The sequence below is a fragment of the Rhodococcus marinonascens NBRC 14363 genome, from assembly GCF_001894885.1.
Lineage (GTDB): Bacteria > Actinomycetota > Actinomycetes > Mycobacteriales > Mycobacteriaceae > Rhodococcus_F > Rhodococcus_F marinonascens.
This window is the reverse complement of the sequence record NZ_BCXB01000011.1, coordinates 57,672-115,342: the sequence shown is the minus strand read 5'-3', so window position 1 is coordinate 115,342 and position 57,671 is coordinate 57,672. Positions and strand designations below refer to the sequence as shown.

The 57,671-nt window shown below is 65.8% G+C and carries 53 protein-coding genes (2 of these 53 cut by a window edge); 48 read left to right on the top strand and 5 right to left on the bottom strand.

Going from position 1 to position 57,671, the window contains the following annotated elements; genetic code table 11:
* From RM2_RS10355 to aroB, 11 genes are all read left to right on the top strand, one after another.
* Positions 1–1,061 carry the 3' portion of a phosphotransferase family protein gene (locus RM2_RS10355; protein ID WP_072688838.1) on the top strand. It extends 115 nt beyond the left edge of the window, so 1,061 of the gene's 1,176 nt are visible here — the last part of the coding sequence; its start codon lies beyond the left edge, outside the window; its stop codon occupies positions 1,059–1,061.
* Positions 1,062–1,118: 57 nt separating this feature from the next.
* Positions 1,119–2,585 (top strand): replication-associated recombination protein A, encoded by a 1,467-nt coding sequence (locus RM2_RS10350; RefSeq protein WP_072688836.1) that lies wholly within the window; start codon positions 1,119–1,121, stop codon positions 2,583–2,585.
* A 124-nt stretch (positions 2,586–2,709) separates the two neighbouring features.
* Positions 2,710–3,192 (top strand): zinc ribbon domain-containing protein, encoded by a 483-nt coding sequence (locus RM2_RS10345; protein WP_245813821.1) that lies wholly within the window; start codon positions 2,710–2,712, stop codon positions 3,190–3,192.
* A 220-nt stretch (positions 3,193–3,412) separates the two neighbouring features.
* Complete coding sequence (gene alaS, locus RM2_RS10340) at positions 3,413–6,085, top strand: alanine--tRNA ligase (RefSeq protein ID WP_072688834.1); 2,673 nt, start codon at positions 3,413–3,415, stop codon at positions 6,083–6,085.
* A 2-nt stretch (positions 6,086–6,087) separates the two neighbouring features.
* Positions 6,088–6,624 carry a Holliday junction resolvase RuvX gene (gene ruvX, locus RM2_RS10335; protein WP_174553847.1) on the top strand — a complete coding sequence of 179 codons (537 nt, stop codon included), beginning with the start codon at positions 6,088–6,090 and terminating at the stop codon, positions 6,622–6,624.
* A 554-nt stretch (positions 6,625–7,178) separates the two neighbouring features.
* A complete protein-coding gene (locus RM2_RS10330) occupies positions 7,179–8,276 on the top strand; it encodes an endolytic transglycosylase MltG (protein WP_373863321.1) in 1,098 nt (365 codons plus the stop codon).
* On the top strand, positions 8,266–9,093 hold the full coding sequence (locus RM2_RS10325) for a shikimate dehydrogenase (protein ID WP_072688831.1): 828 nt from the start codon (positions 8,266–8,268) through the stop codon (positions 9,091–9,093). Before RM2_RS10330 ends, RM2_RS10325 begins: the two co-directional genes overlap by 11 nt.
* A 91-nt stretch (positions 9,094–9,184) precedes the next feature.
* Positions 9,185–9,796, top strand: a complete 612-nt coding sequence (locus RM2_RS10320; RefSeq protein WP_072688907.1) for a prepilin peptidase — start codon at positions 9,185–9,187, stop codon at positions 9,794–9,796.
* 75 nt (positions 9,797–9,871) lie between these two features.
* Positions 9,872–11,059, top strand: a complete 1,188-nt coding sequence (gene aroC / locus RM2_RS10315) for a chorismate synthase (protein ID WP_072688829.1) — start codon at positions 9,872–9,874, stop codon at positions 11,057–11,059.
* Positions 11,060–11,099: 40 nt separating this feature from the next.
* Complete coding sequence (locus RM2_RS10310; RefSeq protein ID WP_072688827.1) at positions 11,100–11,627, top strand: shikimate kinase; 528 nt, start codon at positions 11,100–11,102, stop codon at positions 11,625–11,627.
* Between the two features lie 70 nt (positions 11,628–11,697).
* Positions 11,698–12,813 (top strand): 3-dehydroquinate synthase, encoded by a 1,116-nt coding sequence (gene aroB, locus RM2_RS10305; RefSeq protein WP_072688906.1) that lies wholly within the window; start codon positions 11,698–11,700, stop codon positions 12,811–12,813.
* Positions 12,814–12,869: 56 nt separating this feature from the next.
* Here aroB and RM2_RS10300 read toward each other — a convergent pair whose 3' ends face one another.
* Positions 12,870–13,601, bottom strand: a complete 732-nt coding sequence (locus tag RM2_RS10300; protein ID WP_072688825.1) for a B-4DMT family transporter — start codon at positions 13,599–13,601, stop codon at positions 12,870–12,872.
* A gap of 134 nt (positions 13,602–13,735) precedes the next feature.
* Here RM2_RS10300 and RM2_RS10295 point away from each other — a divergent pair, with 134 nt between their 5' ends.
* The 16 genes from RM2_RS10295 to RM2_RS10220 all read left to right on the top strand — a co-directional run bounded on the left by RM2_RS10295 (position 13,736) and on the right by RM2_RS10220 (position 31,410).
* Positions 13,736–14,833 carry a M24 family metallopeptidase gene (locus RM2_RS10295; protein ID WP_072688824.1) on the top strand — a complete coding sequence of 366 codons (1,098 nt, stop codon included), beginning with the start codon at positions 13,736–13,738 and terminating at the stop codon, positions 14,831–14,833.
* A gap of 33 nt (positions 14,834–14,866) precedes the next feature.
* Positions 14,867–15,430: an elongation factor P gene (gene efp / locus RM2_RS10290; protein WP_072688823.1), complete on the top strand. Its 564-nt coding sequence runs from the start codon at positions 14,867–14,869 to the stop codon at positions 15,428–15,430.
* Entirely contained in the window at positions 15,431–15,991 is a 561-nt protein-coding gene (nusB, locus tag RM2_RS10285) for a transcription antitermination factor NusB (RefSeq protein WP_072688822.1), read from the top strand.
* 163 nt (positions 15,992–16,154) lie between these two features.
* On the top strand, positions 16,155–16,787 hold the full coding sequence (pyrR, locus tag RM2_RS10280; protein WP_072688821.1) for a bifunctional pyr operon transcriptional regulator/uracil phosphoribosyltransferase PyrR: 633 nt from the start codon (positions 16,155–16,157) through the stop codon (positions 16,785–16,787).
* Positions 16,784–17,728 carry an aspartate carbamoyltransferase catalytic subunit gene (locus RM2_RS10275; RefSeq protein WP_072688820.1) on the top strand — a complete coding sequence of 315 codons (945 nt, stop codon included), beginning with the start codon at positions 16,784–16,786 and terminating at the stop codon, positions 17,726–17,728. Before pyrR ends, RM2_RS10275 begins: the two co-directional genes overlap by 4 nt.
* Before the next feature lie 46 nt (positions 17,729–17,774).
* On the top strand, positions 17,775–19,088 hold the full coding sequence (locus tag RM2_RS10270) for a dihydroorotase (protein WP_245813820.1): 1,314 nt from the start codon (positions 17,775–17,777) through the stop codon (positions 19,086–19,088).
* Positions 19,085–19,711, top strand: a complete 627-nt coding sequence (locus RM2_RS10265) for a PH-like domain-containing protein (protein WP_245813826.1) — start codon at positions 19,085–19,087, stop codon at positions 19,709–19,711. The genes RM2_RS10270 and RM2_RS10265 overlap by 4 nt, the downstream gene beginning before the upstream one ends.
* Positions 19,708–20,868: a glutamine-hydrolyzing carbamoyl-phosphate synthase small subunit gene (gene carA, locus RM2_RS10260; RefSeq protein ID WP_072688817.1), complete on the top strand. Its 1,161-nt coding sequence runs from the start codon at positions 19,708–19,710 to the stop codon at positions 20,866–20,868. The genes RM2_RS10265 and carA overlap by 4 nt, the downstream gene beginning before the upstream one ends.
* Entirely contained in the window at positions 20,868–24,236 is a 3,369-nt protein-coding gene (carB, locus tag RM2_RS10255; RefSeq protein ID WP_072688816.1) for a carbamoyl-phosphate synthase large subunit, read from the top strand. The genes carA and carB overlap by 1 nt, the downstream gene beginning before the upstream one ends.
* Positions 24,233–25,066 carry an orotidine-5'-phosphate decarboxylase gene (pyrF, locus tag RM2_RS10250; protein ID WP_084721717.1) on the top strand — a complete coding sequence of 278 codons (834 nt, stop codon included), beginning with the start codon at positions 24,233–24,235 and terminating at the stop codon, positions 25,064–25,066. The genes carB and pyrF overlap by 4 nt, the downstream gene beginning before the upstream one ends.
* Positions 25,067–25,191: 125 nt before the next feature.
* Positions 25,192–25,512, top strand: a complete 321-nt coding sequence (mihF, locus tag RM2_RS10245; RefSeq protein WP_072688814.1) for an integration host factor, actinobacterial type — start codon at positions 25,192–25,194, stop codon at positions 25,510–25,512.
* Between the two features lie 9 nt (positions 25,513–25,521).
* Positions 25,522–26,145 (top strand): guanylate kinase, encoded by a 624-nt coding sequence (gene gmk, locus RM2_RS10240; protein WP_072688812.1) that lies wholly within the window; start codon positions 25,522–25,524, stop codon positions 26,143–26,145.
* 41 nt (positions 26,146–26,186) lie between these two features.
* On the top strand, positions 26,187–26,492 hold the full coding sequence (rpoZ, locus tag RM2_RS10235; protein ID WP_072688811.1) for a DNA-directed RNA polymerase subunit omega: 306 nt from the start codon (positions 26,187–26,189) through the stop codon (positions 26,490–26,492).
* Positions 26,493–26,505: 13 nt separating this feature from the next.
* The gene (coaBC, locus tag RM2_RS10230) at positions 26,506–27,810 is read left to right on the top strand and encodes a bifunctional phosphopantothenoylcysteine decarboxylase/phosphopantothenate--cysteine ligase CoaBC (RefSeq protein ID WP_072688809.1); all 1,305 of its coding nucleotides are present in this window, start codon (positions 26,506–26,508) and stop codon (positions 27,808–27,810) included.
* Positions 27,811–28,040: 230 nt separating this feature from the next.
* A complete protein-coding gene (metK, locus tag RM2_RS10225; RefSeq protein WP_072688807.1) occupies positions 28,041–29,255 on the top strand; it encodes a methionine adenosyltransferase in 1,215 nt (404 codons plus the stop codon).
* Positions 29,256–29,301: 46 nt separating this feature from the next.
* On the top strand, positions 29,302–31,410 hold the full coding sequence (locus RM2_RS10220) for a primosomal protein N' (protein ID WP_084721716.1): 2,109 nt from the start codon (positions 29,302–29,304) through the stop codon (positions 31,408–31,410).
* A gap of 152 nt (positions 31,411–31,562) precedes the next feature.
* On the opposite strand, the gene RM2_RS24455 is transcribed toward RM2_RS10220, so the two are convergent.
* The gene (locus tag RM2_RS24455) at positions 31,563–31,721 is read right to left on the bottom strand and encodes a hypothetical protein (RefSeq protein WP_169846703.1); all 159 of its coding nucleotides are present in this window, start codon (positions 31,719–31,721) and stop codon (positions 31,563–31,565) included.
* 390 nt (positions 31,722–32,111) lie between these two features.
* Here RM2_RS24455 and RM2_RS25610 point away from each other — a divergent pair, with 390 nt between their 5' ends.
* The 4 genes from RM2_RS25610 (at position 32,112) to RM2_RS10195 (ending at position 36,751) form a co-directional block, all read left to right on the top strand.
* The gene (locus RM2_RS25610; protein ID WP_281250408.1) at positions 32,112–32,243 is read left to right on the top strand and encodes a hypothetical protein; all 132 of its coding nucleotides are present in this window, start codon (positions 32,112–32,114) and stop codon (positions 32,241–32,243) included.
* Between the two features lie 338 nt (positions 32,244–32,581).
* Positions 32,582–33,703, top strand: a complete 1,122-nt coding sequence (locus tag RM2_RS10205; protein ID WP_072688799.1) for an MFS transporter — start codon at positions 32,582–32,584, stop codon at positions 33,701–33,703.
* 668 nt (positions 33,704–34,371) lie between these two features.
* Complete coding sequence (gene fmt, locus RM2_RS10200; RefSeq protein ID WP_072688798.1) at positions 34,372–35,295, top strand: methionyl-tRNA formyltransferase; 924 nt, start codon at positions 34,372–34,374, stop codon at positions 35,293–35,295.
* 22 nt (positions 35,296–35,317) lie between these two features.
* Positions 35,318–36,751, top strand: a complete 1,434-nt coding sequence (locus tag RM2_RS10195; RefSeq protein ID WP_072688905.1) for an RsmB/NOP family class I SAM-dependent RNA methyltransferase — start codon at positions 35,318–35,320, stop codon at positions 36,749–36,751.
* An 18-nt stretch (positions 36,752–36,769) separates the two neighbouring features.
* On the opposite strand, the gene RM2_RS10190 is transcribed toward RM2_RS10195, so the two are convergent.
* Positions 36,770–37,108, bottom strand: a complete 339-nt coding sequence (locus tag RM2_RS10190) for an MmcQ/YjbR family DNA-binding protein (protein ID WP_072688796.1) — start codon at positions 37,106–37,108, stop codon at positions 36,770–36,772.
* 57 nt (positions 37,109–37,165) lie between these two features.
* On the opposite strand from RM2_RS10190, the gene rpe reads away from it, so the two are divergent.
* The 17 genes from rpe to RM2_RS10105 all read left to right on the top strand — a co-directional run bounded on the left by rpe (position 37,166) and on the right by RM2_RS10105 (position 55,849).
* On the top strand, positions 37,166–37,849 hold the full coding sequence (gene rpe, locus RM2_RS10185; RefSeq protein ID WP_072688794.1) for a ribulose-phosphate 3-epimerase: 684 nt from the start codon (positions 37,166–37,168) through the stop codon (positions 37,847–37,849).
* Between the two features lie 29 nt (positions 37,850–37,878).
* Positions 37,879–38,934: a bifunctional diaminohydroxyphosphoribosylaminopyrimidine deaminase/5-amino-6-(5-phosphoribosylamino)uracil reductase RibD gene (gene ribD / locus RM2_RS10180; RefSeq protein WP_084721715.1), complete on the top strand. Its 1,056-nt coding sequence runs from the start codon at positions 37,879–37,881 to the stop codon at positions 38,932–38,934.
* A gap of 27 nt (positions 38,935–38,961) precedes the next feature.
* On the top strand, positions 38,962–39,570 hold the full coding sequence (locus tag RM2_RS10175; protein WP_072688789.1) for a riboflavin synthase: 609 nt from the start codon (positions 38,962–38,964) through the stop codon (positions 39,568–39,570).
* 81 nt (positions 39,571–39,651) lie between these two features.
* A complete protein-coding gene (locus RM2_RS10170) occupies positions 39,652–40,905 on the top strand; it encodes a bifunctional 3,4-dihydroxy-2-butanone-4-phosphate synthase/GTP cyclohydrolase II (protein WP_072688904.1) in 1,254 nt (417 codons plus the stop codon).
* Positions 40,902–41,393 (top strand): 6,7-dimethyl-8-ribityllumazine synthase, encoded by a 492-nt coding sequence (gene ribH / locus RM2_RS10165; RefSeq protein ID WP_072688786.1) that lies wholly within the window; start codon positions 40,902–40,904, stop codon positions 41,391–41,393. The genes RM2_RS10170 and ribH overlap by 4 nt, the downstream gene beginning before the upstream one ends.
* A gap of 13 nt (positions 41,394–41,406) precedes the next feature.
* Positions 41,407–41,859: a PH domain-containing protein gene (locus tag RM2_RS10160; protein ID WP_072688784.1), complete on the top strand. Its 453-nt coding sequence runs from the start codon at positions 41,407–41,409 to the stop codon at positions 41,857–41,859.
* Between the two features lie 65 nt (positions 41,860–41,924).
* Entirely contained in the window at positions 41,925–44,066 is a 2,142-nt protein-coding gene (gene uvrC / locus RM2_RS10155; protein ID WP_072688782.1) for an excinuclease ABC subunit UvrC, read from the top strand.
* 82 nt (positions 44,067–44,148) lie between these two features.
* Entirely contained in the window at positions 44,149–45,015 is an 867-nt protein-coding gene (gene rapZ / locus RM2_RS10150) for an RNase adapter RapZ (RefSeq protein WP_174553845.1), read from the top strand.
* Entirely contained in the window at positions 45,012–46,076 is a 1,065-nt protein-coding gene (locus tag RM2_RS10145; RefSeq protein WP_072688778.1) for a gluconeogenesis factor YvcK family protein, read from the top strand. The genes rapZ and RM2_RS10145 overlap by 4 nt, the downstream gene beginning before the upstream one ends.
* The gene (whiA, locus tag RM2_RS10140; protein WP_072688776.1) at positions 46,067–47,050 is read left to right on the top strand and encodes a DNA-binding protein WhiA; all 984 of its coding nucleotides are present in this window, start codon (positions 46,067–46,069) and stop codon (positions 47,048–47,050) included. Before RM2_RS10145 ends, whiA begins: the two co-directional genes overlap by 10 nt.
* A 186-nt stretch (positions 47,051–47,236) precedes the next feature.
* Positions 47,237–48,256, top strand: a complete 1,020-nt coding sequence (gene gap / locus RM2_RS10135) for a type I glyceraldehyde-3-phosphate dehydrogenase (protein WP_072688774.1) — start codon at positions 47,237–47,239, stop codon at positions 48,254–48,256.
* Positions 48,257–48,273: 17 nt separating this feature from the next.
* Positions 48,274–49,497, top strand: coding sequence for a phosphoglycerate kinase (locus RM2_RS10130; protein WP_072688772.1), 1,224 nt, complete (start codon positions 48,274–48,276; stop codon positions 49,495–49,497).
* A gap of 3 nt (positions 49,498–49,500) precedes the next feature.
* Positions 49,501–50,316, top strand: a complete 816-nt coding sequence (tpiA, locus tag RM2_RS10125) for a triose-phosphate isomerase (RefSeq protein ID WP_281250407.1) — start codon at positions 49,501–49,503, stop codon at positions 50,314–50,316.
* 70 nt (positions 50,317–50,386) lie between these two features.
* Positions 50,387–50,620 carry a preprotein translocase subunit SecG gene (gene secG / locus RM2_RS10120; protein WP_072688770.1) on the top strand — a complete coding sequence of 78 codons (234 nt, stop codon included), beginning with the start codon at positions 50,387–50,389 and terminating at the stop codon, positions 50,618–50,620.
* Positions 50,621–50,666: 46 nt separating this feature from the next.
* Positions 50,667–53,423, top strand: coding sequence for a phosphoenolpyruvate carboxylase (gene ppc, locus RM2_RS10115; protein ID WP_072688768.1), 2,757 nt, complete (start codon positions 50,667–50,669; stop codon positions 53,421–53,423).
* 108 nt (positions 53,424–53,531) lie between these two features.
* A complete protein-coding gene (locus tag RM2_RS10110) occupies positions 53,532–54,539 on the top strand; it encodes a peptidylprolyl isomerase (protein ID WP_072688766.1) in 1,008 nt (335 codons plus the stop codon).
* A 215-nt stretch (positions 54,540–54,754) separates the two neighbouring features.
* Positions 54,755–55,849 carry a beta-propeller fold lactonase family protein gene (locus RM2_RS10105; RefSeq protein ID WP_245813817.1) on the top strand — a complete coding sequence of 365 codons (1,095 nt, stop codon included), beginning with the start codon at positions 54,755–54,757 and terminating at the stop codon, positions 55,847–55,849.
* 444 nt (positions 55,850–56,293) lie between these two features.
* Here RM2_RS10105 and pgl read toward each other — a convergent pair whose 3' ends face one another.
* Together pgl and opcA are read right to left on the bottom strand one after the other, a co-directional pair.
* Positions 56,294–57,034: a 6-phosphogluconolactonase gene (gene pgl, locus RM2_RS10100; RefSeq protein ID WP_072688763.1), complete on the bottom strand. Its 741-nt coding sequence runs from the start codon at positions 57,032–57,034 to the stop codon at positions 56,294–56,296.
* On the bottom strand, positions 57,027–57,671 hold the 3' portion of the coding sequence (opcA, locus tag RM2_RS10095) for a glucose-6-phosphate dehydrogenase assembly protein OpcA (protein ID WP_072688762.1). It continues 267 nt past the right edge of the window; 645 of the gene's 912 nt are visible here — the last part of the coding sequence; its start codon lies beyond the right edge, outside the window — the gene reads right to left on this strand; the stop codon is at positions 57,027–57,029. The genes pgl and opcA overlap by 8 nt, the downstream gene beginning before the upstream one ends.

The following is a 57,671-nucleotide window of genomic DNA, read 5'->3' as shown; positions in this document are numbered from 1 at the left end:
GCGGCCGCTCCATCGTGCTTCGTGTACGTGTGGCGGAGAACCCCTTTTCTCTCCCGCGGACTTTGGTGATCAAACAGGTCCGTGAAGAATCCGGGTTGTCTGGAACCCGGGCCGTCGATCCCGACGACCCGTCCGCCGACAGCGGCAGCGCGTTCCTTCGCGAGGCGGTGTCGTACCAGTTCGCCACGGCGCTCGCGACCGACAGCCGGCCCGGTGCGGAACTGCTCGCATCCGACCTCGAAGCCCGGCTGCTCATCCTCAGCGACCTCGGTGACGTAAGCCCGATCAGCGCACTGCTCGAGCATTCCGACTCCGATACGGTCGCCAACACGTTGATGGCGATGGCTCAAGCGCTCGGCCGGATGCACGCGGCCACAGTGGGCCGCGAAGAGGATTTCACCGCGTTGCTCCGTCGCGCCGGGGTGGCAGACTGCGACGACACCGTGGCGAAGCAGGTGGAGCGGGCGGTGCCTGCCGTGCCACGACTGCTCTCCGAGATCCTCGGTATCGATGTGTCACCGGACATGACCGATCAGGTGGCGCGCGCCGCGAAACTGTTCGAGAGCCGCCGGTTCCGCGCGTTCAGCCCCTCCGACCTGTGCCCGGACAACATCATCGTCAACGACGAGGGTGTGCGATTCCTCGACTATGAGTGGGGCGGTTTCCGCGACGCCATGCTCGACATCGCCTACGCGCTGGTCTCGTTCCCGGGCTGCCTGTGCAGCATCGAACTGTCCGAGGATCGGACGCTGGCGATGATCGAGGCCTGGCGTGCCGAGGTCGTGGGGATGTGGCCCGCCCTCGCCGACAACAACGTGCTCGCCACCCGCATGGTCGAGGCACAGCTGATCTGGGTGTGGCTCAGCACGTACCTGTTCCTGCCGGATAATCACGCGCGGATTGCCGCCGTGCGCGAGCATCAATTGTCGGTGCCGCGCTCGTTGGCGTTGATGCGGCGCTGGGACAGGCTGGCACGCTCGGCGAATCATGCCGGCAACACCGTGGTCGCCCATCAGGCCCGTGCCATCGCGGACAGGTTGCAGGGGCTGTCCGTTGGCTGACGTCCCGCGCACGGCCTCAATGAGTCAGCCGGTGGTGTCCCGAGTAGCGTCGAACTAGTGAGCGATCTCTTCGGTTCGGACGTGGGCGAGGACGAGTCGGCAGGACTGTTCGAGACGACGCGCCTAGGAGAGGCTCCGGCACTGAAGCCTGTCCCCGGTCCTACCTCGATGAACGCCCACGCGCCGCTGGCGGTGCGCATGCGCCCCCGCACTCTCGGCGAGGTCGTCGGGCAGAAACACCTACTGGGGCCCGGTGCGCCGCTGCGGCGCCTCGTCGAGGGGTCCGGAGCGGCCTCCGTGCTGCTGTACGGTCCGCCCGGCACAGGGAAGACCACGCTGGCATCCCTGATCTCCGGCGCGACGGGCCGTCGTTTCGAGGCATTGTCGGCGCTGTCCGCCGGAGTCAAGGAAGTGCGTGGGGTCATCGAACTGGCGCGACGGCGATTGCTGGCGGGGGAGCAGACGGTGCTGTTCATCGACGAGGTGCACCGGTTCTCCAAAACCCAGCAGGACGCACTGCTGGCCGCGGTGGAGAACCGAATCGTGCTGCTCGTCGGCGCGACCACCGAAAACCCCTCCTTCTCTGTCGTGTCGCCGCTGCTGTCGCGGTCACTGGTGCTGCAACTGCAGGCACTGACGGCAGACGACATCGAGGAATTACTCGAGCGTGCGCGCACCGACGATCGGGGACTGGGCGGCGAGATCGAGATCGCGGGCGATGCGATGGACCACCTGGTGCGTTTGGCGGCCGGTGATGCTCGCCGCGCACTCACTGCACTCGAGGCTGCAGCCGGTGCGGCACTCGACCAGGCAGACCTCGACCAGGCAGACCTCGACCAGGCAGACCTCGACGAAACGGGGCTCGACGAAACGGGGGAAGGGAAGCGTCCGGTCTTGCTCGAACTTGCGACGGTCGAAGCGAGCGTCGACAAGGCTGCCGTCCGTTACGACCGCGACGGTGACCAGCACTACGACGTGATCAGTGCCTTCATCAAATCCATCCGGGGATCGGACGTCGACGCAGCGCTGCACTATCTCGCGCGGATGCTGACCGCGGGTGAGGACCCTCGGTTCATCGCCCGAAGACTGGTCGTCCACGCCAGTGAGGACATCGGGATGGCAGACCCCACTGCGCTGCAGACCGCCACCGCGGCGGCCCAGGCCGTGCAGTTGATCGGCATGCCGGAGGCGCGGCTCGCGCTCGCTCAGGCCACCATCCACCTCGCGACCGCCCCCAAGTCGGGTGCTGTCATCGCGGCGCTGGGTGCGGCGATGTCGGATGTGGCTGCGGGGAAGGCGGGACTCGTCCCACCTCACCTGCGGGACGGCCACTACGCAGGCGCGGCGAAGCTGGGCAGCGCGGTGGGATACCACTATCCCCACGACAACCCGGACGGCGTATTGCCGCAGCAGTATCCGCCGGACGAATTGGTCGGGGTCGACTATTACCAGCCCACCACCCACGGCAGCGAGCGCGACATCGCCGGGCGCGTGGACAAGCTGCGGCGGATCGTGCGCGGCTGACGATGAGTCGGCGGGCCTGCATCTTTGCACCGAGACTTGTTTCAGCGGTAGGTGGCGAGGAACCCCGGCCGTTCAGGGTTCTGGTTCCCGGTGCGGTGTCGGAGGTCACTGTCATGATCCGGGCATGAAACGGGTGGTGCGGGTGAAGGTGCTGCCCGACGGGCGGCAACTCGACACCTTGATCGGAAAGAAGCCCGATTCGCCGCCGACGCCAACCATCAGATATCCAAGAGGATCGTGGCCGAGGCGCAGCGCACCGGACGCGGCATCGCCCTCGAAGAACTCACGGGCATCCGCGAAACGGGTACGGCTCCGCAAGCCCCAACGGGCCACACACTCGAGTTGGGCGTTCGCTCAGCTCGGGGCCTTCATCTCGTACAAGGCCGTGCGAGCAGGGGTGCCGGTGATGTCGGTCGATCCGGCGATCACCAGCCGTCGATGCACCCGTTGCGGTCACATCGACAAGAAGAACCGGCCCGGTCAAGACCGGTTTGCTTGCCTCGACTGCGGTTTCGTCGAACACGCAGACATTGTCGGCTCGAACAACATTGCACATCGAGCCGCCGAGAACTACCGGGCCCAGTCAACGTCCCCTGGTGCGGCGTAACGTCCAGCATCCAGCTAGGTGTTACAGCTGCAAGCTTGACCTTTAGGGCCGAGTAGTTGACTGTCACCATAGCGGGGCCCCTCTGACAGGCACCGACAAGCACCGGCGAGCGCCCTGCGGAAGCCGACCTCATGCGACCGTTAGGCTGGGCGGTGGTCGATCCGCCGTCTTCGCGGCGCGATCGGCCGTCAATCACTGTCACACGCGAAGGGCAACTTAGGTGCAGACCCACGAGATCCGCAGGCGCTTCCTCGACCATTTCGTCAAGGTGGGCCACGCAGAGGTGCCCAGCGCCTCGCTGATTCTCGACGATCCGAACCTGCTGTTCGTCAACGCGGGAATGGTGCAGTTCGTGCCGTTCTTCTTGGGTCAGCAGACCCCGCCGTACCCGACCGCGGCCAGTGTCCAGAAGTGTGTGCGCACTCTCGATATCGAGAATGTGGGTATCACTACACGCCACAACACGTTCTTCCAGATGGCCGGCAACTTCTCCTTCGGTGACTACTTCAAACGCGACGCGATCAAGCACGCGTGGGCGTTGCTGACGTCGAGCGTCGACAACGGCGGATACGGGTTCGACCCCGAGCGGATCTGGGTCACCGTCTACCTCGACGACGACGAGTCCCGCGACATCTGGCGCGACGAGGTCGGTGTTCCGGAAGCGCGGATCCAGCGCCGCGGGATGGCCGACAACTACTGGTCCATGGGTATTCCCGGCCCGTGTGGTCCGTGCTCGGAGATCTACTACGACCGCGGTCCCGACTACGGCGAGGAAGGCGGTCCCGAAGCCGACGAGGACCGCTACATCGAAATCTGGAATCTCGTGTTCATGCAGAACGAACGCGGGCTCGGCACGAGCAAAAACAACTTCGAAATCCTCGGCCCGCTGCCGAAGAAGAACATCGACACCGGCATGGGCGTCGAGCGCGTCGCGCTCCTGCTGCAGGGCGTCGACAACGTCTACGAGACCGACCTCGTCCGCCCCGTGATCGCGAAGGCCGAGGAGCTGTCGGGTCGCAAATACGGCATCGACCACCACGACGACGTGCGGTTCCGGGTGATCGCCGACCACGCCCGCACCGCCGCGATGCTGATCGCGGACGGTGTGAATCCCGGCAACGACGGGCGCGGCTACGTGCTCCGCCGACTGCTGCGGCGCATCGTGCGCTCCGCCAAACTACTCGGTGCCGACAAGCCCAGCATGCGTGAGTTCATCACCGTCGTCCGCGACACCATGGCACCGTCGTACCCCGTCCTCGATACCGACTTCGGGCGCATCGAGACGGTCGCTGTCGGTGAGGAGTTGGCCTTCCTCAACACGCTGGCATCGGGTTCCAAGCTGTTCGAGGGTGCCGCGGAATCGGTCAAGGCATCCGGCAGGTCGGTGATCGGGGGTGACCAGGCGTTCGCGCTACACGACACGTACGGCTTCCCGATCGACCTGACCCTGGAGATGGCGGCCGAGGCGGGCCTGTCCGTCGACGAGGAGGGCTTCCGGTCGCTGATGGCGGAGCAGCGCCAGCGCGCGAAGGACGACGCCCAGGCGCGCAAACACGCTCACGCCGATCTGACGGTGTACAAGGAACTCCTCGACCGCGGTCCGACCGAGTTCACCGGGTTCCATGAATTGGTCTCCGAGGCACACGTTCTCGCGCTGATCTCGAATGGCCGGCGGATTCCGGTGGCATCCGTGGGCCAGGACGTCGAAGTCATCCTCGACCGCAGCCCGCTGTACGCGGAGGCCGGTGGCCAGATCGCCGATCTCGGGACCCTCACCGGGCCGGGATTGCGGGTGAAAGTCAATGACGTCCAAAAGATCGCGAAGAAGCTGTGGGTCCACAAGGTGACCGTGCAGGAAGGCCAGATCGCCGAGAGGGACGTCGTTCTCGCCCAGGTCGACGCGGACTGGCGCAAGGGTGCCACGCAGGGCCACTCGGGTACACACATGGTGCACGCCGCATTGCGACAGGTGCTGGGCCCCAACGCCGTTCAAGCCGGATCGCTGAACAAGCCGGGCTACCTACGTTTCGACTTCTCCTGGCAGGGCGCTCTGACGGAAGCACAGAAACAAGACATCGAGGTCGTCACCAACGAAGCGGTGGCCGCGGACTACTCGGTGAACACGTTCGTTACCGACCTCGACAAGGCGAAGTCGATGGGCGCCATGGCGTTGTTCGGCGAGAACTACGGGGACGAGGTTCGTGTCGTCGAGATCGGCGGACCGTTCTCGATGGAGCTGTGCGGTGGAACTCACGTGGGAAGTTCCTCGCAGATCGGCAACGTCACACTGCTCGGTGAGCAGTCCGTCGGCTCGGGCGTGCGCCGCGTCGAGGCGTACGTCGGGCTCGATTCGTACCGCTACCTCGCCAAAGAGCGCGCACTCCTCGCGGGGTTGTCGGCATCGCTGAAAGTGCCCTCGGACGAAGTGCCCGCCCGTGTAGAGGCACTCGTCGAGCGACTTCGGGCGGCCGAGAAGGAACTCGAGCAGGGGCGCGCACAGGCCGTTCTGGCGGCGGCTGGGGCATACGTCGACAAGGCGCACCGTGTCGGACCGATAATGCTGGTCGCGGACTCCGCCCCAGCCGGTGTCGGAGGCAACGACCTGCGTGGTCTTGTCACCGATATCCGCGGCAGGCTCGGTTCGCAACCCGCTGCGGTGGTCTTGCTCGGGAATGCCGACGGCAAGGTTCCGTTCGCGGTGTCCGTAAGCGGTGCCGCACAGGAACTCGGACTCTCGGCCGGTGATCTCGTCAAGGACTTCGGACCGAAGATCGGTGGTCGCGGTGGGGGAATGGCTGACATGGCGCAGGGTTCCGGGTCCGACACCAGCGGAATCGCAGCCGCTCTCGACGCGGTCCGGAAACACGTCGCGAACAAGGTGGGGAACCAGTAGAGGTGGATCGCGCAGAAATGGGTCCGGATCGACCTGGAAACGACGACCCTGGGCGCGGTCGACGGATCGGCATCGATGTAGGCAGCGTCCGAATCGGGGTCGCCTCCAGCGACCCCGACGGGATCCTCGCCACGCCTGTCGAGACGGTGCCTCGGTCCACGGAGCGTGGGAGCGATCCGCCGGATATTCGGCGGATCGCCGACATTGTCGAAGAGTACGAGGCGGTGGAGGTTGTCGTCGGGCTGCCCCAGACCCTTCGGGGTGAGCGGGGGAAAGCGGCCTCGATCGCTACCGTGTTCGCGAAGCGGTTGCGCAGGACAGTGGATCCGATACCCGTGCGGATGGCCGACGAGCGTCTGACGACGGTCACTGCTGCGCGGGCGCTCAGAGAGAGCGGTGTCAGTGCGAGAGGTCAGCGGCCGGTGATCGACCAGGCGGCGGCGGTGGCGATCTTGCAGGGATGGTTGGACGAGCGGAGCACTTCAATGAATGCTGCGAAATCGAATAGAGACGCGCAGCTACCGGAGGCAGGTCAGTGAGCAATCATCGGCGACCTTCAGGTGAGCGACCCGACCACCGGTACGAGCCCCACGAGCCCCGCCGTCACCGTTACCTCGACGAGGGCGATGATCCGGTCGATTACCAACCACCCTCCGAGGAGGTCGCCACCACCGGCGGACATGCCTCGGTGTACGACGACTGGGGCCATCCGGATGCCGACGGCTACGGCGACGGGTACGAACCTCGAAACGCTCAGTTTGACAGCGGCTACGACGAGCCCGGCTACGAACAACCCGGCTACAACGAGCCCGGCTACGAACAACCCGGCTACAACGAACCCGGCTACAACGAACCCGGTTACAACGAACCCGGCTACGGCGGGCGCGGGTACAGCGAGCATCCGTACGAGAGCGGTGCCTATGGCGACGCGAGGTACGACACTCCCGGCGTCGCATTCGACGAGGCCGAGACCCAGATTCTCACGGCGATTCCGCCGACCCGCGCGCATGCCAAGCTTCAGGCCCGCCGGCGCAAACAGGCAAGCCGCCGTGCCCGCCGCGGCAAGCTGTTCGGAGTACTGGCGGTTGCTGTTGTGCTGATCGTGCTCGGCGGACTGGTGATCGTGGGCGGCCAGGTGATCTTCGGTGGTGGTGCTCCCGCGGACTACGCCGGTCCGGGTGGTCCCGAAGTGGTCGTGGAGGTGCATCCGGGAGACACTGCGGAGCAGATCGGATCCGCGCTCACCGCACAGGACGTCGTGGCGAGCGGATCGGCCTTTTTCAACGCCGCGGTTCAGAACGAAGCCATGAATACGGTGCAGCCCGGCTTCTACAGTCTCCCGACCCAAATTCCCGCTGCTGAGGCGGTGAGGGGTCTGGTCGATCCCATGTCCCGGGTCGGGAAGATGATCATCTCCGAGGGCAGGCAACTCCACGATGCCACCGATGTGCAGACCGGAGCCACGAAGAAGGGGATCTACACACTCATTTCCGAGGCCAGTTGCCTGGGCGTCGGCGGGCAACAGAATTGCATCAGCTACGACGATCTCAACGCGGCCGGTGCCGGAGACCTGACCGCACTTGGTGTACCGGAGTGGGCGAAGGGCTCGGTTGCAAGCGTCCCGGACCGGGATCGGCAGCTCGAAGGTTTGATCGCAGCGGGAAGTTGGGACTTCGACCCCACCTCGAGCCCCACCGCCATTCTCGAGCGGCTGGTCAGCGGGAGTTCCGCCAGCTACGCAGAGACCGGAATCCTCACCGCGGGGAATCAGGTCGGGATCACCCCCTACGAGATGCTGATCTCCGCTTCTCTGGTGGAGCGCGAGGCGCTGCCGGCCGACTTCTCGAAGGTGGCTCGCGTCATCCTGAACAGGCTCGCGGTGGACCAACCGCTGCAGTTCGACTCGACGGTCAACTACTCGCTCGACACCACCGAACTGGCCACCACGGACGCCGACCGTGCTCGGGTGACGCCTTGGAACACCTATGCAAGCCCGGGTCTGCCCGCGACTCCGATCTCGTCGCCGAGTCTCGACGCGCTGCAGGCCGTCGAATCACCGGAACCAGGCGACTGGATCTATTTCGTAACAATCGATGCGCAAGGCACCACGCTGTTCACGAAGAGCTATGAGGAGCACCTGACCAACATCGACCAGGCCATACGCAACGGGATTCTCAACAGTGGCCGGTGAGTTGGTGAACGCACGAAAGGCTGCGGTGCTGGGCCGACCGATCGGACATTCGCGCTCGCCGCAACTGCACCTCGCGGCGTATCGGGCGCTGGGTCTGACCGAGTGGACGTACGACCGCATCGAATGTGACGCAGACCAGCTCCCGGGCCTGGTGTCCGGGCTCGGGCCGGAATGGGTCGGTCTGTCCGTGACGATGCCGGGAAAGATCGCGGCGCTGCGATTCGCGACCGAGCGCACCGCCCGGGCCGTAGCGATCGGGTCGGCGAACACGCTCGTCCGCATCGAGGGTGGGTGGCGTGCCGATTGCACCGACGTGGACGGCGTCAGCGGTGCACTCACTGCCGGCGGCCTCGGGACCGTCTCGGGGGCCGAGGCCGTCGTCGTCGGCGCCGGCGGAACGGCCCGGCCTGCACTTGCAGCACTGGCCGACCTGGGTGTGAAGTCCGTGACCATCGTCGCGCGCGACGCGGGTCGGGCCGCAAGTGCGGTGAGCTGTGCGAAGTCGGTGGGGCTCGACGTCCGGTTGCTGGGATTCGACAGCCCGGAACTCGGCGCCCGCTGCGCCGGCGCCGCTGTGCTCGTGAGTACCGTGCCCTCTGCCGCGATCAGCGACCACACCGCGATGGTGGGGCGGGCACCGTTCGTGCTCGACGCGATCTACGACCCCTGGCCGACACCGCTGGCGAGAGCGGTCGAGGCCGCCGGCGGCAGGGTCGTCGGTGGACTGGAGATGCTCCTCCATCAGGCGTTCGGGCAGGTGGAACAGTTTACCGGCCTTCCGGCCCCGAGATCAGCGATGGCGGCCGCCCTGCGCTAGTTGTCCACAGTCCGCGCCTCCGTCCACAGACCGATCGTCCGCGCTGGTCACCGCCGCAGGCGGTGTGTGCGGTCCGGGCACGCTGTTCGTCATGTGGTGGCTGATTTCGGTGAGTGCGGTCCTCGGCGCTGGTACCGGTTGGTGCGCGCGTCGGACGGCAACCCTGTTCGTCGGCGAACGCGTCGTCGTCCGGCGTGGCTGGTGCGAGGCGATCTGTGTGGTCGGGGTTGCGGCCACGGCGTGGATCGAGATGGGCGAGCCCGAACCGTGGCGCCTACTGTGCGCGATCGTTTTCTGGTGGTGGTGCGTGAGTCTCGGCGTTATCGACCTGTACACGCGGAGGTTGCCGAACGCGCTGACGGTTCCAGGTTTCTTGGTGATCGTCGGAATCGGTGCGGCGACGGGTGGAGCAACGGCCGCGATTGTCGGAGGAATTCTGCTCGCGGCCGCGTACCTCGTGCTGTATCTCGGTGTACCCGGTTCTCTCGGAGCGGGCGACGTGAAACTCGCACTCGGGGTGGGTGCGGCGGCGGGCCTGGCGGGAGGCGGGGCCTGGCTGTGTGCGGCGGTTCTCGCGCCGGCGCTGACAGGGGCGGCGGGTTGCGTCGTCCTCGCCGCTCGGCGGTCCCCGCCGGCACTCCCGCACGGACCTGCAATGTGCGCCGCGACGCTGGTCGCGTTGCTCGCCGCACACATCACCTGAGGTCGTGCTCGGGTTGCGCCCGATTGGGAGGGCCACCGTCACTGCCGGGTACGGCGACGTGGAAGGATAGCGATTGTGCTGCGCTGGATAACTGCCGGAGAATCCCATGGTCCTGCCCTCGTCGCGATGCTGGAGGGGATGGTCGCCGGCGTCGAAGTGACGTCAGATGACCTCTCGACACAACTCGCGCGCCGGCGCCTCGGATACGGACGCGGAGCGCGGATGAAATTCGAGGCCGACAAGGTCACCATCATCGGCGGCGTACGACACGGGCGGACACTCGGTGGACCGATCGCCGTCGAGGTGGGCAACACCGAGTGGCCCAAGTGGGAAACCGTGATGTCCCCAGATCCGGTCGACGCCGATGTGCTCGCTGATCAGACCCGGAACGCGCCTCTCACCCGTCCCCGTCCCGGACATGCCGACTACTCCGGCATGCTCAAGTACGGCTTCGACGACGCCCGCCCGGTTCTCGAACGTGCGAGTGCCAGGGAGACCGCCGCTCGTGTTGCGGCCGCGACGTTCGCTCGCGCTTTCCTCCGCCAGGTATTCGGTGTCGAGGTCGTCTCCCACGTGATTTCCATCGGTGCCTCCGATCCGTACATTGGCCCCGCACCCGCTGCATCAGATCTATCGGCGATCGACGCCAGTCCAGTGCGCGCCTTCGACAAGGCCGCCGAGGAGTCGATGATTGCCGAGATCGAAGCGGCGAAGCGCGACGGTGACACGCTCGGCGGTGTCGTCGAGGTCGTCGTCCATGGACTTCCCGTGGGCCTGGGATCCTTCATCAGCGGCGCGGACCGACTCGATGCCCGCCTCGCTTCCGCCCTGATGGGCATCCAGGCCATGAAGGGTGTCGAAGTCGGGGACGGTTTCGAGACCGCGCGGCGCAGGGGCAGCCAGGCGCACGACGAGATGCTTCCGGGCCCGGACGGGATCGTGCGGTCGACCAACCGGGCAGGTGGCCTGGAAGGCGGCATGACCAACGGTGAAGCGCTGCGTGTGCGTGCCGCGATGAAGCCCATCTCGACAGTTCCGCGGGCACTGGCCACCGTTGACATGTCGACCGGTGAGGAAGCCGTCGCGATTCACCAGCGTTCCGATGTGTGTGCCGTGCCCGCCGCAGGAGTCGTCGCCGAATCCATGGTCGCGCTGGTCGTCGCCCAGGCGGCCCTCGAGAAGTTCGGGGGTGACTCGGTCGCCGAGACCGCCGCCAACTTCGGACACTACGCGTCCGGCGTTGCAGCCCGGTTTGCTCGATGACCGAGCCGTCCAGCGTCGAGCCGCGGGGGTGAAACACCCGATGGCCCCGAAAGCCGTTCTCGTCGGCCCCCCTGGATCCGGAAAATCAACAATCGGGAAGCGTCTCGCGCGTGCGCTCGATCTTCCGTTCCTCGACACCGACGTGGCGGTCGAAGTCGAGGCGGGGCGCACCATCCCGGAAATCTTCGTCCAGGACGGCGAACCCGTATTCCGGGCACTCGAGGAAAAGGTCGTCAGGAAAGCGGTCGAGAGCACCGAGGGAATCGTCTCTCTCGGCGGCGGGTCGATACTGTCCGAGGCCACTCGTGCGCTGCTGAAGGGCCATACGGTGGTCTATCTCGAGATCAGCGTCGGCGAGGGGCTCAAGCGCACACGCAGTAAAACTGTGCGTCCACTGCTCGCCGGTGATGCCCGGCAGAAGTACACCGAGTTGATGCGTGTGCGCGGCAAGCTGTACGAGGAGGCGGCATCCATACGGATACACACGGACGGGAAGAGCCCCTCCCGTGTGGTTCAACAGCTAGTGGCGAAACTCGCACGGTCATCGTCGACCTCGGCGGAACAGTGACCGTCCAAGAAAAGTGACCGTCCAAGAAACCTTGGACAAAGACAGGCAAGACGGAGCGGAGCAGCAGACAGTGACCGAACCGGTACGCGTACAGGTGCAGACGGCCAACCCCTACCCGGTCATCATCGGGCGCGGATTGCTCGGAGAGTTGGTGGCCGAACTCGCCGGGACGAGGACGGTGGCGATCTTCCATCAGCCGCCGCTTGCGGAGACAGCGGAGGCGGTGCGCGCGGCTCTAGCGGAAAAGGGGATCGATGCGCACCGTATCGAGATTCCTGACGCTGAGGACGGTAAGGATCTGGCAGTGGCGGGGTTCTGTTGGGAGGTGCTCGGCCGGATCGGGCTCACTCGCAGTGACGCCGTGGTGAGCCTGGGTGGCGGCGCGGCCACCGACCTGGCCGGTTTCGTCGCGGCTACCTGGATGCGCGGTGTCCGCGTGATCCACGTGCCCACCACCCTGCTCGCGATGGTGGATGCGGCGGTGGGCGGCAAGACGGGCATCAACACCGAGGCCGGCAAGAACCTGGTCGGTTCCTTCCACGAACCGTCGGCAGTGCTGATCGACTTGGCCACCCTGGAGACGGTTCCCCGCAACGAGATCATCGCGGGGATGGCGGAAGTCATCAAGACCGGCTTCATCGCCGACCCGGTGATCCTCGAGCTCATCGAGGACGACCCCGAATCGGCGCTCGACCCGACGGGAACCGTTCTGCCGGAATTGATTCGGCGTTCCGTGGAGGTCAAGGCCATGGTGGTGGCCGCGGATCTACGTGAATCCGATCTGCGGGAGATCCTGAACTACGGTCACACCCTCGGTCACGCCATCGAGCGCCGCGAACGCTACCGTTGGCGCCACGGCGCGGCCGTCTCCGTGGGGCTCGTATTCGCGGCGGAACTCGGTCGCCTGGCCGGACGACTCGACGACGAGACGGCGGATCGGCATCGCACGATCCTGGAACTGGTGGGTCTGCCCACCACATACGACGCGGACGCGTTCGGTCAACTGGTCGAAGGAATGCAGACCGACAAGAAGAACCGCGCGGGCGTTCTGCGGTTCGTGGTGCTCGACGGACTCGCAAAACCGGGACGACTAGAGGGCCCGGACCCCTCCCTCCTGGCGGCGGCATTCTCGGCTGTGGCCCGCGAGCAGGCGCCCGGCAACGGTGGCGGCGCCATCCTGTTGTGAGCCAGCCTGCAAGATCACACCGCCGCGCCGTCTGTCGGTGTAACCCCGCCGGGTGGCTACTCCTTTCGGGGCAGTCCGTCCGTGGGGCGCTCGCCCGGGTCGGCCGGATCCTGCCGGGCGGCGTCATCGCCCTCCGCGTAATCGTGGTCGGCGTAATCGTTGTTTGCGCCTTCTGGCGAATCGAGATCGGACGTGTCCTCGCGGTAGCTGTGCACCGCGTCGAACACTGTGGTTTCGTCGTCGGAGCCGGCGTATTCCGTGTTCGCGGACTGCGCGTAAACCTGATCAGCGGTTCCCCCTGCTGCGGCTTCCGCGGCACCGGCTGGCACCGGCTGTGTCGAATTGCGTTTGCCGAGGGGTTTCGGGGACTCCCGGCCGACGAAGAAACGGCCGAGAAAGACTGCGAGCATGGCCGGGACGAAGATCAGCAGCACCGTGAACGCGGCCCCGGACGTGAGCTCGAAGAAGAACGAGTTCTGGGTGACGTTGACGGGCGGCACCAGGTCGGCCAGCCAGCTCCCGAGACCGGCGACGATTCCCCCGAGCAGTGCGGCCTTCAGCCACAACATGGTGAGATCGGCGCCGTCGGCGGGGTCCGGGTTGGTCCGGCGGTCCCGGACGCCGTCCATCCAGGCCCAGACCAGCACCGCAACCACGACTGTCACCAATGCGAACCATCGCAGAGAGGAGCCCTGAAGGGGCCATTGCGCGATCGAAACGCCGAGGATCACACGAACGAAAACATGTATCAGGGCCATCCCGAGGCCGCGTACCACCCACGCATTCATGGGCACAGCGTAACCAGCCCCGTTTCGGCCGTGTGGTCTCACCCACACCGGTGTGGCTGAAACCTGTTCTCGCCGGCAATCGACGGCGCGGAGCGGACCGTCCTGGCGAGAACTTTGCCGGTAGGTTTGACTGCATGCCTGCTGATCATGGTTCTCGGCGCGCGGCCCTACGCGCGGCCCTGGCCTCCCGAGATCTCGACGCGCTTCTCGTGACGAATCTGACGAACATCCGGTATCTCACCGGCTTCACCGGCTCCAACGCCGCACTGCTGGTCGATGCGACCGACGACGAGGGCGGTGAGGAGCGCACCGTCATTTGTACCGACGGGCGCTATCTCACCCAGGTCGGTGAACAGGTTCCCGATCTGCGGGCCGAGATCGCCCGGGCCAGCGCCGCAACTCTGATCAAATCGTTGCCAACTGCGTCGGCGGTGGCGCTCGAGAGTCACGTCGTCACTGTGGACGAGTTCGCGGCCTGGTCGCTGCTCGCGCCGGACGCGCGCCTCGATCCGGTTCCCGGACTCGTCGAGGAGTTGCGCATGGTCAAGGACGAGCACGAGGTCGGGTTACTGCGTGCGGCTTGCGCGGCGGCCGATTCCGCGCTCGCCGAGCTGATCGCGAGGGGCGGTCTCCGCCCGGGGCGAACCGAGAGGGAGGTGGGCCGCGAACTCGAGGCGTTGATGCTCGATCATGGTGCGGACGGCATCTCGTTCGAAACTATCGTCGCTACCGGAGCCAACTCGGCGATCCCGCACCATCGCCCCACCGGGACGGTGCTACGCGGCGGCGACTTCGTCAAACTCGATTTCGGGGCGGAGGTCGGTGGCTACCACTCGGACATGACGCGGACATACGTCCTCGAGCGTGCCGCGGACTGGCAACGTGACGTCTACGCGCTGGTCGAGCGGTCGCAGAAGGCAGGACGAGACGCCCTGCGCCCAGGAGCGGAGGTGTCCGCGGTGGACGGGGCCGCCCGCCGCGTGATCGAGGATGCGGGCTACGGCGAACTGTTCCTGCACGGGCTCGGACACGGCGTCGGCCTGGAGATCCACGAAGCTCCGGGAATCGGCAAGCAGGGCACCGGTACACTTCTCGACGGTGCGGCGGTGACCGTCGAGCCGGGTGTGTACATCTCCGGGCGCGGAGGCGTGCGGATCGAGGACACGCTCGTGGTTCGTGAGCGGGGACCGGAACTGCTCACACTCACCACCAAAGACCTGACCGTCGTGTAGACGGTTCGACCTTATCGAGGAGACGCGAAGCAAGTGGCTTCAACTAGTGATTTCAAGAACGGCCTGGTCCTGAAGATCGATGCCCAGCTGTGGACAATTACCGAGTTCCAGCACGTGAAGCCCGGCAAGGGGCCTGCTTTCGTGCGCACCAAGTTGAAGAACGTGCTCTCAGGCAAGGTTGTCGACAAGACGTTCAACGCCGGCGTCAAGGTGGAGACCGCCACCGTCGACCGACGCGGCATGACTTACCTGTATCACGACGGTGCCGACTACATCTTCATGGACGGCGACACGTACGACCAGATCTCGATCAGTGAGGCCACCGTCGGCGGCGGCGCCCGTTTCATGCTCGAGAACATGGCCGTGCAGGTCGCGACCCACGAGGATGTTCCGCTGTTCGTGGAACTGCCCGTCACCGTCGAATTGGTGGTCAAGCACACCGACCCCGGTCTCCAGGGCGACCGCTCCACCGGTGGCACCAAGCCTGCCACCCTCGAGACCGGTGCCGAGATCAACGTTCCGTTGTTCATCAACACCGGTGACAAGCTCAAGGTCGACTCCCGAGACGGCAACTACCTCGGGCGTGTGAATTCCTGAGTGGCCGGTACGCATAAGAAGCTCGGCGCCCGCCACAAGGCCCGCAAGCGCGCCGTCGACTTTCTCTTCGAGGCAGAGGCGCGAGATCTCGATCCGGTCGATCTCGCGACCGACCGCGCAGAACTGTCCGGCAAGGACGATTCCGTGGCACCGGTTGCCTCGTACACGATCACACTGGTGACCGGGGTCGCCGAGAACCTGAATCGCCTCGACGAGGTGATCTCCTCCCACTTGCAGGACTGGACTCTCGGGCGGTTGCCTGCCGTCGACCGCGCCATCCTGCGCATCGCGGTGTGGGAACTGTTCCACGCCACCGACGTGCCTCCGGTCGTGGCCGTGGACGAGGCGGTGGAGTTGGCCAAACAACTCTCCACCGACGAGTCGCCCGGATTCGTCAACGGCATCCTCGGCCAGGTCGTGTTGGTCGCCCCGCAGGTTCGCTCGGCTGCAGCCGCGACCTCGCGGCGCGCCGATGCGGCCGCGACGTTGCGGCCGGCCGATGTCGACACGGCGCGGCACACCGACGCCGCCACTGGGGACTCGAACGACGTCCGCTCGTAAGTTCGTGTCCCGCTGCGTGCCCGTCTCGTTCGCCGAGAGGTGTATGAGACGGGTGGGTCCGCAGGTCAGGGCCCGGGCCTGGCGCAGTCAACGCGCTGATACGCTGTCCGCGTCAGGCATCCTTTAACGATCCGTCCAGTGAGGCGGAGAAGGAGGTCGTTGTATGCGTGTACCCGAAGGGTCTCGCTCCGCCGGGGAACCGGGGGAATCAACACCAGATTCGATCGCTTCCGACGAACCTGCACGTGAGTTGCTATCCGCAGCCGATGTGGGACGGACGATTGCGCGCATCGCGCACCAGATCATCGAAAAGACCGCGATCGATACCGACGGCGGCGAAGCGCCGCGCGTCGTTCTCATGGGAATTCCCACGCGTGGCACGACGCTCGCCGCACGCCTCGCCGGGAGGATCGAAGAATTCTCCGGCGTGCGCCCCTCGGTCGGTTCGCTCGACATCACCCTGTACCGCGACGACCTGCGCACCAAGCCGCATCGCCCCCTTGAGCGCACCTCAGTGCCTGAGGGTGGTGTCGACAACACCCTGGTGGTTCTGGTCGACGACGTCCTGTTCTCCGGGCGCACCGTCCGGTCCGCCCTCGACGCGCTGCGAGATCTGGGGCGGCCCCGCGCCGTCCAGTTGGCTGTGCTCGTCGACCGCGGCCACCGCGAACTGCCTTTGCGCGCCGATTACGTCGGCAAGAACGTGCCGACCGCCCGTGCAGAGGGCGTGAAGGTTCTCCTGGACGAACACGACGGCCGTGACGCGGTCATGATCTCCAGGGGAGGAGTCGCGTGAAGCATCTGTTGTCGATCGCGGACTTGACGCCGGAATCGGCTGTCGAACTCCTCGACGAGGCGGAACGGTTCGAGCAGGCCCTTCTCGGGCGTGAGGTGCGTAAGCTCCCGACCCTGCGCGGCCGGACGGTCATGACCGTGTTCTTCGAGAACTCGACGCGGACCCGGGTCTCGTTCGAGGTCGCCGGTAAGTGGATGAGCGCCGACGTGATCAACGTCAGCGCGTCCAGTTCGTCGGTGTCCAAGGGCGAATCCCTCCGCGACACCGCGATGACGTTGCGGGCCGCCGGCGCCGACGCGCTGATTGTGCGGCACCCCGCATCGGGTGCGGCACATCAGATCGCGCACTGGACGGGCCAGCACGATGATGGCGGCCCAGCCGTCATCAACGCCGGCGACGGCACGCACGAACACCCCACCCAGGCACTGCTCGACGCACTCACTCTGCGGCAGCGTCTCGGCGGCATCGAGGGCAAACGCATTGCGATCGTCGGTGACATCGCGCACAGTCGGGTAGCGCGCTCGAATGCCCTGCTCCTGTCGATGCTCGGCGCCGAGGTCGTCCTGGTCGCGCCGCCGACGTTGCTCCCTGTCGGTGCGTCGTCCTGGCCCGTTTCGGTGGCGCACTCGCTCGACGCGGAGTTACCCGGACTCGATGCCGTTCTCGTGTTGCGTGTGCAGGCGGAGCGGATGAACGGCGGATTCTTCCCGTCCCCGCGTGAGTACTCGATCAATTACGGACTGTCCGAGAAGCGACTCGCGCTGCTTCCCGAGCACGCGGTGGTGTTGCATCCCGGTCCGATGCTGCGCGGTATGGAGATCGCGTCGGCAGTCGCCGATTCAACGAGAACCGCTGTGTTGCAACAGGTAGCCAACGGTGTGCACATGCGGATGGCAGTGCTGTTCCGGTTGCTGATCGGAGCGGAGGACGTTTCCGGATGAGTGGCTGGGCAGTGAGACGGGTGACAGTGCAGTGAGAGGAGAGACAGTGCTCATCAAGAACGTGCTGCTGTACGGCGAGGGTGAACCCACCGACGTTCTCCTAGCGGACGGTGTCATTGTCGCGATCGGCGCGGATGTGGGCACGGGTCATGACTCGGACGTGGAGTTGATCGACGCGACCGGGCAGATCCTGCTCCCCGGTTTCGTCGATCTGCACACCCATCTGCGTGAACCGGGCCGCGAGGACACCGAGACCATCGATTCCGGGTCGGCGGCCGCCGCCCTCGGCGGATACACCGCGGTGTTCGCGATGGCCAACACCAGTCCCGTCGCGGACTCGGTGGTCGTCACCGATCACGTCTGGCGGCGCGGCCAGGAGGTCGGCCTCGTGGATGTCCACCCGGTCGGCGCCGTCACGGTGGGCCTCGAGGGTAGGCAACTCGCCGAGATGGCCACGATGGCGTCGGGCATCGGAGGGGTCCGGATGTTCTCGGACGACGGCCACTGCGTCGACGACCCCCTGATCATGCGCCGCGCTCTCGAGTACTCGAGTTCACTCGGCGTGCTCATCGCGCAGCATGCGGAGGAGCCGCGACTGACCGTCGGCGCCGTCGCGCACGAGGGTCCCACCGCGTCCAGACTCGGACTCGCGGGTTGGCCGCGTGCCGCCGAGGAGTCGATCGTCGCGCGCGACGCACTGCTCGCCCGCGATGCCGGCGCGCGGGTACACATCTGCCACGCATCCACCGCGGGCACTGTCGAACTGATGAAATGGGCGCGCGGGCAGGGTATTGCGATTACGGCAGAGGTTACCCCGCATCACCTGCTGCTCGATGACTCCCGGCTCGAGACGTACGACGCGGTCAACAAGGTGAACCCGCCGCTGCGGGAAGCGAGCGACGTCGCGGCGCTCCGGGCCGGACTCGCCGACGGCACCATCGACTGTGTCGCCACCGATCATGCGCCTCACGCCGAGCAGGACAAGTGCTGCGAATTCGCGGCGGCGCGCCCCGGAATGCTTGGGCTCGAGACCGCGCTGTCGATCGTCGCGACGACCATGGTCCGTACGGGCCTGCTCGACTGGCGCGGGGTGGCTCGGGTGATGAGCGAGCGCCCAGCCGAGATCGTCGGACTCGACGACCAGGGACGCTCACTCGAGGTCGGTGAGCCCGCGAATCTGGTACTCGTCGACCCGGACGCCGAATGGACCGTTCACGGGCCCGATCTCGCCAGTGTCTCGCACAACACGCCGTACGAGGCGATGAGGCTTCCGGCCCGCGTGACCACGACGATCCTCCGCGGACGGATCACCGCGCGCGACGGCGAAACCCGACTCCCGGCTCGGCTCGGTGGTCGATAACAGTGGACAGGATCCTGTGGGTTGTCGGCCTCGCCGCATTCTGGGTGTTGGCCATCCTTCTGATGTACATCGGTTGGCGCGGCCGTGCCCGCCGTCAGGCCGACCGGGTCGGTGAACTTCCCGCCGTGCCGGCCCACCTCGGTGAGCAGACACTCTCGCCGGCCACCGGACTGTATGTGGGCAGCACCCTCGCACCGAGTTGGCAGGACCGGATCGCGGTCGGTGACCTCGGATTCCGGGCGACGGGGGAGATCTCCCGCTTCGCCGCCGGCATCCTGCTCGAACGCGACGGAGCCTCTGCAATCTGGATTCCGCAGGCCGCGATCCGTGCGGTCCGCACCGAGCGCGGGCTCGCGGGCAAGGTCATGAGCAAGGACGGTGTGCTGGTGATCCGCTGGGAACTGCCGTCCGGCACCGAGATCGACACCGGATTCCGCAGCGACGACAAGTCGGTCTACCCCGACTGGGTGAGCGGCCCGGGTCCGAACGACAAGACAGCGCTCGACAAGACAGCGCTCGACAAGACAGCGCTCGACAAGACAGCGCCCGACAAGACAGACAGTGAAGATTCAGCGAATGCGGCGAACTCTGGTGAGGTCGAGCAGAACGGAGAGAACGCATGAGCGGCTATGACACCGACTCGGCAGTACTGGTCCTCGAGGACGGACGGACCTTTCGGGGCACCACGTTCGGTGCCTTGGGCCAGACCCTCGGTGAGGCCGTCTTCAGCACCGGGATGACCGGCTATCAGGAGACCCTCACCGACCCGAGCTACCACCGTCAGATCGTGGTGGCTACCGCGCCGCAGATCGGCAACACCGGATGGAACGACGAGGACGATGAGTCCGTCGGCCCTACCGGCAGCAGTGCCGAGTCGAAGATCTGGGTGGCAGGCTACGTCGTCCGCGACCCCGCGCGCCGCACCTCCAGTTGGCGCGCCACCGGGTCGCTGCAGGACGAACTCGTGAAGCAGGGCGTCGTCGGGATCGCAGGCGTCGACACCCGCGCCCTCGTTCGGCACCTGCGCACCCGGGGCTCCATGCGCGCCGGGGTGTTCTCCGGGGATGCGCTGGCCGACACCGACGCGCTGCTCGCACGCGTGACGAGTCAGCAATCGATGCTCGGTGCCGACCTCGCCGGCGAGGTCAGTACGACGAGCGGCTACGTCGTCGAACCGACCGGGGGTGAGACACGCTTCACGGTCGCCGCGATCGACCTGGGCATCAAGACCAACACCCCGCGCATGTTCGCCGAACGCGGCATCCGGGTGCACGTCCTGCCCTCCGACGCCACACTCGAGCAGATCCTCGGTCTGAAGGCCGACGGTGTGTTCCTCTCCAACGGTCCTGGCGACCCGGCGACCGCCGATGGCGCCGTGCATCTCACGAAAGAGGTCCTCGGGCAGGGTCTTCCCCTGTTCGGAATCTGCTTCGGCAACCAGATCCTCGGGCGCGCGCTGGGTCTCGGCACATACAAGATGAAGTTCGGGCACCGCGGGATCAACATCCCGGTCATCGAACATGAGACCGGACGCATCGCGATCACTGCACAGAACCACGGGTTCGCGCTCGAGGGCGAGGCCGGGCAGGAATTCGACACCTCGTTCGGCAGGGCCGTGATCAGTCACACTTGCGCCAACGACGGTGCCGTCGAGGGCGTCCGACTGCTCGACGACTCTGCCTTCTCGGTGCAATACCACCCGGAAGCCGCGGCGGGTCCACACGACGCCGCTTACCTGTTCGACCGATTCACCAGCCTGCTCGAGGGAGTCAAGAAGTAATGCCACGCCGTACAGATCTCTCCCACATCCTGGTGATCGGCTCAGGCCCGATCGTCATCGGCCAGGCCTGCGAGTTCGATTACTCCGGAACCCAGGCCTGCCGGGTGCTGCGCGAGGAAGGCCTGCGCGTCAGCCTCGTGAACTCGAACCCGGCCACGATCATGACCGACCCCGAGTTCGCTGATGCAACCTACGTCGAACCGATCACGGCGGAGTTCGTCGAGAAGGTCATCGCCCTCGAAGCTGAGAATGGGCACCCGATCGACGCCGTCCTCGCGACGCTCGGTGGCCAGACCGCCCTCAATACCGCAGTGGCCCTGCACGAACAGGGGATCCTCGAAAAGTACAACGTCGAGTTGATCGGCGCAGATTTCGACGCTATCCAGCGCGGCGAGGACCGGCAGAAGTTCAAGGACATCGTCGCCAAGGTCGGTGGTGAATCGGCGCGCTCGCGGGTTTGCTACACGATGGACGAGGCCCGCGACGCGGTTGCCGAACTGGGCTATCCCGTCGTGGTGCGTCCGTCGTTCACGATGGGCGGCCTCGGATCCGGCATGGCATACGACGCCGAGGGCCTCGCACGCATCGCCGGCGGTGGCCTGGCGGCGTCGCCCACGGCGAACGTGCTGATCGAGGAGTCGATTCTCGGGTGGAAGGAATACGAACTCGAGTTGATGCGCGACGGCCGCGACAACGTCGTGATCGTTTGTTCAATCGAGAATGTCGATCCGGTCGGTGTGCACACCGGCGACTCGGTGACCGTCGCCCCAGCCATGACGCTCACCGATCGTGAGTACCAGGCGATGCGCGACCTCTCGATCGACATCCTGCGTGAGGTCGGCGTCGATACCGGTGGCTGCAACATCCAGTTCGCCATGGATCCCGCGGACGGGCGCCTGGTCGTCATCGAGATGAATCCGCGTGTGTCCCGGTCCAGTGCGCTGGCGTCCAAGGCCACCGGTTTCCCAATCGCGAAGATCGCGGCGAAACTTGCCATCGGTTACACCCTGGACGAGATCGTCAACGACATCACCAAGGAAACTCCGGCTTGCTTCGAGCCGACCCTCGACTACGTGGTGGTCAAGGCTCCCCGGTTCGCGTTCGAGAAGTTCCCCGGTGCCGACGGCACCCTCACCACCACGATGAAATCGGTGGGCGAGGCCATGTCGATCGGCCGTAACTTCACCGAGGCCCTCGGCAAGGTGATGCGCTCGCTCGAAACCAAACAGGCCGGTTTCTGGACCGGGCCGCAGGTCGAGACCGAGGATCTGGACACCCTGCTCGCCGAACTCCGCGTCCCGCACGACGGGCGCCTGTACGGCATCGAGAAGGCTATGAGCCTCGGCGCAACTGTCGAGCAACTGTTCGACGCCACCGGTATCGACCCGTGGTTCCTCGACCAGATGCAGCAGATCCACGAACTGGGCACCGGATTGCGTCAGGCATCCGAGGTGACCGAGCAGGTGCTACGGCGCGCCAAGCATCACGGACTCTCGGATCGGCAGATCGCGGCGCTCCGCCCGGAAGTCGGCGGCGAGGACGAGGTCCGGGCACTGCGCCAGAAGTGGAACATCCACCCCGTTTACAAGACGGTGGACACGTGCGCGGCGGAGTTCGAGGCCAAGACGCCGTACCACTACTCCACTTACGAACTCGATCCCGAGGCCGAGACCGAGGTGGCGCCGCAGACCGAGCGGCCGAAGGTGCTGATCCTGGGTTCCGGCCCGAACCGGATCGGGCAGGGAATCGAGTTCGACTACTCCTGCGTGCACGCGGCGCTGACGCTGTCCGAGGCCGGCTACGAGACCGTGATGGTCAACTGCAACCCCGAGACCGTCTCCACCGACTATGACACGGCCGATCGCCTGTACTTCGAGCCGCTTACCTTCGAGGACGTGCTCGAGGTGTACCGGGCGGAGTCGGCGTCGGGCACAGTGGCCGGTGTGATCGTGCAACTCGGCGGCCAGACCCCGTTGGGTCTGGCGAAGCGGCTGAAGGCTGCGGGTGTGCCGATCGTGGGCACCAGTCCCGAGGCGATCGACCTCGCCGAGGACCGCGGCGAGTTCGGCAGGGTGCTCGTCGACGCCGGGCTGCCTGCTCCCAAGTTCGGTACCGCTACCACGTTCGTCGGCGCCCGCGACATCGCCGCGGGGATCGGCTATCCGGTGTTGGTGCGCCCGTCCTACGTCCTGGGTGGGCGAGGCATGGAGATCGTCTACGACGAGGCCTCCCTCGAGGGCTACATTTCCCGCGCCACAGAGATCTCCGACGATCGGCCCGTTCTGGTGGACCGCTTCCTCGAAGATGCCATCGAGATCGATGTGGACGCCCTCTGCGACGGCACCGAGGTGTACCTCGGCGGCGTGATGGAGCACATCGAGGAGGCCGGTATCCATTCGGGTGACTCCGCCTGTGCTCTGCCGCCGATCACCCTCGGCCGCGCCGATCTCGAGAACGTCCGCCGTTCCACGGAGGCGCTCGCCAAGGGCATCGGCGTCAAGGGCCTGCTCAACGTCCAGTACGCCCTGAAGGACGACATTCTGTACGTTCTCGAGGCCAACCCGCGCGCCAGCCGCACGGTGCCCTTCGTGTCGAAGGCCACGGCCGTGCAGCTCGCGAAGGCATGTGCCCGCGTCATGCTCGGCGAAACTATTGCCGAGCTGCGCGAGAGCGGCGTGCTCCCGGCGTCCGGTGACGGTGGGTCCGCACCCGCTGACGCCCCGGTTGCAGTCAAGGAGGCCGTGCTGCCGTTCAACCGGTTCCGTCGCGCCGACGGCACCGGTATCGACACCCTGCTGAGCCCCGAGATGAAGTCGACCGGCGAGGTCATGGGTATAGACGCGGACTTCGGCACCGCCTTCGCCAAGAGTCAGACCGCCGCGTACGGCTCGCTCCCCACGTCGGGATCGGTGTTCGTCTCGGTCGCCAACAAGGACAAGCGTTCGCTGATCTTCCCGGTCAAGCGTCTCGCAGACCTGGGCTTTCGCATCCTGGCCACCGAAGGGACTGCGGGGGTTCTGCGTCGCAACGGCATCACTTGTGAGGAGGTGCGCAAGCACTCCGGTGAGGAACTCGAGGAGGGTCAGCGCACCATCGTCGAGCAGATCCGCGACGGCGAGGTCGATATGGTGATCAACACGCCGTACGGCAACTCCGGACCGCGCGTGGACGGCTACGAGATCCGCAGTGCGGCGGTTGCCATGAACATCCCGTGCGTCACGACCGTGCAGGGTGCGTCCGCGGCGGTGCAGGGCATCGAGGCCGCGATCCGCGGCGACATCGGCGTCCAATCGCTTCAGGCGCTGCACGCAAGACTGCGGTCGCCCGCCGTCGTCGTGGCTCCCGTCACCGGATCCGTCTCGCCGTGAGCGGGCACCACCACCCCTGGGTGCATCGGCTGACGGCAGCGGTCGAGCACCGGGGGCGGCTGTGTGTCGGTATCGACCCTCATCCCGTTCTTCTCGAGTCGTGGGGGCTGCCGGCCACCGTTGAGGGGCTCGAGGCGTTCGCCGAGATCTGTGTGGAGGCCTTCGTCGGTGAGGTGGCCGTAGTGAAGCCTCAGGTCGCTTTCTTCGAGGCGTACGGGTCCGCGGGGTACGCTGTGCTCGAACGCACGATCTCGGTCCTCAGAGCGGCAGGGACGCTCGTTGTCGCCGATGCCAAGCGTGGAGACATAGGTTCGACGATGGCGGCGTACGCGCGGTCCTGGCTGGGCGCTGAGTCGGCTCTGTCTTCCGATGCCTTGACGGTATCGCCGTATCTGGGCTTCGGCGCCCTCGATCCGGCTCTGTCGCACGCCGCAGAGCACGGACGGGGGCTGTTCGTGCTCGCCCGCACGTCCAATCCCGAAGGCGGCGATCTGCAGGCGGCGCAGAGTGCCTCGGGAGTCTCGGTGGCGCAGTCCATGGTGGACGCGGCGGTCCGGCGCAATGCCGCGGAACCCGGACTTGTGGGGCTTGTGGTGGGCGCGACACGCGGACACGGTCTGGATTTGTCGAATTTTTCCGGACCGATTCTCGCTCCTGGCCTCGGCGCTCAGGGAGCAACCGCGGCCGACCTCCCGGACATTTTTCCAGAGTCGCGAACGCTGTTGTTGCCAAACAGTTCTCGGGGCATTCTTCGGCACGGTCCATCGATTACGGCCTTGCGTGAAGCCGCCCTCGAGGTCCGTGACGAGATCGAGTCCGCGCTCACATAGCCCACCCGAATTCGGCGTCGGCGCCGGGGGTGGGTTCGCAATCGGCGCCAGGCGTGAGTACGGTCGCTATCGCTGCTGGTTATCCAGTGGTTTGCACTATTTGCCAACGACGAGACGGAGGAACCGTGGCCCTTCCCCAGTTGACTGATGAGCAGCGCGCTGCTGCTTTGGAGAAGGCAGCTGCTGCCCGCAAGGCCAGGGCTGAGCTCAAAGAGCGTCTGAAGCGTGGCGGCACCGACCTCAAGCAGGTCCTCAAGGATGCCGAGGACAACGAGATCCTCGGCAAGATGAAGGTGTCCGCATTGCTCGAAGCGTTGCCCAAGGTGGGCAAGGTCAAGGCGCAGGAGATCATGACCGAGCTGGAGATCGCTCCGACCCGTCGCCTCCGGGGCCTCGGCGATCGGCAGCGGAAGGCTCTGCTCGCCAGGTTCGACTTCGAGGCCTGAGCTAAGACAGTGGTAGCTGACGCACAAGTGTCAGAGAGTAAGAATGCAGTGCAGAGGGGTCGGCTGGTTGTACTGGCCGGCCCCTCGGCTGTGGGAAAGTCCAGCGTGGTGCGACTGCTTCGTGAACGGATGCCGGAGGTGGTCTTCAGCGTGTCCGCAACCACGCGCGATCCCCGCCCGGGCGAGGTGGACGGTGAGGACTATTGGTTCACCTCTCGCGACGAGTTCCAGCGCATGATCGATTCCGGTGAGCTTCTCGAATGGGCCGAGATCCACGGCGGGCTCCAGCTGTCGGGAACCCCGTCCGCCCCGGTCCGCCGGGCAATCGAACAGGGGAAACCGGTGCTGATCGAGGTCGATCTGTGTGGTGCGCGTGCAATTCGGGCGGCGATGCCTGAGGCGCTTCTCGTCTTCATGGCCCCGCCTAGCTGGGACGTACTGGTCCGGCGATTGACCGGCAGGGGGACCGAATCCACCGACGTCGTCGCGCGGCGTCTCGAGACCGCGAGGATAGAACTCGAGGCGAAGGACGAGTTCGACGAGGTCATAGTAAACGAGGATGTCAGCCGATCGTGCCACGAGTTGGTATCCTTATTGGCTGGACGGCCGGAACAGTCTGGGCCGACCCATTAGTTCTCACATCCGCTAGCCAAAACTATTTCAGGAGATACTGAGTGAGTAGCACCCCCGCAGCAGCGTCCTCAACGCCCAGCCACGGCGACTTGCCGGCCTATGACATCCCGCTCGGAATTACCAATCCTCCGATCGACGAACTCCTTTCCCGCACGTCGTCGAAGTACGCGCTGGTGATCTACTCGGCCAAGCGGGCACGTCAGATCAACGATTACTACAACCAGCTCGGTGACGGCATCCTCGAGTATGTCGGCCCCCTCGTGGAGCCGGGCCTGCAGGAGAAGCCCCTTTCGATCGCGCTGCGTGAGATCCACTCCGATCTTCTCGAGCACACCGAAGGCGAGTGAGCGGAGGATCGTCGTGCCTGAGCAGGCAGCGGGCCAGGGCTCCGGGTACGTGACGGAATCATCGGATTCGACACCGTCGGGCGCAGCGCGCAAGCGCATCGTCGTCGGGGTCGGCGGCGGTATCGCCGCGTACAAGAGTTGCTCCGTCATCCGCGCGTTCACCGAGAGCGGGCACCACGTACGGGTCATTCCGACGGCATCGGCGCTCGAGTTCGTCGGAAAGGCGACATTCGAGGCGCTGTCCGGCAATCCGGTGCATACCGGTGTGTTCACGGACGTCCCTCAGGTTCCGCACGTCCGTCTCGGACAGGAAGCGGATCTCGTCGTCATCGTGCCCGCCACCGCGGACCTGATGGCGCGCTCCGTCGTGGGCCGGGCCGACGACCTCCTCACCGCGACACTGCTCACGGCGAGGTGCCCGGTGATGTTCGTGCCTGCGATGCACACCGAGATGTGGGAGCACCCGGCCACCGTCGCCAACGTCGCTACGCTGCGCGCTCGTGGCGCGACGGTGATCGAGCCGGCGTCCGGGCGTCTCACCGGCAAAGATGCCGGACCGGGCCGGCTGCCCGAACCGGACGAGATAGTGGGATTGGCTTCACTTCTGCTCGAGCGGCCGGACGCGCTGCGCCGCGACCTCGAAGGTCGGCGGATTCTCGTGTCGGCCGGCGGCACGCGCGAACCGCTCGACCCGGTGAGGTTTCTCGGCAACCGCAGTTCGGGTAAGCAGGGATACGCTCTGGCCCGGCTCGCGGTACAGCGGGGCGCCCAGGTCACCCTCGTGTCCGGCTACACCGCCGGACTCGCCGACCCCGCCGCGGTCGACATGGTGCATGTCCGCACGGCGGACGACATGCAGGTCGCGGTTGCGAAGAATGCTCCGGGAGTCGAGGTGGTGATCATGGCGGCCGCAGTGGCGGACTTCCGCCCGTCCACCTCGGCGGCGAGCAAGATCAAAAAGGGTGCGGGCGAGCCCGACGCCATCACCCTCACCAAGAACGAAGATATTCTCGCTGGTCTGGTCCAATCTCGCCGGCACGGTGAGATCCCGTCGTCGACCGTGATCGTCGGGTTTGCGGCCGAGACGGGGGACGCCGAGGGCGATGTACTCACCTACGCGCGGGCCAAGCTCCTGCGTAAGGGCTGTGATCTCCTCGTCGTCAACGCCGTCGGCGAGGGCAAGGCATTCGAGGTCGACCACAATGATGGATGGCTCCTCGGCTCCGATGGTTCGGAGTCGGCGCTCGAGCACGGATCGAAAGCACTGATGGCGAGTCGTGTACTGGACGCCGTCGGAGAACTGATCCGGATTCGATGACGGAAGATCCGGACGAGTTTTGGTGTTCCAAGACTCTTCGGCGCAAACCCGCGTGGGCGCGAACTCGGGAATCCCGGGGCCCTTCAGGGCCTGGAATGTGTCAACCGTACGGGTTCGACGATGACGCGGGATGCCGTTAGGGTCGTTCGCGTTACTCCGCAGCTAAGCTGTTTTAAAGTGTTGTTCAGGGACAAATATTGTTCAGGGGCAATTGTCGAGAGGGGAATCTTGTGAGCCAGTCCGGTAGTCGGCTATTCACCAGCGAGTCTGTGACCGAGGGGCACCCGGACAAGATTTGTGATGCAATCAGCGACTCCATTCTTGACGCGCTCCTCGCGGACGACCCACATGCCCGGGTCGCCGTCGAGACAATGGTCACCACCGGACAGGTCCACGTCGCCGGTGAGGTGACGACCACTGCCTACGCCGACATCCCCAAGATCGTGCGCGACACCGTGCTCGAGATCGGCTACGACTCCTCCGCGAAGGGCTTCGACGGAAACTCCTGCGGCGTAAATGTGGCGATTGGTGCACAGTCCCCGGAGATCGCCCAGGGCGTCGACCACTCGCATGAGGTTCGCACCGGAGAGCTGAGCGACGACGAGATCGACCGTCAGGGCGCCGGCGACCAGGGCCTGATGTTCGGATTCGCCACCACCGACACCCCAGAACTGATGCCGCTGCCGATTGCACTCGCGCACCGTCTGTCGCGTCGTCTCACCGAGGTCCGCAAGTCAGGTGTGCTGCCGTACCTGCGCCCGGACGGCAAGACCCAGGTCACCATCGAGTACGACGGTGACCGGCCGGTTCGCCTCGACACTGTGGTCATCTCGACGCAGCACGCCGCGGACATCGACCTCGACAACCTGCTCGCTCCGGATCTAAAGGAGAAGGTTCTCGGTTCGGTCCTCACCGAACTCGATATGCCGGACCTCGACACCTCGGAGATCCGACTCCTGGTCAACCCGACCGGCAAGTTCGTACTCGGTGGCCCGATGGGTGACGCCGGATTGACCGGCCGCAAGATCATCGTCGACACCTACGGCGGCATGGCTCGTCACGGCGGCGGCGCGTTCTCCGGCAAGGACCCATCGAAGGTGGACCGGTCGGCGGCCTACGCCATGCGCTGGGTGGCCAAGAACGCAGTGGCCGCTGGACTGGCGGAGCGCATCGAGGTCCAGGTGGCCTACGCCATCGGCAAAGCCGCACCGGTGGGTCTGTTCGTCGAGACGTTCGGCACCGAGAAGACAGACCCGGCACGGATCCAGCGGGCGATCATCGAAACCTTCGACTTGCGTCCGGGCGCCATCATCCGAGATCTCGACCTGCTGCGCCCGATCTACGCGCAGACCGCGGCCTACGGACACTTCGGGCGTACCGACATCGACCTCCCGTGGGAGAGCATCGACCGGGCGGAGAAACTGCGCGCGGCCGCAGGCCTCTGATCGAGATTTACGGTGAGGCGGGCGCTGCGGTAGTAGCGACCAACCGGTGAGCGCTGAAAAGATTGCGGCAGAAGCAGAGCCGATCGCCAGGGTGCTGCCCCTGCTTCCACTCGCTCACCTCGACCGCGAATTCGACTATCTGGTTCCGCAGGATCTCGACGAGCAGGCCCAGCCCGGAGTCCGGGTGCGCATCCGGTTCGCCGGACGCCTTGTCGACGGATTCGTCGTCTCACGCAACGCGACGAGCGAACATCAGGGACGCTTCGGCTGGCTGGAACGGGTGATCTCGGCCGAGCGGGTGCTGACTCCGGAGATCACCAGGGTGGTCGGTCTCGTCTCCGAGAGGTATGCCGGTACCCGCGCCGATGTGCTGCGGCTCGCGATTCCGCCACGGCACGCGCGGGCGGAGTCCGAGGCCGCGACTGAGCCGGCCGTGACTGAGCCTGCCGTGACTGAGCCTGCCGTGACTGAGCCTGCCGTGACTGAGCGTGCTGTGACTGAGCGTGCTGTGATTGAGCGTGCCGCGGTCGAACCGATCCGTGTCGAGGCCGCAGCCTGGGCCAGATATGTCCATGGTGAGGCGTTTGTGACCGCACTGTCGGAGCAACGCTCACCGCACGCCGTCTGGCAGGCGCTACCCGGCGAAAACTGGTCGGCACGTCTTGCGGAACTGGCCGGATTGGTCGCCGCCGGTGGAGCGAGCACCGTGATCGTCGTCCCCGACCAGCGAGCTCTCGACCGCGTGGTCGCCTCGGTGGAGGCGCTGCTGGGAAAGAATGCGGTCGTCGGATTGGCAGCCGGCCTGGGCCCGGCGGTGCGCTACCGGCGGTGGCTGGCCGCGCTGCGCGGGACGGCCCTGGTCGTGGTGGGAACGCGGAGTTCGGTGTTCGCTCCGACACCGCGGACCGGGTTGATCGTGGTCTGGGACGACGGGGACGACAACCACTCCGAGCCACGAGCACCGTATCCGCACGCCCGCGAGGTGGCACTGCTGCGCGCATACGTCAGTGGCTGCGCCGTAGTACTGGCCGGACACGCTCGGACAGCCGAGGCGCAGTCTCTGGTCGAATCGGGATGGGCACACGATCTCGTGGCCTCCCGCGAGACCGTGCGCTCCGCCGCACCGAAGGTCACTGCACTCGCGGACAGCGACCACGCGCTCGCCCGTGACCCGGGCGCTCGGGCCGCCCGATTGCCCGCCGTCGCGTTCGCGGCGGCCCGCGAGGCTCTCGGGGCGGGCAGGGGTGTGCTGGTCCAAGTTCCCCGCCGCGGGTACGTACCCAGCCTCGCATGCGGCAAGTGCCGGTTGCCTGCGCGGTGCCGCCGATGCAACGGACCTCTCGCGCTGCCATCCGCCGCAGGCCCGGACGGAGCCGGGACGCCGGCGTGCCGGTGGTGCGGTGTTGCGGACGCCGCACACCGTTGCCACGCATGCGGTGCGCGAGCGCTGCGCGCAGTCGTCGTCGGAGCGGGCCGCACGGCCGAGGAACTCGGGCGTGCATTCCCCGGTGTCGCGGTTCGGATGTCCGGAGGCACGGACGTCGTCGACGAAGTGAAGCAGGGTCCGACCCTCGTGGTGTCGACGGTCGGCGCCGAACCCGTCATGACGGGCGGATACGGCGCGGCCCTGCTGCTTGACGGGTGGGCACTACTGGGCCGTCCCGACCTCCGGGCGGCGGAGGAGACACTGCGGAGATGGATGACGGCCTCGGCGCTGGTGGTCCCTTTCGCCGACGGTGGCCAGGTTGTCGTCGTCGCGGACTCCGGAATACCCACGGTCCAGGCACTGGTCCGTTGGGATCCGGTCGGGCATGCGCGCGCGCAGCTCGAGGAGCGTGCGGAGGTCGGATTTCCGCCCGCCATTCACCTGGCAGCGATCGACGGCAGCGCCCGTGCGATCGCCGACCTCCTCGACGTTGCCGAGCTACCGGGGAATGCGGAGTTACTCGGCCCGGTCGAGTTGCCTGCGGGGGAGCGGCTTCCGTTCTCCGGCGATGCTCCGGAGCCGGCCGAAGTCGAGCGCATGCTGATTCGCGTGCCTCGCACAGGGGGCAGCCCCCTGGCGAGGGCGCTGGGTGAGGCGCAGGCGGTACGCAGCGCACGCAAGGACTCTCATCCGGTGCGTGTCCAGATCGATCCCATCCGCATCGGGTGACTAGACGCAGTCACGAAAGTCTTGCAGAGGATGATCGGCGCGGAGCGACCGAAAACGGGGACGGACTCGTAGGGCGAGATGCCGCCGCGTTCCCCGGGCGGTCGGCTGCTCGGGACGCTGCTCGGTGCATAAACCTGTGTGACGACAATGCTTTACGGAGCGTACGCCACCTGCTGGACGATCCTGCCGGTCACCGGCATTTGCTCGATCGATGCGATCACCTCGCGCTTGTACGAATCGCATTCCGTTTGCGGAAGTACCGGCCGCATCCCCTGGCCCTCGTCATTGACCAGCCAAACAGTCGGGGGCATCTCTTGGTCAGTGAGACACGACGTGTCGCGCGGCTCGGACGGTTCCGCGTATGCCCCCAGAATGGCCTCGAGATTACCCCGCCGTTGTGTCTCGATCCAGGCAGCGAATCCGTCCACGGTCCCACCGCCCCAATCGGGTTCACACGTAACGACCGCGGTCGGCGCGAAATCTGAGGGGATCTCAGTCGGCTAGGGGCATCCGGACCCTGCACGGTCAACCAGTAGATCGCGCCGATGTTGCTCGCTGTGCACGTGGGGGTGACCAACACGGACGCCTCACCCGGTGAGTCCACCAGTTGACCGGTGTCGGCGCGGATGAAGATCGCCGCCCCCACAACACGTTCGAGGCCATCGGTAACGGGTCCACCCACCGGTGGTCACGTCCACTGCGTGGCGGTGCTGCGTAGTATTCGACGCCGCCGTTCGCGACGCGGCTACACCTACCCGCCACTCCTCGATGTCCGGGCCGACCGGGTGAACTACGACAAGCAACTCGCAAACACCCCAGCGTTTGCCAACTGACTCCTGTGCCTGCCAACTGATCCTCGGGATCACGTTCTGGAAGGGTCTCACACCCTTGTTGACACGTCCGGCGGACTGATCGCCGTACCCGGCCTGCAATCGATGAAGACGAACACGGATCTGTGGGTTATGTTACTGCCCCGATCGAGGGAGACCTGGCGGGAGAGGCTGGCACATCATTCGCGACTCGCGCGAGACTGGCTCGACAACGGAGGTTTCGAGGTAAACGAGTTTCTCTATGACCAAGCCGTTGCCCAATCGGTATGGGTCGACCGCCAATACGATCCTTACAGGCATCAGTTGAGGTCGATCGCGACTGACATCCTCGAGGTCCTGGCATGAGAGTTGCACAGAAGGACGGAGCCGCGACGGTACTGCGTGACCCGGTATTCGTACGGCTGGCGCTAATTCAGGCATTGAACATGATCGGTGATGGATTGATCGCCGCCGGCGTGCCGATGCTGCTCGTCAGCAGACAATCCGGTGGTAGCGATATCGCGGCTTTCGTTGCTGCCTCGGGTGTTGGTGGCCTGGTTGTGCTCGCCGCTGCGACCCTGCTGCTCGACGCGGTCTCGAGGCGCAGCATTCTGATCGTGTCGGATATCTCGCGAGTGAGTGTAGTTGGCCTTGTCGCGATCTATCTTTCCACCGACGGTCTTGTCGCTCTCATCGCAGCAGGGGTTATCGCTGGGGCCGGTATTGGCGTGTTCCGGCCTGCATACAGCACTTACATAGGGGAGGTAGTTGATCCGCACCTGCGAAGGCCCGCAAATGCGTTGAGGTCGTTGAGTTCGAAAGTCGCTGCCATCATCGCGCCTGGACTGATCAGCGTCGTCGCACTCACCGGTGCAATCGAGAATGTCCTCCCAATCGCAGCGGTGATTGCGGTTACATCCATCTTCGTCCTACTGACCTGCCCGCCGTCCATGTCCAGGGGAGAAGCGGTCCGCGATCCATCCGGAATTTTCGACGGCCTCAGAACGGTCACTCGTACCCCCTGGATCCTCGCAGTGATGTGTCAAGGCGCCGTACAGGTCGGTCTCGTCATGGCGCCATTCGCAGTACTCGTTCCAATATGGCTCGAAGCGCGATCGGCGGAGGCTCAGTATGGCTTTCTGCTTGCTGCCGAGGCCGCTGGTGCAATCGGCGGTGCGATCCTCGCCCTGCGTGTGAAGACCACTCGGGTAGGGGCCGTCGCTATCCTCGCGCTCTTACTCCAAGGCTTGGTCCTCGCGTCGCTGATTGTCAACGGGCCAATGTGGGTCGCGTATGTGGGCTTCTGCGCTGCCGGGGTCGGACTGGCGGTGTTCGGGGTTCTCTGGATCACTGCCCTGCAAGAAAGAATCCCTCGACAAACGTTGGGGCGAGTGATGTCGGTCGATGCACTCGCGAGTGCTGCGCTGGCACCACTGGGTGCAGTCCTGGGCGGCGTCGCGGCGTCAAATAATCGGTGTCGGTGAAGCCGCGTGGATCGGGTTGGCGGTACTTCTCGCTTCGGTGCTGTTGGCACTGCTCGTGCCTGGCGTGCGTGGGTTCGGTGCAACCAAGTGACCGAATGTGACTAGGCGGATGCCTTGCGCGGGTGACGATGGGGCGGTGTTCATCGGGGTTGGGCTCCCACTATTGAACGATTCCGGGCCATCCTCGACTCTGGCTCATCAGAAGTGATACACACCAAGGTCGTCCAACCAGTGCCTGCAGGGATATGTATTCGCGGATCTTGCCGCGGATGTGGGGGCGGTGGTCGCCGAGTCAGATTCCGAGGGTGGCGATCTGGAGGTCGGTCAACGGTGCCTGGGTCTGCGTGACCTGCTCGGCTGACCCGTTGGTGCTTGCTTCGATGAGTTGATGCTGTTCGGCCACCGTGTCTCGGTGCCCGGCCTCGATCTGCTGTCGCCACTGGTCGCGGGGTGTTCGATCGCCCCGGCGGCATCGGGTTCGCAGGCGCCTCGACTCCAGCTACCGCAACCGGGGTCGCCGCGGGGTCTGCGCGATTGCTCGCCGAGTGCTGTCGCCGTGACCCGAGTCCTTAGACTGGTCGACACATCACCGAGCAAGGGGAGTTTTTCTTCGTGAGAATCGTGTCGGCCCGCACCGCGGTCCACCGCCCACCGTATGGGTCGCTGACGTGCGCATAGTCTTCGCCGGAACGCCCGAACCCGCAGTGCCTTCGCTCGAACGGCTGATCCGTTCACCGCACCATGACGTCGTGGCAGTGATCACCCGACCGGACGCGGTGGCCGGACGTGGACGCAAGGTGGTCCGCTCGCCGATCGGGGAACTCGCCGACTCGCACGGTATCGAGGTGCTGACTCCCGGCCGCTCCTCGGACCCGGAGTTCCTCACCCGACTGGCTGACCTCGCACCCGACTGTGCACCCGTTGTCGCCTACGGCGCACTGCTACCGCAGAAGGTTCTCGACACCCCGGTCCACGGCTGGGTCAACCTGCACTTCTCGTTGTTGCCGGCGTGGCGTGGAGCGGCGCCCGTTCAGGCCGCCATCGGCGCGGGCGACGACATGACCGGCGCGAGCGCGTTCCGGCTCGAGGCGGGTATGGACACCGGTCCGGTCTACGGGGTTGTCACTGAACGAATCCGTGACACCGACACCGCCGGTGATCTCCTCGGGCGACTGGCCGATAGCGGAGCGGTGCTCCTCGAGTCTGTTCTCGACGGAATAGCGGCCGGCGCGATCTCCGCGGTCCCGCAACCGGCCGAGGGTGTCTCGTATGCGCCCAAGGTGGCAGTCGAGGCTGCCCGGATCCGTTGGGACAGAGCGGCTGCGGTAGTGGACCGGCACATCCGGTCGGTCACCCCGGCTCCCGGTGCCTGGACGACGATCGGCGACCTGCGGGTCAAGGTAGGTCCCGTCACGCCCACGGAGGAGCGACTCGAACCGGGGGAGATCTCGGTGAGCAAGGCAGGCTTCCTGATCGGCACTTCCACGATGGCGGTGCGACTCGATCTTGTCCAACCTCAAGGTAAGAAACAGATGGCCGCCCTGGACTGGGTGCGCGGCGCACGACTCGACGGGAAGGTGCGGGCACAGTGAGCGTAGCGAAGGAATGGGCACAGTGAGTGAATCCAGAAGACCGGCCCGGCGCGGCCAGTCCGGTTCGGGGGCAAGGAACGACCGTCCCCGCCAGGCGCCCCGCCCCGACGCAGCCCAGGCGAGCCTCGATCAGCCGCGTATGGCTGCGAGGGACGTGTTGCGCGCGGTCCGCGAGCGAGACGCCTACGCGAACCTCGTACTGCCCGGCCTCCTGCGAGACCGGCACCTCGACGGCCGGGACGCGGCTCTCGCCACGGAACTGGCCTACGGCGCCGCGCGTGCGCGGGGACTTCTCGATGCGGTCATCGCCGACTGTGCCGGCCGGCCGATCGCTGAGATCGACGGCCCGATCCTCGACGTCCTTCAACTCGGCGCCTACCAACTGCTGCGCACTCGCGTGGCCCCACATGCAGCGGTCGCGACCTCGGTCGACCTCGTGCGCGCAGAATTGGGCCCCGGTAAGGCCGGCTTCGTCAACGCCGTGCTGCGCCGGGTGTCCGAGCGTACGGAACTCGAATGGGTGGAGCGGCTGGCTCCCGCCGACCCAGTGGGTCGGTTGGCGTTCGAGCACGCCCACCCGACGTGGATCGCGCAGGTGTTCGCCGACGCGCTCGGCCCCGACGCCGGTGAACTCGAGGAAGCGCTCGTCGCCGACGACGCCAGACCGGCAGTGCATCTTGTCGCTCGGCCGGGTGAGATCTCTTCGGAGGAACTCGCTCTGGTGACCGGCGGCAACGCGGGACGGTACTCGCCCTATGCGGTCTACCTCGACGGCGGCGACCCGGGTCTGCTCGATGCCGTCCGTGAGGGGCTTGCCGGTGTTCAGGACGAGGGCAGCCAGTTGGTGGCCCGGGCGCTTTCGCTAGCCCCCTTGGAGGGGCCGGACGAAGGTCGCTGGCTCGACCTCTGCGCAGGTCCGGGCGGCAAGGCGGCTCTCCTCGGTGCCCTCGCGGGAATCGAGGGCGGGAGACTCGATGCGGTCGAACCGGTCGCACACCGTGCCGAACTGATCCGGAAGACGACCAAGGAACTCCCGGTCGACGTCAAAGTCGCCGACGGTCGTGATCCTGGACTCGACGGCGGGTACGACCGCATCCTGGTCGATGCGCCGTGTACTGGTCTGGGTGCGCTGCGCCGTCGCCCGGAGGCGCGGTGGCGCAGGCAACCGTCCGACGTGGCCGGACTGGCGAAGTTGCAGCGGGAACTTCTCGCGTCGGCAATATCTCTGGTACGCCCGGGTGGGGTGGTTCTGTACGCAACGTGTTCGCCGCACTTGTCGGAGACCGTCGCGGTGGTCGCCGACGCGATACGCCGCTACGGCGTGACGGCCCTCGACACGCGCGAGTTGGTTCCTGGTGTGCCCGATCTGGGGGACGGCCCGAGCGTTCAGTTGTGGCCACACCGCCACGGCACCGACGCAATGTTCTTCGCGGCATTGCGCAAGCCGTTGAGCTGACGACGCCCCTCACTCAGGTCAGAGTTGATCGAACCGCTTGCGGAGATCGGGGGGCGCCGTGACGCGCCACGCCCGCCGGAGCAGTTCGGTCAACTCGGTGACGTCAACCTTCTCGAGGTCAATGAGGATCGAACCGTATCCGTCGTAGTGGGGCGTGGTGTAGTACGGGTCGCCCTCTGCCAGCAGCGCGGCCTTCTCGTCGAAGCCACACATCACTGCCAGCGCGCCGTCCGACTCGACTCGCAACCGGGCGAGCAACTTGCCCGCCACTTTCAGCGCCGGGGTCCGGTACGCGGTACTCTCCTCGACATCGGGCAGAGACAACCCGATCTCCACCACATCCGTCCAGGTCTGCATGTGGCCATTATGGACCGCGTTCTCGGGCCGGGACGCGCGTACGACTAAACTCGGCGTGTGGCAACCCCGATGATCGCACCGTCCATTCTGTCTGCGGATTTCGCGCGTCTCGCCGAGGAGGCGAAGGCCGTCGACGGTGCCGATTGGTTGCACGTCGACGTAATGGACGCGCACTTCGTGCCGAACCTGACACTCGGCCTTCCTGTAGTGAAGAGCCTGCTCGCGGCGACGGACATTCCGCTCGACTGCCATCTCATGATCGACGATCCCGGACGCTGGGCGCCGCTCTACGCCGAGGCCGGCGCGCACAACGTCACGTTCCATGCCGAGGCGACCGACGACCCCCGTTCCGTGGCCAGGGATATCCGCGCGGCAGGGGCCAAGGCCGGACTCAGCGTCAAGCCCGGAACACCGATCGAGCCGTACCTGGAGATCTTGAAGGACTTCGACACCCTCCTCGTGATGAGCGTGGAACCCGGTTTCGGAGGCCAGTCGTTCATCCCGGAGGTGCTTGCCAAGGCGAAGTCGGTTCGACGCCTCGTCGACTCCGGCGAATTGACACTGGTCGTAGAGATCGACGGCGGTATCAACGCAGACACCATCGAGGCTGCCGCGGAGGCAGGCGTCGACTGCTTCGTATCCGGTTCCGGCGTCTACGGCGCCAGCGACCCTGCAGAGGCGGTGCGCGCCTTGAGGACCGCGGCAGCCAAGGCGTCACCGCATCTGGCACCGCCGCAGTAACGGCGGGCCACGGGATCATGAAAGCACCTGTGCGACACAAGAACTCGGAAGCAGACCTCGATGCGGCGATGCAGATCGCCATCGGCGCTGCGGAATCGGCTCGCGGATTCACGAGCCCCAATCCTGCGGTGGGCGCCGTGGTGCTCGATTCTTCCGGGCGCATCGCCGGTGTCGGTATGACGCAGCCTCCAGGCGGTCCACACGCGGAGGTCGTGGCACTGCGAGAGGCGGGTGATGCCGCGCGCGGAGGCACGGCGCTGGTCACGCTGGAACCGTGTAATCACCAGGGCCGGACCGGGCCGTGCTCGCAGGCTCTCATCAACGCCGGTGTCGTTGCCGTGTACTACGCGGTGGGCGATCCCAACCAGGAAGCGGCAGGCGGTGCGGAGACGCTCGCCTCGGCCGGAATCGAGGTGGGCGCCGGTCTGCGCGAGCAAGAGGTGGAACGCGGCCCATTGCGGGCATGGCTCCACCGGCAGCGCACTGGCCGACCCCACGTGACCTGGAAGTACGCGGCCACGCTAGACGGTCGCAGTGCCGCCGCCGACGGCACCAGTCGGTGGATCACCGGTCCGGATGCCAGGGAACGGGTTCATGCGGACCGGGCGAAACTCGACGCCATAGTGGTCGGTACGGGAACGGTGCTGGCCGACAATCCGCGACTGACGGCGCGGATGGCCGACGGATCGCTCGCAGCGCATCAACCGGTGCGCGTTGTCGTCGGCCTCACAGAAATTCCGGTGAGCGCCCACATCCTCGACGACTCGGCACCCACACTGCTGCTGCGCACGCGGAACGTGGACGAGGTCCTCGCCGCGCTTGCCGAGTACACCGACGTTCTGCTCGAAGGCGGGCCCAGACTGGCGGGCGCGTTCCTCTCCGCAGGCCGGATCGATCGGATCCAGGCGTACCTCGCACCACTGGTTCTCGGCGCCGGTACGGCTGCGGTGGCGGAGGCGGGTGTGCGCACGATCGACGCCGCCCTGCGCTTCCGTCACGAGTCGGTCGAAACAATCGGCACCGATCTGCTGTTGAGTCTGGTTCCAGCAGGGGTCGGCAACCTTGACAGCCCACAAAACCCCTGATCGCCCAGAAACATAGGAGTAGCCACAGTGTTCACCGGGATCGTCGAAGAGATGGGTGAAGTCGTCGGCAAGGAAGAACTGGCCGACGCCGCGCGGTTCACCGTTCATGGTCCGGTCGTCACTTCCGATGCATCACACGGCGATTCGATCGCGGTGAACGGGGTGTGTTTGACCGTGGTCGAGGTGCTGGCGGATGGCTCGTTCACCGCCGACGTGATGCAGGAGACGCTGAACCGGTCGAGCCTGCAGAAGATCGACGTGGGCAGTCGCGTCAACCTCGAGCGGGCCGCCGCACTGAACAGCCGACTCGGCGGTCACCTCGTGCAGGGACACGTCGACGGTACCGGGCACATCATCAGCCGCAGTCGGTCCGAGAACTGGGAGGTCGTGCGCATCACTCTTCCCGACGCCATCTCCCGGTACGTCGTCGAGAAGGGATCGATCACGGTCGACGGCGTGTCTTTGACCGTGTCGGCGCTCGGCGGCGATCGAGGGGAGGAGTTCTTCGAGATCTCGCTCATCCCGACCACCCTGCAACTGACCACGCTCGGGAACGCGACCGTCGGTACGGACGTCAACCTCGAGGTCGACGTGATCGCGAAGTATGTGGAGCGGCTGCAAGCGGCCGGACGCTGAGTCGTACTGTTGAGGAGCATCCTACGGATGTATCCGCTGTATTCGAAGATGCGTAAGACACGACTTTTGGAGACCGAGCACGTGACCAAGTTCGACAGTATCGAGCGCGCCGTTGCGGACATCGCCGCAGGCAAGGCTGTCGTCGTCGTTGACGACGAAGACCGCGAGAACGAGGGAGACCTCATCTTTGCTGCGGAGAAAGCCACCCCGGAGTTGGTTGCGTTCATGGTTCGGTATACGTCCGGCTACCTCTGTGTGCCGCTCGACGGCACGGATTGCGACCGTCTGGGTCTCCCGCCGATGTACTCCACCAATCAGGACAAACACGGCACCGCATACACGGTGACCGTCGACGCGCGCGAGGGCATCGGAACCGGTATCTCCGCGTCCGACCGCGCCGCCACGATGCGGTTGCTGGCCGACCCGAGTACCGTCGCCCACGACTTCACGCGCCCCGGTCACGTCGTGCCGCTGCGCGCAAAGGAGGGCGGGGTGCTGCGCCGCCCGGGCCACACCGAGGCGGCCGTCGACCTGGCCCGGATGGCCAACCTGCGCCCAGCAGGTGCGATCTGCGAGATCGTCAGCCAGAAGGACGAGGGCGCGATGGCGCAGACCGACGAACTCCGGGTCTTCGCCGACGACCACGACCTCGCACTGATTTCGATCGCGGATCTCATCGCGTGGCGCCGTAGGCACGAGAAACAGGTGGTGCGGATCGCGGCCGCGCGCATCCCCACCAGGCACGGTGAGTTCACCGCCGTCGGTTTCCGGAGCATCTACGACAACGTGGAGCACGTTGCACTGGTCCGCGGCGACCTCCCAGGTCCGGATGGTGAAGGCGGTGACGTGCTGGTGCGCGTGCACTCCGAGTGCCTCACCGGTGACGTTTTCGGGTCGCTCCGATGCGACTGCGGTCCGCAACTCGAGGCCGCGCTCGACATGGTCGCGCAGGAGGGCCGCGGTGTGGTCCTCTATATGCGCGGACACGAGGGCCGCGGTATCGGACTGATGCACAAACTGCAGGCCTACCAACTGCAGGATTCTGGTTCGGACACACTTGACGCCAATCTCGAGCTTGGCCTACCCGCCGACGCCCGCGACTATGGCATCGGCGCGCAGATCCTCGTGGACCTGGGCATCTCCTCGATGCGGTTGCTCACCAACAACCCCGCCAAGCGGGTCGGGCTCGATGGGTACGGGCTGCAGATCACCGAGCGGGTGTCGATGCCGCTGCGCGCGAATGCCGAGAACCTGACGTACTTGCGCACGAAGCGCGACCGTATGGGCCACGACATGATCGGGCTCGACGACTTCGAGGCAGGTGAGATGCTGTGAGCCGCGAGGGACTGCCCGGCCTGAAGCTGGACGAGGCCGGCGACCTTCGGCTCGCCATCGTCGCAGGACGTTGGCACGCCGAGATTTCGGAGGCACTGATCGCCGGCGCGCAGCGGGTGGCGGCCGAGTCGAACCTGAAGAATGTCACGTTGATCCGAGTCGCCGGTGCGATCGAGCTTCCGGTCGTGGCACAGGCCCTCGCCCGCACCCACGATGCTGTCGTCGCCCTCGGTGTAGTGATTCGCGGTGGCACCCCGCACTTCGAATACGTCTGCGACGCAGTGACGGCGGGCCTGACCCGGGTGTCGCTCGACGAGAGCACGCCGGTCGGAAACGGTGTCCTGACGACGGACACCGAGCAGCAGGCCGTCGAGCGCAGTGGACTCCCGGGCTCGGTCGAGGACAAGGGCGGCCAGGCGTGTGCCGCCGCGCTCGATGCCGCGGTCACCCTGGTGAGACTGCGCCGGACCGAGGATGCCCTCGCGTGATCGGGCACATTTCATGACCGCCTCGGCATCCGAGTGGCAGTTCGTGGCGAAGCCCCGTAAGTCGCGCAGATTTGCGTTCGGTGTGGCAACTCTCTTCGTCGTCGTTCACGTGACGTTCGCGATTCTGTTGCGCGGCGATTCGACGGGCGTCTACTTCCGATTTGCTGACCAGGTGGCGTTCGCCGGCATCGGCTTTCTACTCGCGTCCGGGGTCCTGCTGCTGACCCGCCCGAGGGTCCAGATCGGGCCCCGCGGAATTGCAGTGCGGAACGTGCTCGGTGAGCGCATCGTCGACTGGGACCTGTACGAGGGTTTGTCCTTTCCGGAAGGGGCGGCGTGGGCTCGGATCGAACTACCTGACGACGAGTACATCGCCGTGATGGCCATCCAGTCGAACGACGGTGAGTACGCCGTGGACGCAGTGCGCCGATTCCGTGAACTCGTGTCGGAGTACGCCCCAACCTGATCGGTCCGACTTCCCTGCCCATCGATGATGCCGGGTTGGTCGGTGGTGCCGACTAACGTGGAGGGGTGCCAGATCCTTCGACGTATCGCCCCACGACCGGAACGATTCCGGTCGGACCGGGGGTCTACAAGTTCCGTGACCCACACGGCCGGGTCATCTATGTCGGGAAGGCGAAGAGTCTTCGTTCACGGCTGAATTCCTACTTCGCCGACATTTCGACGCTGCACCCGCGCACCCGGCAGATGGTGACGACGGCCGGTAGCGTCGAGTGGACCGTGGTGAGCACCGAGGTCGAAGCGCTCCAACTCGAATACAACTGGATCAAGGAATTCGATCCGCGGTTCAACGTCCGCTACCGCGACGACAAGACGTACCCGGTCCTCGCTGTCACTCTGAACGAGGAATACCCACGGCTGTTCGTCTACCGCGGGCCCCGACGAAAGGGTGTGCGTTACTTCGGCCCCTACTCACACGCGTGGGCCATCCGCGAGACCCTCGATCTGCTGCTCCGGGTATTCCCGGCCCGAACCTGCTCCGCCGGGGTATTCAAGCGTCACAACCAGATCGGCCGCCCCTGCCTACTCGGCTACATCGACAAGTGCTCCGCGCCGTGCGTCGGCAGGGTATCCGCTCTCGAACATCGCCAGATCGTGGAGGAATTCTGCGAGTTCCTGGCGGGGCGCACCGACAAACTGGTCCGGGAGATCGAGTCCCGGATGGCCGAGGCGGCCGATGAACTCGACTTCGAACTGGCCGCACGCCTGCGTGACGACGTGGGCGCCCTGCGGCGGGCGCTCGAGAAGCAGGCTGTCGTGCTCGGCGACGGAACCGACGCCGACCTCGTCGCGTTTGCGGCCGACGAACTCGAGGCCGCGGTTCAGGTCTTCCACGTCCGCGGCGGCCGGGTACGCGGTCAGCGTGGTTGGGTGGTCGAGAAGGCAGGCGATGTCATCGACTGGGCCGCCGTCGATTCCGATGCTGGGTCGGACCTGCCGCTGCTCGTGGAGCAGTTCCTCACCCAGTTCTACGGCGAGCAGGCGGCGTTGTCGGGTGACTCCCTGGCGGGCACCAACGGGGTGCCGCGGGAGGTCCTGGTACCCGTGCTGCCCCCCGACGCCGAGCAGGTGCAGGTGTGGCTGAGCGGCCTTCGTGGATCGGCGGTCCGGTTGCGAGTGCCCCAGCGCGGCGACAAGAAGGCTCTCGCCGAGACAGTGCAGCGCAACGCGATGGAGGCGCTCGCGCAGCACAAGTTGCGCCGCGCCGGTGACTTCACGTCACGGTCCGCTGCCCTGCAGGGAATTCAGGAGGCCCTCGATTTGGATTCGGCGCCACTGCGCATCGAGTGCGTCGACATCAGCCACGTACAGGGCACCGATGTGGTGGCCTCGCTCGTCGTCTTCGAGGACGGTCTGCCGCGAAAATCCGACTATCGTCACTACTCGATCAAGGAGGCCGCAGGCGAGGGCCGCTCCGACGACGTAGCCAGCATCGCGGAAATCACTCGTCGTCGGTTCCTCCGGCACAATCGTGACCTAGGGGTACTGCGGACTGAGGCGGCCGACGCGGACGGGGTGGCGGGTGGTGACGGTGGCGACTCGGCGCCGGAGGCGGCGATCGACCCACAGACAGGCAGGCCCAGGCGCTTCGCGTACCCGCCGAACCTGTTCGTGGTCGATGGCGGCGCCCCGCAGGTCGCGGCGGCGTCGGCCGTGTTCGACGAATTGGGGATCACCGACGTCGCCGTGGTCGGGTTGGCGAAGCGACTCGAGGAGGTGTGGGTTCCCGGGGAGGAGGATCCGGTGATCCTCCCACGCACCAGCGAATCCCTGTACCTGCTGCAGCGGGTTCGCGACGAGGCCCACCGCTTCGCGATTGCGTTCCACCGCAGTAAGCGTTCCCGGCGCATGACGGCGTCTGCACTCGACTCGGTGCGGGGTCTCGGTGACACCCGCCGCAAGGCGCTGGTGACGCATTTTGGATCCATCGCACGCCTCGAACGGGCCAGTGTCGAGGAGATCACGGCGGTGCCGGGCATTGGTACCGCCACCGCGAAGGCAGTCCTGGCCGCTCTCGGCGCTGAGGAACTGTCTGCGCCGATGGCGGGAGTGGTGGATGATGAACCCGATCGGAACGAATCGGGCACAAGCGGAGGGGGCGGCACAGGTATCGAGCACGAGCGGGCAGGACAGCGGGACAGCACGACGTAGTGGGACACAACGCTTCGCAACGGACAGGTGTCGAGTGAACGAGCAGCATGCGCGGAACAACAGCACACACACGGTTCGGCGGATGGATTTTCTTCTGGTCACCGGCCTCTCGGGAGCGGGTCTGCAGACTGCGGCGAACGTCCTCGAGGATCTCGGGTGGTATGTTGCGGACAATCTGCCCCCGGAACTGATCTCCAGGATGGTGGATCTGAGTCTGGAATCAGATTCCCGGCTCGAACGCCTCGCCGTCGTCATCGACGTGCGCAGCAGGTTGTTCACCGGCGACCTCGGCTCTGTCCTTGTCGAACTGGAGAGCAAGCCGGTGCATACGCGGGTGCTTTACCTCGACGCCTCCGACGAGGTCCTGGTACGCCGATTCGAGCAGGTCCGTCGCAGCCACCCACTGTCCGGTGGCGGAGCGGAGGGCACGCTCTCTGAGGGCATCGCCGCGGAGCGCGATCAACTAGCGAAGGTGAAGGCGGCTGCAGACCTGGTGATCGACACGTCCTCTCTGGCCGTGCACCAATTGCGCAAAAAGATCGAGGACGCGTTCGGTGAGGCCGGCAATAGGACGATGCAAGTAACAGTTCAGTCGTTCGGTTTCAAGTACGGTCTCCCGATGGACGCCGATCTCGTTTGCGACGTCCGGTTCCTGCCCAATCCGTACTGGATCCCCGAGCTGCGGCCGCGCACCGGGCAGAGTGCGGACGTGCGGGACTACGTGTTGACCCAGGACGGTGCCGAGGACTACCTCGCTACCTATCACCATCTGCTGGATCTGACGATCGCGGGATATCGTCGGGAAGGAAAGCGCTATATGACCATCGCGGTGGGTTGTACCGGCGGTAAACATCGCAGTGTCGCGATGTCGGAGGCACTGGCGGGCCGCCTCGGAAAGGACTCCGGGGTCAACGTGCGTGTGGTCCATCGCGATCTGGGGCGCGAATGAAGACTGTGCCTGCGATCGTTGCTCTCGGCGGGGGACACGGACTGTTCGCCACCCTCAGCGCGGCGCGGCGACTCAGCCGTGATGTCACCGCTGTGGTCACCGTCGCGGACGACGGGGGATCGTCGGGACGCCTCCGCGCCGAACTCGGTGTCATCCCACCAGGTGATCTGCGGATGGCGCTCGCCGCACTCGCTGCGGATGACCCCGACGTGCGGGACTGGACGGAGACCATTCAACACCGCTTCGGCGGAATCGGTGCCCTGGCTGGGCATTCGGTCGGAAATCTCATCTTTGCCGGCCTCACCGAAGTCCTTGGTGACCCTGTGGCCGCGCTCGATGAACTCGCACGGTTGCTGCGGATCAACGGGCGCGTCCTGCCGATGTCGCCGATCGCCCTCGACATCGAGGCGGACGTGCAGGGTCTCGAGGCTGACCCGCGAGTCAGCCGCTGCATCCGCGGACAGGTCGCGGTCGCGACCACTCCGGGCAAGGTGCGCCGGGTACGACTGTTGCCGGCCAATCCGCCGGCGTGCCCCGATGCGGTTCAGACAATCGCCGCTGCGGACATGGTCGTCCTCGGGCCCGGATCGTGGTTCTCCAGTGTCATTCCGCATGTCCTGGTGCCGGATCTCCTCGACGCCCTGATCGTCACGGAAGCACGGAAGGTGCTGGTGCTCAACCTGGCCCCCGAGCCGGGCGAGACCGCAGGCTTCTCCACCGAGCGTCATCTCCACATACTGTCCCAACACGCCCCCGAACTGACCGTCGACTTCGTCGTGGTGGATTCGGGTTCTGTCCCGCAGGGACGCGAACGCGAGCATCTCGCCCGTGCCGCCGGGCAGCTTCGTGCACGCGTCGTCTACGCCGACGTGTCGGAACACGGCACACACACACACCACGCAGGCAAGCTTGCGTCCGTTTTCGAACAGCTCCCCAAAGACCCCGATCAGGGTTCCGTGAGGAGCACCATGTCGGAGACACCAGAGGAAACCGTGGCGGAGACACTAGAGGAAACCGTGGCCGAGACACCAGAGGAAAGAGAGAGCGCTTCGTGGCAATGACAGCGGAGGTCAAAGATGAACTCAGTCGTCTCGTCATCACTCATGTGAGTTGCAGGAAGGCTGAGGTCTCATCGCTGCTGCGGTTCGCGGGGGGATTACACATCGTCGGCGGCAGGGTAGTGGTCGAGGCGGAAGTGGATCTCGGCTCCACTGCGCGGAGGTTGCGCCGTGAGATTTTCGATCTGTTCACCTACAGCGCCGATGTCCACGTCCTGAGCGCAGGCGGGCTGCGGAAGTCTTCGCGGTACATCGTGCGCGTCGCGAAGGAAGGTGAGGCGCTCGCCCGCCAGACCGGGTTGCTGGACCTGCGCGGACGTCCCGTTCGGGGACTCCCCGCGCAGGTTGTGGGGGGAAGCGTCGCCGACGCGGAGTCGGCATGGCGCGGTGCATTCCTGGCACACGGTTCCCTCACCGAGCCCGGACGGTCGTCGGCCCTCGAGGTCAGTTGTCCTGGACCCGAGGCGGCGCTCGCACTGGTCGGCGCAGCCCGCAGGCTCGGCATCTCCGCGAAGGCGCGTGAGGTTCGTGGTACCGACCGGGTGGTGATCCGCGACGGCGAGGCCATCGGCGCCCTACTCACCCGAATGGGAGCCCAAGACACCCGGCTGGTGTGGGAGGAACGCCGGATGCGCAGGGAGGTCCGGGCGACGGCCAACCGTCTCGCCAACTTCGACGACGCCAACCTGCGCCGGTCTGCCCGCGCAGCCGTCGCGGCCGCCGCTCGGGTAGAGCGCGCGCTCGAGATCCTGGCCGACGAGGTGCCGGACCATCTGGCCGCCGCAGGCCACCTCAGAGTCGAGCATCGACAGGCGTCACTCGAGGAACTCGGGCAACTCGCAGACCCACCGATGACGAAGGACGCTGTGGCCGGTCGGATTCGGCGTTTGCTGTCGATGGCGGACCGCAAGGCCAACGAGACCGGTATCCCCGACACCGAGTCGGCCGTCACCGCGGATCTTCTCGACGACGAGTAAGCGGCTCACCGAGGTCGGACCCTTGCGGCGTGGGTGGAGTACGCGCGTCCAGATCCGGCGCACTAGTGTGGGGGAGACATCGAATGATGGAGCCCACACCGACCACCGCGCCCAGATTGTGAGTGGTGGGATGGTGAGTGGTGCGGGAGCAGAGATGTACAACCAGAATCATGCGAGGAGCAGATTGTGACTGTCCGGGTAGGCGTAAACGGTTTCGGCCGCATTGGGCGTAACTTCTTCAGAGCGGTGGATGCGCAGAAGGCGCTCGGAACCACCGATATCGAGATTGTGGCGGTCAACGACCTCACGGACAACGCTTCGTTGGCGCATCTCCTGAAGTACGACTCGATCCTGGGTCGCCTGCCGCACGACGTTTCCCTCGAGGGCGAAGACACCATCGTCGTCGGAGACCGAAAGATCAAGGCTCTCGCCATCAAGGAAGGCCCAGCCGCAATTCCGTGGGGTGACCTGGGCGTCGACGTCGTCGTCGAGTCCACCGGCATCTTCACCGATGCCATCAAAGCGAAGGGGCACCTCGCCGCCGGCGCCAAGAAGGTCATCATCTCCGCCCCGGCCAAGGGTGAAGACATCACCATCGTGATGGGCGTCAACGACGACAAGTACGACGGCAGCCAGAACATCATCTCGAATGCCTCATGCACCACCAACTGCCTCGGCCCGATCGCCAAGGTGCTCGACGACGAATTCGGCATCGTCAAGGGGCTCATGACGACAATCCACGCTTACACCCAGGACCAGAACCTGCAGGACGGACCGCACAGCGACCTGCGCCGCGCCCGCGCTGCCGCCCTCAATGTTGTGCCCACCGGCACCGGTGCGGCCAAGGCCATCGGCCTGGTCCTTCCGCAACTGCTCGGCAAGCTGGATGGTTATGCGCTGCGCGTGCCGATCCCGACGGGCTCGGTCACCGACCTCACGGCGAACCTGCGCAAGACGGCGTCCGTCGAGGACATCAACGCCGCGATGAAAGCCGCCGCAGAGGGCCCGCTCGCGGGCATCCTGAAGTACACCGACGCTCCCATCGTGTCCTCGGATATCGTCACGGACCCGCACTCCTCCATCTTCGACTCTGGCCTCACCAAGGTCATCGACGATCAGGCCAAGATCGTGTCCTGGTACGACAACGAGTGGGGCTACTCCAACCGCCTGGCAGACCTCATCGGTCTCGTCGCCAAGTCTCTCTGAGTGAAGGTCCGGTAACTGTGGCAGTTCAGACTCTCGAAGATCTGCTGAACGCTGGGGTGGAGGGGCGTGCCGTGCTGGTTCGCTGTGACCTCAACGTTCCGCTCGACGGTGACGAAATCACCGACCCCGGTCGCATCATCGCATCCGCTCCGACGCTGAAGGCGTTGGCGCAGGCGGGCGCCAAGGTCATCGTGACCGCTCACCTGGGTCGCCCCAAGGGTGCGCCCGACCCGAAATTCTCCCTCGCTCCGGTGGCGGCGAAACTCTCCGAGGTGCTGGGACGCAACGTCCAACTCTCCGGCGACGTTGTCGGGCAGGACGCCTTGGCGCGTTCGGAGGGATTGACCGACGGCGATGTGCTCCTGTTGGAGAACATCCGTTTCGATCCCCGCGAGACCAGCAAGGACGAGGCTGAGCGCGTCAAGCTCGCCGAGGCCCTGGTCGAACTCGTCGGCGACGACGGCGCGTTCGTGTCCGACGGTTTCGGTGTCCTGCACCGTGAGCAGGCATCCGTCTACGACGTGGCGAAGCTTCTTCCGCACTACGCGGGAACGCTCGTCGCGGCCGAGGTCGGGGTGCTAGGCAAGCTGGGTGGGGCAGCCGGCGTCGGGCCCGAAAGGCCGTACGCCGTGGTGCTGGGCGGCTCCAAAGTGTCGGACAAGCTCGCCGTGATCGAGGCGCTGGCTCCCAAGGTCGACACCCTGGTCATCGGTGGCGGCATGTTCTACACATTCCTGGCGGCGCAAGGTGTCTCGGTTGGCGACTCGCTGTGCGAGGAGTCGATGATCGAGACGTGCAACGGGCTGCTCGAGCGGTACGGCGATGTGATCCACATCCCGCAGGACGTGGTCATCGCCGATTCGTTCGCTGCCGATGCCGAGTCGAAAACGGTGTCGGTGCTCGACATTCCCGACGGCTGGATGGGCCTCGACATCGGACCGCAGTCGGTGCATCGGTTCGCCGCGATCCTGGCGGGCGCCAAGACAGTGTTCTGGAACGGACCGATGGGTGTGTTCGAGTTCGAGAAGTTCTCGGCGGGCACGAAGGGTGTCGCCGAGGCGATCATCGAAGCCACCGGCAAGGGCGCGTTCAGTGTCGTCGGCGGTGGTGACTCGGCAGCGGCGGTGCGCCTGCTCGGTCTGCCAGAGGACGGCTTCTCGCACATCTCCACCGGTGGCGGCGCATCGCTCGAATACCTAGAGGGTAAACAACTTCCCGGCATCTCGGTTCTGGAGGGCTGAACATTGACATCTCCCGTCGCTTCGCTCCATCGGAAGGCACGGAAGCCGCTGATCGCCGGTAACTGGAAGATGAATCTGAACCACCTCGAGGCCATCGCGCTGGTTCAGAAGATCGCCTTCTCGCTCCCGGTGAAATACTTCGATCGGGTCGATGTGACGGTCATCCCGCCGTTCACGGACATCCGCAGCGTGCAAGCCCTGATCGACGGAGACAAACTCCTGCTCACCTACGGTGCGCAGGATGTGTCGGCCCAGGATTCGGGTGCGTTCACCGGTGAGATCAGCGGTTCCATGCTGGCCAAGCTGGGATGCACGTTCGTCGTCGTCGGCCACTCCGAGCGCCGAACCTTGCATGGTGAGGACAACGCCACCGTGCTGGCGAAGACCAAGGCCGCGTTGAAGAACGGGCTGACCCCGATCGTCTGCATCGGCGAAGGTCTGGACATCCGCGAGGCCGGCGAGCACGTGTCCTACAACGTCGAGCAGTTGCGGGGCTCACTCGCCGGATTGTCGGCGGAGGAGGTCGCCAAGGTTGTCATCGCATACGAGCCGGTGTGGGCCATCGGAACCGGCCGCGTCGCCAGTGCCGCCGATGCGCAGGAGGTGTGCGCGGCGGTTCGGTCCGCGATCGGCGAATTGGCGTCCCCGGTCGTCGCATCCGCGGTTCGCGTGCTTTACGGCGGCAGTGTCAGCGCCAAGAACGTCGGCGAGATCGTCGGACAGGCCGATGTGGACGGCGCCCTCGTGGGAGGCGCTTCGTTGAAGGCGGACGAGTTCGCCACGTTGTCCGCCATTGCGGCAGGCGGACCACTGCTCTGAGGCGCCTACGGCGCCTGTAAGGTGTACGAGGTTGTAATTGTTTCTACTGGACGGGTGGATGTAGACAGACATGGAACTGTTCCTGGATATCTTGCTGGTGATCACCAGCTTGCTGCTGATCGTGCTGGTGCTGCTGCACCGCGCCAAGGGCGGCGGTCTGTCCAGCCTGTTCGGCGGCGGCGTCCAGTCGAGCCTGTCCGGTTCCACGGTGGTCGAGAAGAACCTGGACCGGCTCACCGTCTTCACCGCCCTGATCTGGTTGATCGCGATCGTCGGTATCGGCCTGGAGATCAAGTTCGGCTGATCGCCTTCATTCTGCGGGCCGGCGATTCCCGGCCGATACTGGATGAATGATCGAAACCCCGCGTGAGGCCACCGAACCGCTCCGCGAAGACATTCGGCTCCTGGGCGGCATCCTCGGCCAGATAGTGCGGGAGCAGGCCGGTGACAAAGTCTTCGACCTTGTGGAGAAAGCCCGGGTCGAATCGTTCCGGGTTCGCCGGTCCGAGATCGACCGCACAGATCTGGCAGAAATGTTCGCGCAGGTCTCCTCCGGCGATGCCATCCCCGTGATCCGGGCGTTCAGCCACTTCGCCCTTCTCGCGAACCTTGCCGAAGACATCCATCGCGAGCGTCGGCGCGCCATTCACGTGGCTGCGGGAGAGCCCGCCTCCGACAGCACCCTGGCCGCTACATACGGCAAGCTCGATTCCGCGCACCTCGACAGCGCAGTGGTCGCGGATGCGCTAGACGGGGCGCTGGTGTCGCCGGTCATCACTGCGCACCCCACGGAGACCCGTCGCCGCACCGTGTTCGACACGCAGACCCGGATCACCGAACTGATGCGCTACCGGGAGCGCACCGCGCTGACGGAGCCCGAGGTCGCCGCGGTCGACATCCGGTTGCGCCGTCAGATCCTCACGCTGTGGCAGACCGCCCTGATCCGATTGTCCCGGCTGCGGATCCAGGACGAGATCGAGGTCGGGTTGCGTTACTACGACTTGGCATTGTTCGACGTCGTCCCCAAGATCAACGCCGAACTCCGCCGTGCCTTGCGTGCGCGGTGGCCGGATGCGGACCTCTGCCGCGAGCCGATCCTGCGTCCCGGGTCCTGGATCGGCGGGGACCGGGACGGCAATCCCTATGTCACCAACGAGGTCGTGCGTCAGGCCACCACTCGCGCCGCTGCCACGGCCGTCGAGCATCATCTCGGGGAACTCGAGGGCCTCGAACGTGAACTGTCGATGTCGGCCAGACTCGTCACTATCACCCCCGGACTGGACCTCTTGGCCGCAGCCTCCCTTGATGATTCACCGTTCCGGATCGATGAGCCGTACCGCCGGGCCGTGCGGGGGATCAGGGGTCGTCTTACGGCGACTGCGCAGCACATTCTTGGTGTCATACCGGAAAACGGACTTGCCATCGGTCTCGCCCCCTACCGCACCCCGCGCGAGATGCTCGACGAACTCGACGTCGTGGACGATTCCCTGCGGCGCAGCGGTGACGGCACGATCGCCGATGACGGGCTGACCCGGCTGCGTGACTCGGTGGAGGTGTTCGGGTTTCATCTTTCCGGCCTCGACATGCGGCAGAACTCGGAAGTGCACGAGGCGGTGGTCTCGGAGCTACTGGCATGGGCAGGGGTGCACGCCGACTACCTGTCGCTGTCCGAAGACGAGAGGGTCGAACTGTTGTCGGCGCAGTTGTCCACACGTCGCCCCTTGACCAGTGCGAAAGCTCGATTCAGCGAGTTGACGACGAAGGAGTTGGCAATCCTCGCGGCCGGAGCGACAGCGGTTCGGACACTGGGCGACGGGGCGGTGCCGAACTACATCATCAGCATGTGCACGTCCGTCAGTGACATGCTCGAGGCTGCCGTCTTGCTGAAGGAGGCGGGTCTGCTCGAAATCGGATCGGACGCGGCGCCGATCTGCCCGGTGGGGATCGTGCCGCTGTTCGAGACGATCGAGGACCTTCAGCAGGGGGCGGCCACTCTCGAAGCGACCCTCGCGGTGCCGTTCTACCGGGCACTCGTGGCGTCGCGCGGCGACTCCCAGGAAGTGATGCTCGGATATTCCGATTCCAACAAGGACGGGGGATACCTCGCCGCCAACTGGGCGTTGTACCGGGCTGAGCTAGACCTGGTGGAAGCGGCCCGGAAGACGGGAATTCGGCTGCGACTGTTTCACGGTCGCGGAGGAACCGTCGGCCGAGGTGGTGGCCCCAGCTACGAGGCGATTCTGGCGCAACCGCCCGGCGCGGTGGCGGGCTCGCTGCGAATCACCGAACAGGGCGAGGTGATCGCCGCCAAGTACGCGGAACCCCGTCTCGCGCAACGTAACTTGGAGACGTTGCTGGCGGCGACCCTCGAGGCAACACTGCTCGACGTCGAGGGTCTCGGTGACGATGCCGAACCGGCTTACCAGATCCTCGACGAACTAGCCGCGCTGGCCCGCCGCGCCTACAGCGAATTGGTACACGACACAACGGGATTCGTGCAGTATTTCGAGATGTCGACGCCGGTCGCCGAGATCGGATCATTGAACATCGGCAGCAGGCCGGCGTCCCGCAAGCAGACGACATCGATCTCGGATCTGCGGGCGATTCCGTGGGTGCTCTCCTGGAGTCAGTCCCGTGTGATGTTGCCCGGCTGGTACGGCACCGGTGCGGCGTTCGAGGAATGGGCCGCCGGCGACCCCGCCAGGATGGCCTCCCTGTCACGGCTGTATGAGACGTGGCCGTTCTTCAGGACAGTGCTGTCCAACCTGGCGATGGTGATGTCCAAATCCGACATGGGTCTCGCCGCCCGGTACGCGGAGTTGGTGCCGGACGAAGAACTGCGACAGCGGGTGTTCGGCAAGATCAGCGAAGAGCATGAGCGCACGGTCCGGATGTACAAGGCCGTCACTGGAAACGACACACTGTTCGCCGACAATCCGGGTCTCGAAAGGTCCCTCCACAACCGGTTCCCGTACCTCGAGCCCCTCAATCACCTGCAGGTGGAACTGTTGCGCCGGTACAGGGGTGGGGACGACAGCGATCAGACCCGCCGCGGCATCCAGTTGACGATGAACGGACTCGCCACCGCGCTGCGCAACAGTGGGTAGCGGCCCTGTGGAGTTCCCTGTACAGCGGTCGCACTCCGTTTCCCGGGCGTCTGGTCATCAAGGCTGAATCGGCCGAAGGAGTCAACCTCGTTCTGGGAGAGTGTCTCTATGGACGACAACGCCACCGCAGGCAGCAGGAAGGCAGGCAACAAAGCACGCCGGCGGAAGCGGCGCGCCGACCGCGCGCTCTGCCCGCCTGCAGTGGCGAATAAGTTGGGGCTGCGGGTCGCTGACTTGGCCGCGGCCAAGTCAGCGAACGGTTTCGCAGAACCTTTGGTCGACAATCGCGCCAAGCGCTGGCTCGACGGTACCGAGCCGATGCCGCAGTGGTCATCTGGACTGCTCTCAGGCAAGGCGGTGCGGAGCGCCGAAAACCAATCCAGGAACGAGACCCGCCGCGTCGAGGAGGAGCACCGGGAACTGCTGCAGACCGAAAGAGTCCAGCGCAACCTCGAGTCCGGCAAGACGCACTTCCGGGGTGCCGACCCGGACCTCGTCGCGGACATCGCTTTCGAAGCCGCGAAGGATCTGGCCCGCGGCGCCACCGCGGACGATCTATCCATCGAGGAAACTACCGCGCTGCGGGCTGTCGGCGTGAATCCGCGCAAGCATTCGACCTGGCAGATGCACGCGGGTAAGTGCGAGGGTCGCGGCGACTCCTGTATCGAGGGTGCGGCCCTACACGCCGCCGAGATCTTCGAGCAGCAGGATGCGCTCCGCCAGGCGCGACGGGAGTTCGTTGCCGTGTCCGAGGCGATGATTGCCGACGGCACGGTGAGGGTCGGCGACATCGTGCAGCTCGGCAGTCCCGCATATCGGGTCGGCACGATCGTCTCGACCACCCGGTCGCGGGTGAAGGTGCGGATTGTCGGCTTCAAACAGGACAGCTATGAGGTGATCGAGAAGTCGATGTATCCCCAGTGGGTCCGGGCCGTGCCGGAGGTCCGCACACCAGAGGTGGGCGAGCAGGTGCGGTTCCAGGATTGGGGCAGACATCACCGCCAGGGCACGGTCACCGAGGTTGACGGCTCCCTCTTCAGCGCAGGCTATGTCCTGGCGTCCAAAGCCCCGCGCTCGGCGTGGTTCGACGGCTCGAGACTGTTGCCGCAGGAGTAACCGTCCACGTCACCAGTGCGTCACCCGCGACGGCAGACGGTTTCCTCCAAGTGTGGGACAGTTGTGGTGTCTGGTGCTGGTGTGACAATTTGGTGGTTTTGGGGTTGGAACCTCGATTCGGTTGTTAATCTCCCCTGGGCTGCTGTGTTGATCCGATAGTCGGTTGGCCCACTGCCAGGTTGATCCGCTTCGTTCTTCTGAGTCAGGAGAGAAATGTGAATCACCACAGGAGTTTCCGCGGCTTCCCTACGATTCGGGGACGCGCCCGGCGTCTGATGTTCGGGTTGGCAGCTGTTTCGGCGATGGTGCTGGGTATGGCCGGCTTGGGGGCGGGGGCCGCAGCAGCGGACACCGTCATCGACACCATCGATGTCGGGATCCGGCCGCTCGGGGTGGCAGTCACCCCGGACGGGTCCCGCGCCTACGTCAGCAACTTCTCGGGAAATTCGGCGTCGGTGATCGATACCTCCACAAACACGGAGCTTACCGCCATTCCGCTCGGGGTCGGGGCCTTGCCGGTCGGGGTGGCGGTCACCCCGGACGGCTCCCACGTCTACGTTGCGAAGGCTGGTGACGCCGAGGTGGATGTGATCGACACCGGTACGAACGTGGTTGACGCCACCGTCACGGTGGAGAACGGCCCGTCCGGTGTGGCGGCGAGCCCGGACGGGTCCTACATCTACGTCGCCAACAGTGGTCACGACTCGGTGTCGGTGATCGACACCGGTACGAACATGGTGGACGCTACCGTCACGGTCGGAGATGCCCCGAACGAACTGGCGGTCACCCCGGACGGGTCCCGCGTCTACGTCGCCAACAATAGTGTCGGCACGGTGTCGGTGATCGACACCGGTACGAACACCGTCGACGACACCGTCACGGTCGGGAACCTCCCCCGGGGTGTGGTTGTCACCCCGGACGGCGGCCGTGTCTACGTCGCCAACCTTAGTGATGGCACGGTGGATGTGATCGAGACCGCCGGCAACACCGTCATCGACACCATCACGGTCGGGGACAGCCCGTCCGGGGTGGCGGTGACCCCGGATGGCTCCCGCGTCTATGTCAGCAACGGTGTTGACAACACGGTGTCGGTGATCGACACAGCCGACAACGCCGTCATCGATACTGTCGCAGTGGGGGGCGGACCGTCCGGCGTCGCGGTGACCCCGGACGGGGCCCGTGTCTACGTCACCAACCGTTTGGACGACACGGTGTCGGTGATCGCGGTCGAGAGGTGCCTCGGATCGTTCTGTATCGACTTCGGCTCGTTGACCGGCAGCGGTTCGGGGGCGGGTAGCACGTTCAGCTGACGCTCGCACCGCAGTGCTCGAGTGACGCCGTCACCCCCGACCGTGGGGTGGCGGCGTCACTCGTTCCGACGGCTCATTCTCGATGCCGGGAACGAACGTGTCGATCCCCCAAAAAGCGCGAACTTTCTTGCAAGCGATGGGAACCGAACCCTTCGCCCCCGCGTCATACCAACTACGGGGTCAAAACAAGTACTGGGTCACACCGGTAGAGAGCCACAGCGTTTCCGGCGAACTTTGAGGGAGGGGCGAAATGAGTCATTGCGCGGGCAGTCCGGGTTACTGGCGAGAGGGCATCGGGGCAAGGGGGAGGGCTGGCGTCAGCGTACGGCGTGCCGGTCGGGTCACCACCAGTTGCCATGTGACGCGATCCCCGCGGGAACGGGACTCGCATATCTCCGCTGTGCCACCCACGGAGGAGGATGAGGATCCCCGCCGATGAGGGCGTCAGTTCGGCAGTTGCGACGCGGCCGCCGGGTCGAGTAGCCACCGGGTGACCGTGCGGCCTCGTGCGCCGGAGGCCGGGATATCGACCGGGGAGGCGCCTGCGATCGCGGCGGCCACTGCCTCCGCCTTGGCCTCCCCGGAGACGACGAGCCACACTTCATCGGCGTGCCGGATGGCGGGCAGGGTCAGGGTGACCCGCACCGGCGGTGGTTTGGGGGAGTCGGTCACGGCGACAACGAACCGGTGCTCCTCGCGGACGGCTTCGGTGTCGGGGAACAGCGAGTTGACATGTCCCTCACCACCCATGCCGAGCAGATGAATATCGAAGACCGGAGCCTGCTTGTCGTCTGCATGGGCCCTCAACTCCTGGGCGTACCCGTCCGCCGCCGCCGCGGCGTCGGCAAACTCGCCGTCGGAGGCCGCCATCGGATGCACCCGTGCCGGGTCGACGTCGACGTGATCGAGCAGGGCCGCGCGGGCCTGTACCTCGTTGCGTTCCGGATCGCCGGCCGGCAGGTACCGCTCGTCACCCCACCAGATGTCGAGCGCACGCCAGTGGATCGCCCCGGGGTTCTCGCGGACCTTCTTGAGAAGACCAATGCCGGTGCCGCCGCCCGTGAGGACGACGGACGCCGAGCCGCGCTTCTTCTGTGCCGCGACGACGGTCTCGACGAACCGTTTCGCAGCCGCGTCGACCAGTGCACCGGTGTCGGGATGTACCTCGAGGTCGATGTCACTCATAAGTCACCTTCGTCAGGCCGGCCAGCGCCGCCTCGTAGATTTCGTCCGGATCCAGTCGTCGCAGCTCCTCGGCCAGGCAATCGCGCGTCTCCCTGCGGCCGAGCGCGACGAGCGCGTCCGGGTGTCCCGTGCGACGCAACGTGCCCGTGGTCTCGGTTTGGGGTCGACTGATGGTCAACGTCTCCCCGCCGGTGAAGTTCAACTGCACGTACAGCAACCCGGCGTGGCGGACGACGGGGACGTCGAGACGACTCGCCAACCAGCCGGCGATCATATCGACCGCCGGTTCCTCGGCGAGTCCGGACACGACGGCCGACTCGATAGGTAGATGGGGCGGCTGTTCGAGCGCCGATGTGAGAAGCGCTCGCCAGTAGGTGACGCGGCTCCACGCCAAATCGGTGTCGCCGGCGGTGTATGTCGCCAGCCTGCCCTTGATCTCGGCCGTAGGGTTCTCGCGATCGGTGGCATCGGTGATACGGCGGATGGCCAGTTTGCCGACCGGGTGCTGCGCGGGGATCGGAGGCGCGTCCTCCGGCCACCACGCGACCACCGGCGTATCCGGGAGCAGGAACGGTATCACCACGCTGCTCTCGTGCTCGGCGAGCTCGCCGTAGAGGCGCAGGACTACGACTTCGGA

Bases quoted from the DNA above. Each gene is read 5' to 3' on its own strand.
- secG (WP_072688770.1), top strand. From the start codon at position 50,387: ATGGAACTGTTCCTGGATATCTTGCTGGTGATCACCAGCTTGCTGCTG.
- RM2_RS10160 (WP_072688784.1), top strand. From the start codon at position 41,407: ATGACCGCCTCGGCATCCGAGTGGCAGTTCGTGGCGAAGCCCCGTAAG.
- RM2_RS10190 (WP_072688796.1), bottom strand. From the start codon at position 37,108: ATGCAGACCTGGACGGATGTGGTGGAGATCGGGTTGTCTCTGCCCGAT.
- pyrR (WP_072688821.1), top strand. From the start codon at position 16,155: ATGCGTGTACCCGAAGGGTCTCGCTCCGCCGGGGAACCGGGGGAATCA.
- RM2_RS24455 (WP_169846703.1), bottom strand. From the start codon at position 31,721: ATGCCCCCGACTGTTTGGCTGGTCAATGACGAGGGCCAGGGGATGCGG.
- RM2_RS10205 (WP_072688799.1), top strand. From the start codon at position 32,582: ATGAGAGTTGCACAGAAGGACGGAGCCGCGACGGTACTGCGTGACCCG.
- RM2_RS10345 (WP_245813821.1), top strand. From the start codon at position 2,710: ATGAAACGGGTGGTGCGGGTGAAGGTGCTGCCCGACGGGCGGCAACTC.
- rapZ (WP_174553845.1), top strand. From the start codon at position 44,149: ATGGATTTTCTTCTGGTCACCGGCCTCTCGGGAGCGGGTCTGCAGACT.
- pgl (WP_072688763.1), bottom strand. From the start codon at position 57,034: ATGAGTGACATCGACCTCGAGGTACATCCCGACACCGGTGCACTGGTC.
- carB (WP_072688816.1), top strand. From the start codon at position 20,868: ATGCCACGCCGTACAGATCTCTCCCACATCCTGGTGATCGGCTCAGGC.
- RM2_RS10145 (WP_072688778.1), top strand. From the start codon at position 45,012: ATGAAGACTGTGCCTGCGATCGTTGCTCTCGGCGGGGGACACGGACTG.
- ppc (WP_072688768.1), top strand. From the start codon at position 50,667: ATGATCGAAACCCCGCGTGAGGCCACCGAACCGCTCCGCGAAGACATT.
- RM2_RS10320 (WP_072688907.1), top strand. From the start codon at position 9,185: ATGTGGTGGCTGATTTCGGTGAGTGCGGTCCTCGGCGCTGGTACCGGT.
- RM2_RS10295 (WP_072688824.1), top strand. From the start codon at position 13,736: ATGCCTGCTGATCATGGTTCTCGGCGCGCGGCCCTACGCGCGGCCCTG.
- carA (WP_072688817.1), top strand. From the start codon at position 19,708: ATGAGCGGCTATGACACCGACTCGGCAGTACTGGTCCTCGAGGACGGA.
- RM2_RS10300 (WP_072688825.1), bottom strand. From the start codon at position 13,601: ATGAATGCGTGGGTGGTACGCGGCCTCGGGATGGCCCTGATACATGTT.
- RM2_RS10110 (WP_072688766.1), top strand. From the start codon at position 53,532: ATGGACGACAACGCCACCGCAGGCAGCAGGAAGGCAGGCAACAAAGCA.
- RM2_RS10310 (WP_072688827.1), top strand. From the start codon at position 11,100: ATGGCCCCGAAAGCCGTTCTCGTCGGCCCCCCTGGATCCGGAAAATCA.